General features: G+C 43.9%; 57 protein-coding genes (2 of these 57 only partly in view). 29 read left to right on the top strand and 28 right to left on the bottom strand.

Going from position 1 to position 57671, the window contains the following annotated elements:
• The 4 genes from OCU46_RS16190 to OCU46_RS16175 all read left to right on the top strand — a co-directional run.
• On the top strand, positions 1 to 25 hold the 3' portion of the coding sequence (locus tag OCU46_RS16190) for a LysR family transcriptional regulator (RefSeq protein ID WP_141270606.1). It extends 788 nt beyond the left edge of the window; only the last 25 of its 813 coding nucleotides appear in the window; its start codon lies off the left edge, out of view; the stop codon is at positions 23 to 25.
• 107 nt (positions 26 to 132) lie between these two features.
• A complete protein-coding gene (locus OCU46_RS16185) occupies positions 133 to 1263 on the top strand; it encodes a DUF3179 domain-containing (seleno)protein (protein ID WP_141270607.1) in 1131 nt (376 codons plus the stop codon).
• 60 nt (positions 1264 to 1323) lie between these two features.
• Positions 1324 to 2616, top strand: a complete 1293-nt coding sequence (locus OCU46_RS16180) for an anaerobic sulfatase maturase (protein WP_244311367.1) — start codon at positions 1324 to 1326, stop codon at positions 2614 to 2616.
• A gap of 186 nt (positions 2617 to 2802) precedes the next feature.
• Complete coding sequence (locus OCU46_RS16175) at positions 2803 to 4458, top strand: sulfatase-like hydrolase/transferase (protein ID WP_141270609.1); 1656 nt, start codon at positions 2803 to 2805, stop codon at positions 4456 to 4458.
• A 91-nt stretch (positions 4459 to 4549) separates the two neighbouring features.
• Here OCU46_RS16175 and OCU46_RS16170 read toward each other — a convergent pair whose 3' ends face one another.
• Both OCU46_RS16170 and hisC read right to left on the bottom strand, forming a co-directional pair.
• The gene (locus OCU46_RS16170) at positions 4550 to 5329 is read right to left on the bottom strand and encodes an ABC transporter substrate-binding protein (protein WP_141270610.1); all 780 of its coding nucleotides are present in this window, start codon (positions 5327 to 5329) and stop codon (positions 4550 to 4552) included.
• Between the two features lie 13 nt (positions 5330 to 5342).
• Complete coding sequence (gene hisC, locus OCU46_RS16165) at positions 5343 to 6419, bottom strand: histidinol-phosphate transaminase (protein ID WP_141270611.1); 1077 nt, start codon at positions 6417 to 6419, stop codon at positions 5343 to 5345.
• Positions 6420 to 6572: 153 nt separating this feature from the next.
• On the opposite strand from hisC, the gene OCU46_RS16160 reads away from it, so the two are divergent.
• From OCU46_RS16160 to OCU46_RS16150, 3 genes are all read left to right on the top strand, one after another.
• Positions 6573 to 7454 carry a LysR substrate-binding domain-containing protein gene (locus OCU46_RS16160; RefSeq protein ID WP_141270612.1) on the top strand — a complete coding sequence of 294 codons (882 nt, stop codon included), beginning with the start codon at positions 6573 to 6575 and terminating at the stop codon, positions 7452 to 7454.
• Between the two features lie 237 nt (positions 7455 to 7691).
• On the top strand, positions 7692 to 8333 hold the full coding sequence (locus OCU46_RS16155) for a CatB-related O-acetyltransferase (protein ID WP_141270613.1): 642 nt from the start codon (positions 7692 to 7694) through the stop codon (positions 8331 to 8333).
• Positions 8334 to 8450: 117 nt separating this feature from the next.
• Positions 8451 to 9047: a glutathione S-transferase family protein gene (locus OCU46_RS16150; RefSeq protein ID WP_141270614.1), complete on the top strand. Its 597-nt coding sequence runs from the start codon at positions 8451 to 8453 to the stop codon at positions 9045 to 9047.
• 136 nt (positions 9048 to 9183) lie between these two features.
• Here the strand turns inward: OCU46_RS16150 and OCU46_RS16145 are convergent, their stop codons facing one another.
• From OCU46_RS16145 to sigZ, 4 genes are all read right to left on the bottom strand, one after another.
• Entirely contained in the window at positions 9184 to 10305 is a 1122-nt protein-coding gene (locus tag OCU46_RS16145; RefSeq protein WP_141270615.1) for an MFS transporter, read from the bottom strand.
• A 174-nt stretch (positions 10306 to 10479) separates the two neighbouring features.
• Positions 10480 to 11679, bottom strand: coding sequence for a MalY/PatB family protein (locus tag OCU46_RS16140; RefSeq protein WP_141270616.1), 1200 nt, complete (start codon positions 11677 to 11679; stop codon positions 10480 to 10482).
• A gap of 68 nt (positions 11680 to 11747) precedes the next feature.
• A complete protein-coding gene (locus OCU46_RS16135; RefSeq protein WP_141270617.1) occupies positions 11748 to 13223 on the bottom strand; it encodes a glutathione synthase in 1476 nt (491 codons plus the stop codon).
• 103 nt (positions 13224 to 13326) lie between these two features.
• Positions 13327 to 13866, bottom strand: coding sequence for an RNA polymerase sigma factor SigZ (gene sigZ / locus OCU46_RS16130; protein ID WP_141270618.1), 540 nt, complete (start codon positions 13864 to 13866; stop codon positions 13327 to 13329).
• A 665-nt stretch (positions 13867 to 14531) separates the two neighbouring features.
• Here sigZ and OCU46_RS16125 point away from each other — a divergent pair.
• Together OCU46_RS16125 and OCU46_RS16120 are read left to right on the top strand one after the other, a co-directional pair.
• Entirely contained in the window at positions 14532 to 14816 is a 285-nt protein-coding gene (locus OCU46_RS16125; protein ID WP_141270619.1) for a hypothetical protein, read from the top strand.
• Positions 14817 to 14825: 9 nt separating this feature from the next.
• Positions 14826 to 15686: a hypothetical protein gene (locus tag OCU46_RS16120; protein WP_141270620.1), complete on the top strand. Its 861-nt coding sequence runs from the start codon at positions 14826 to 14828 to the stop codon at positions 15684 to 15686.
• 89 nt (positions 15687 to 15775) lie between these two features.
• On the opposite strand, the gene OCU46_RS16115 is transcribed toward OCU46_RS16120, so the two are convergent.
• From OCU46_RS16115 to OCU46_RS16100, 4 genes are all read right to left on the bottom strand, one after another.
• Complete coding sequence (locus OCU46_RS16115) at positions 15776 to 16744, bottom strand: phosphotransferase (protein WP_141270621.1); 969 nt, start codon at positions 16742 to 16744, stop codon at positions 15776 to 15778.
• A gap of 367 nt (positions 16745 to 17111) precedes the next feature.
• On the bottom strand, positions 17112 to 17447 hold the full coding sequence (locus OCU46_RS16110) for a TehB family protein (RefSeq protein ID WP_141270622.1): 336 nt from the start codon (positions 17445 to 17447) through the stop codon (positions 17112 to 17114).
• 48 nt (positions 17448 to 17495) lie between these two features.
• Complete coding sequence (locus OCU46_RS16105) at positions 17496 to 17663, bottom strand: CCGSCS motif protein (RefSeq protein ID WP_141270623.1); 168 nt, start codon at positions 17661 to 17663, stop codon at positions 17496 to 17498.
• Positions 17664 to 18198: 535 nt separating this feature from the next.
• Positions 18199 to 18537: a DUF1840 domain-containing protein gene (locus OCU46_RS16100; RefSeq protein ID WP_141270624.1), complete on the bottom strand. Its 339-nt coding sequence runs from the start codon at positions 18535 to 18537 to the stop codon at positions 18199 to 18201.
• Positions 18538 to 18913: 376 nt separating this feature from the next.
• Here OCU46_RS16100 and OCU46_RS16095 point away from each other — a divergent pair, with 376 nt between their 5' ends.
• Entirely contained in the window at positions 18914 to 19189 is a 276-nt protein-coding gene (locus tag OCU46_RS16095) for an I78 family peptidase inhibitor (RefSeq protein ID WP_141270625.1), read from the top strand.
• A 59-nt stretch (positions 19190 to 19248) separates the two neighbouring features.
• Here OCU46_RS16095 and OCU46_RS16090 read toward each other — a convergent pair whose 3' ends face one another.
• A complete protein-coding gene (locus tag OCU46_RS16090; protein WP_244311368.1) occupies positions 19249 to 21468 on the bottom strand; it encodes a glycoside hydrolase family 3 N-terminal domain-containing protein in 2220 nt (739 codons plus the stop codon).
• Positions 21469 to 21656: 188 nt separating this feature from the next.
• Here OCU46_RS16090 and OCU46_RS16085 point away from each other — a divergent pair, with 188 nt between their 5' ends.
• Positions 21657 to 22421, top strand: a complete 765-nt coding sequence (locus tag OCU46_RS16085) for an AraC family transcriptional regulator (protein ID WP_244311369.1) — start codon at positions 21657 to 21659, stop codon at positions 22419 to 22421.
• A 51-nt stretch (positions 22422 to 22472) separates the two neighbouring features.
• Here the strand turns inward: OCU46_RS16085 and OCU46_RS16080 are convergent, their stop codons facing one another.
• The 3 genes from OCU46_RS16080 to OCU46_RS16070 all read right to left on the bottom strand — a co-directional run bounded on the left by OCU46_RS16080 (position 22473) and on the right by OCU46_RS16070 (position 24308).
• The gene (locus OCU46_RS16080) at positions 22473 to 22982 is read right to left on the bottom strand and encodes a sigma-70 family RNA polymerase sigma factor (protein ID WP_371858833.1); all 510 of its coding nucleotides are present in this window, start codon (positions 22980 to 22982) and stop codon (positions 22473 to 22475) included.
• Between the two features lie 87 nt (positions 22983 to 23069).
• Positions 23070 to 23303, bottom strand: coding sequence for a thioredoxin family protein (locus OCU46_RS16075; protein WP_141270627.1), 234 nt, complete (start codon positions 23301 to 23303; stop codon positions 23070 to 23072).
• Between the two features lie 27 nt (positions 23304 to 23330).
• Positions 23331 to 24308, bottom strand: coding sequence for a permease (locus OCU46_RS16070; protein ID WP_141270628.1), 978 nt, complete (start codon positions 24306 to 24308; stop codon positions 23331 to 23333).
• Between the two features lie 312 nt (positions 24309 to 24620).
• Here OCU46_RS16070 and OCU46_RS16065 point away from each other — a divergent pair, with 312 nt between their 5' ends.
• Entirely contained in the window at positions 24621 to 26336 is a 1716-nt protein-coding gene (locus OCU46_RS16065; protein WP_141270629.1) for an amidase, read from the top strand.
• A 61-nt stretch (positions 26337 to 26397) separates the two neighbouring features.
• On the opposite strand, the gene OCU46_RS16060 is transcribed toward OCU46_RS16065, so the two are convergent.
• Genes OCU46_RS16060 through OCU46_RS16035 form a run of 6 tightly spaced genes read right to left on the bottom strand, consistent with a single transcriptional unit; the run spans position 26398 to position 33293 of the window.
• The gene (locus tag OCU46_RS16060) at positions 26398 to 28011 is read right to left on the bottom strand and encodes a BatD family protein (protein WP_141270630.1); all 1614 of its coding nucleotides are present in this window, start codon (positions 28009 to 28011) and stop codon (positions 26398 to 26400) included.
• Positions 28012 to 28016: 5 nt separating this feature from the next.
• Positions 28017 to 29861, bottom strand: coding sequence for a vWA domain-containing protein (locus OCU46_RS16055; protein ID WP_337972468.1), 1845 nt, complete (start codon positions 29859 to 29861; stop codon positions 28017 to 28019).
• On the bottom strand, positions 29854 to 30822 hold the full coding sequence (locus tag OCU46_RS16050) for a vWA domain-containing protein (RefSeq protein ID WP_141270632.1): 969 nt from the start codon (positions 30820 to 30822) through the stop codon (positions 29854 to 29856). Before OCU46_RS16050 ends, OCU46_RS16055 begins: the two co-directional genes overlap by 8 nt.
• The gene (locus OCU46_RS16045) at positions 30819 to 31313 is read right to left on the bottom strand and encodes a DUF4381 domain-containing protein (protein ID WP_141270633.1); all 495 of its coding nucleotides are present in this window, start codon (positions 31311 to 31313) and stop codon (positions 30819 to 30821) included. The genes OCU46_RS16050 and OCU46_RS16045 overlap by 4 nt, the downstream gene beginning before the upstream one ends.
• A gap of 10 nt (positions 31314 to 31323) precedes the next feature.
• Entirely contained in the window at positions 31324 to 32325 is a 1002-nt protein-coding gene (locus OCU46_RS16040; protein WP_141270634.1) for a DUF58 domain-containing protein, read from the bottom strand.
• Between the two features lie 11 nt (positions 32326 to 32336).
• The gene (locus OCU46_RS16035) at positions 32337 to 33293 is read right to left on the bottom strand and encodes an AAA family ATPase (RefSeq protein ID WP_141270635.1); all 957 of its coding nucleotides are present in this window, start codon (positions 33291 to 33293) and stop codon (positions 32337 to 32339) included.
• A 301-nt stretch (positions 33294 to 33594) separates the two neighbouring features.
• Between OCU46_RS16035 and OCU46_RS16030 the strand changes: the two genes are divergently transcribed.
• Positions 33595 to 34176: a GNAT family N-acetyltransferase gene (locus OCU46_RS16030; RefSeq protein ID WP_141270636.1), complete on the top strand. Its 582-nt coding sequence runs from the start codon at positions 33595 to 33597 to the stop codon at positions 34174 to 34176.
• A gap of 47 nt (positions 34177 to 34223) precedes the next feature.
• Here the strand turns inward: OCU46_RS16030 and OCU46_RS16025 are convergent, their stop codons facing one another.
• Both OCU46_RS16025 and OCU46_RS16020 read right to left on the bottom strand, forming a co-directional pair.
• Positions 34224 to 35699, bottom strand: coding sequence for a Na+/H+ antiporter NhaC family protein (locus OCU46_RS16025; RefSeq protein ID WP_141270637.1), 1476 nt, complete (start codon positions 35697 to 35699; stop codon positions 34224 to 34226).
• Positions 35700 to 35714: 15 nt separating this feature from the next.
• On the bottom strand, positions 35715 to 37058 hold the full coding sequence (locus tag OCU46_RS16020) for a glutamine synthetase family protein (RefSeq protein WP_141270638.1): 1344 nt from the start codon (positions 37056 to 37058) through the stop codon (positions 35715 to 35717).
• A gap of 332 nt (positions 37059 to 37390) precedes the next feature.
• On the opposite strand from OCU46_RS16020, the gene OCU46_RS16015 reads away from it, so the two are divergent.
• From OCU46_RS16015 to gabT, 8 genes are read left to right on the top strand one after another with little or no spacing between them, the layout of a single operon-like run.
• Positions 37391 to 38140: a gamma-glutamyl-gamma-aminobutyrate hydrolase family protein gene (locus OCU46_RS16015; RefSeq protein ID WP_141270639.1), complete on the top strand. Its 750-nt coding sequence runs from the start codon at positions 37391 to 37393 to the stop codon at positions 38138 to 38140.
• Positions 38141 to 38153: 13 nt separating this feature from the next.
• Positions 38154 to 38711 (top strand): HTH-type transcriptional regulator PuuR, encoded by a 558-nt coding sequence (puuR, locus tag OCU46_RS16010; RefSeq protein ID WP_141270640.1) that lies wholly within the window; start codon positions 38154 to 38156, stop codon positions 38709 to 38711.
• Between the two features lie 35 nt (positions 38712 to 38746).
• On the top strand, positions 38747 to 40231 hold the full coding sequence (locus OCU46_RS16005) for an aldehyde dehydrogenase (protein WP_141270641.1): 1485 nt from the start codon (positions 38747 to 38749) through the stop codon (positions 40229 to 40231).
• 45 nt (positions 40232 to 40276) lie between these two features.
• On the top strand, positions 40277 to 41554 hold the full coding sequence (locus OCU46_RS16000) for an NAD(P)/FAD-dependent oxidoreductase (protein ID WP_141270642.1): 1278 nt from the start codon (positions 40277 to 40279) through the stop codon (positions 41552 to 41554).
• Between the two features lie 16 nt (positions 41555 to 41570).
• Positions 41571 to 42437 (top strand): N-carbamoylputrescine amidase, encoded by an 867-nt coding sequence (gene aguB / locus OCU46_RS15995; RefSeq protein WP_141270643.1) that lies wholly within the window; start codon positions 41571 to 41573, stop codon positions 42435 to 42437.
• 10 nt (positions 42438 to 42447) lie between these two features.
• Positions 42448 to 43530, top strand: a complete 1083-nt coding sequence (aguA, locus tag OCU46_RS15990; RefSeq protein WP_141270644.1) for an agmatine deiminase — start codon at positions 42448 to 42450, stop codon at positions 43528 to 43530.
• 44 nt (positions 43531 to 43574) lie between these two features.
• Positions 43575 to 45002, top strand: a complete 1428-nt coding sequence (locus OCU46_RS15985) for an NAD-dependent succinate-semialdehyde dehydrogenase (RefSeq protein WP_141270645.1) — start codon at positions 43575 to 43577, stop codon at positions 45000 to 45002.
• Between the two features lie 15 nt (positions 45003 to 45017).
• Positions 45018 to 46295 (top strand): 4-aminobutyrate--2-oxoglutarate transaminase, encoded by a 1278-nt coding sequence (gene gabT / locus OCU46_RS15980; protein ID WP_141270646.1) that lies wholly within the window; start codon positions 45018 to 45020, stop codon positions 46293 to 46295.
• Between the two features lie 57 nt (positions 46296 to 46352).
• Here the strand turns inward: gabT and OCU46_RS15975 are convergent, their stop codons facing one another.
• A complete protein-coding gene (locus tag OCU46_RS15975; protein ID WP_141270647.1) occupies positions 46353 to 46601 on the bottom strand; it encodes a hypothetical protein in 249 nt (82 codons plus the stop codon).
• 370 nt (positions 46602 to 46971) lie between these two features.
• On the opposite strand from OCU46_RS15975, the gene OCU46_RS15970 reads away from it, so the two are divergent.
• Positions 46972 to 47328 carry a hypothetical protein gene (locus OCU46_RS15970; RefSeq protein WP_141270648.1) on the top strand — a complete coding sequence of 119 codons (357 nt, stop codon included), beginning with the start codon at positions 46972 to 46974 and terminating at the stop codon, positions 47326 to 47328.
• A 79-nt stretch (positions 47329 to 47407) separates the two neighbouring features.
• On the opposite strand, the gene OCU46_RS15965 is transcribed toward OCU46_RS15970, so the two are convergent.
• From OCU46_RS15965 to OCU46_RS15955, 3 genes are all read right to left on the bottom strand, one after another.
• A complete protein-coding gene (locus OCU46_RS15965) occupies positions 47408 to 47788 on the bottom strand; it encodes a VOC family protein (protein ID WP_141270649.1) in 381 nt (126 codons plus the stop codon).
• A gap of 81 nt (positions 47789 to 47869) precedes the next feature.
• Positions 47870 to 48274: a GlcG/HbpS family heme-binding protein gene (locus OCU46_RS15960; RefSeq protein ID WP_141270650.1), complete on the bottom strand. Its 405-nt coding sequence runs from the start codon at positions 48272 to 48274 to the stop codon at positions 47870 to 47872.
• Between the two features lie 13 nt (positions 48275 to 48287).
• The gene (locus OCU46_RS15955; RefSeq protein ID WP_141270651.1) at positions 48288 to 49265 is read right to left on the bottom strand and encodes an aldo/keto reductase; all 978 of its coding nucleotides are present in this window, start codon (positions 49263 to 49265) and stop codon (positions 48288 to 48290) included.
• 115 nt (positions 49266 to 49380) lie between these two features.
• Here OCU46_RS15955 and OCU46_RS15950 point away from each other — a divergent pair, with 115 nt between their 5' ends.
• From OCU46_RS15950 to OCU46_RS15935, 4 genes are all read left to right on the top strand, one after another.
• Positions 49381 to 50262: a LysR family transcriptional regulator gene (locus OCU46_RS15950; protein WP_141270652.1), complete on the top strand. Its 882-nt coding sequence runs from the start codon at positions 49381 to 49383 to the stop codon at positions 50260 to 50262.
• A 219-nt stretch (positions 50263 to 50481) separates the two neighbouring features.
• Entirely contained in the window at positions 50482 to 50958 is a 477-nt protein-coding gene (locus OCU46_RS15945; protein WP_141270653.1) for a hypothetical protein, read from the top strand.
• Between the two features lie 219 nt (positions 50959 to 51177).
• On the top strand, positions 51178 to 52416 hold the full coding sequence (codB, locus tag OCU46_RS15940) for a cytosine permease (protein ID WP_141270654.1): 1239 nt from the start codon (positions 51178 to 51180) through the stop codon (positions 52414 to 52416).
• Positions 52417 to 52425: 9 nt separating this feature from the next.
• Positions 52426 to 53703: a cytosine deaminase gene (locus tag OCU46_RS15935; protein WP_141270655.1), complete on the top strand. Its 1278-nt coding sequence runs from the start codon at positions 52426 to 52428 to the stop codon at positions 53701 to 53703.
• 28 nt (positions 53704 to 53731) lie between these two features.
• On the opposite strand, the gene OCU46_RS15930 is transcribed toward OCU46_RS15935, so the two are convergent.
• Complete coding sequence (locus OCU46_RS15930; RefSeq protein WP_141270656.1) at positions 53732 to 54808, bottom strand: MBL fold metallo-hydrolase; 1077 nt, start codon at positions 54806 to 54808, stop codon at positions 53732 to 53734.
• A 138-nt stretch (positions 54809 to 54946) separates the two neighbouring features.
• The gene (locus OCU46_RS15925) at positions 54947 to 55612 is read right to left on the bottom strand and encodes an outer membrane beta-barrel protein (protein ID WP_141270657.1); all 666 of its coding nucleotides are present in this window, start codon (positions 55610 to 55612) and stop codon (positions 54947 to 54949) included.
• A gap of 264 nt (positions 55613 to 55876) precedes the next feature.
• On the opposite strand from OCU46_RS15925, the gene OCU46_RS15920 reads away from it, so the two are divergent.
• The 3 genes in view from OCU46_RS15920 to OCU46_RS15910 are tightly spaced (at most 12 nt apart) and all read left to right on the top strand, a layout consistent with a single transcriptional unit that may run on beyond the window.
• Positions 55877 to 56632 (top strand): DUF4344 domain-containing metallopeptidase, encoded by a 756-nt coding sequence (locus OCU46_RS15920; RefSeq protein ID WP_244311370.1) that lies wholly within the window; start codon positions 55877 to 55879, stop codon positions 56630 to 56632.
• A gap of 12 nt (positions 56633 to 56644) precedes the next feature.
• A complete protein-coding gene (locus OCU46_RS15915; RefSeq protein WP_244311371.1) occupies positions 56645 to 57262 on the top strand; it encodes a hypothetical protein in 618 nt (205 codons plus the stop codon).
• A 4-nt stretch (positions 57263 to 57266) separates the two neighbouring features.
• Positions 57267 to 57671 carry the 5' portion of a hypothetical protein gene (locus tag OCU46_RS15910; RefSeq protein WP_141270659.1) on the top strand. The gene runs 63 nt beyond the window's last position, so the window shows 405 of its 468 coding nt (coding positions 1-405); it begins with the start codon at positions 57267 to 57269; its stop codon lies beyond the right edge, outside the window.

The raw sequence follows: 57671 nt of genomic DNA, 5'->3' as shown, positions 1-57671 counted from the left end.
AACCGTATCTCACTTGTTTGATTAATCCTAAACCGTCCCTCAATCACTAATAGTGATAGTTGCTATTCCTGTGCTACGCAGGAGCCTAGCTTTAGACTTAGCTCAAATGTTAAGCAAAGTTAAGGTGGCAATGTGAAGAAAGCAATTCTGATTTTAGTAGCGCTTAGTTTAGTTATTGGGGCGCTAGGTTCAGTGGCATTGACCGAAGGTGGTCAACTTATCAATATGCCTCGTGATTGGGTGTTTACCTTGTTTCAATACAAGGGAATGCTGACCGTTTCTATGCTGCTACTTGCTATCTCAGTGCTTTTCTTGTCCATCCGTAACAAGATATTCAGTAAGTTAGTATTGTCACTATATGCTATTTCAATTCTTGGTTGTACTTTCCTGATTAACTGGTTTGCTCCTGATTTTTGGTTGCGCTCACAGCAGCACAACGCAAGCTTTATGTCGGTAGAAGAAGCGGACCTGCGCTTGAAGTCAAGTGACGACGTTTTTGTACTTGAGATTGATGGTGATGCGCGTGCTTATCCAAGAGATTGGATGCAATTGCCACATATTGCGGGTGATGTTGTTGGTGGCCAAGATACAGTGATGACCTACTGCGCTCTAAGTAATTTGCCACTAGCGTTTAACCCAAACATGAACGGCCAACCGACAGATTTTAAGATCATTGCGCAGGTTCATAACAACCTTATTTTTACTGACCGTAATAGTGGTGAGTTGATTCAGCAAGTGACCGCGACTGCAGAATACAGTCAAAGCGAACTCGAGCAATACCCAGTTCAGCGTATGCCTTGGGAATCGTTTAAAGCGTTGTATCCAGAAGGTGAAGTGTTTAATTATGAACCGTTTTTGTATGACCATGCTACGTTAATGCTGTTTGATAAGGCGATGGAACCGCACTACGCTGGCGAGCCAATGTTCCCAACCTTGAGCCTAGAAGACGACAGATTACCAACGGGCGAGCAAATTTGGGGTATTCATGTAAACGATGAATCCTTAGCTGTGTCAGCAAACGATTTTGCCGATAAAACACAGTTTGTTGTTGAGTTATCAGATCAGAAAATTCTTTTTGTGAATTATGACGAGTATCAAACAGTAGCAGCATATTTTGTTGATGATAGTCGCGACTGGGAAGTAACAGAGGTTGACCCGTACGGTTCATACGATATGGGTAAGCTTGAGCGCGCTAACTTATATTCAGGAATGCCGTGGATGATCTGGAGTCACTGGTTCCCACAAACGCAATTAGTCAATTAAACATCCAATTATTTAATAACAATTCGTCCTTGTCTTTCTACTCTAGTTTAAGAGGTAGTTATGAGTACTATTTTAAATTCAAATGTTGTCAATAATAATTTCAACGGAAAAGAAATTAAAAGAATGCATATTATGGCAAAACCAATTGGTGCTGTATGTAATATCGATTGTAATTACTGTTACTATTTAAGCAAGCAGGGACTATTAGATTATAAAAAGGGTTGCTCTCCAGAAATTGAGGATGAAACATTAGAGCATTATATTCGCAATTATATTACTTCTCAAAATGCACCACAGATCATATTTTCTTGGCAAGGTGGAGAGCCTACTTTGTTGGGTGTGGATTTCTTTGAAAGAGTGGTTGCACTGCAAGATAAATATTGCCCAAACAATGTTGAAATCCTAAATGACTTACAAACCAACGGTACGCTCATTGACGATAAGTGGTGTCAGTTTCTTAAACGCAACAACTTTCTTGTAGGTCTTAGTATTGATGGCCCGCAGATGCTGCACGACAGTTACCGAACTAATAAATCAGGACGAGGAACGTTCAACAAAGTGATGAAAACCGTGGATTTGTTTCACAAGCATCAGATCCAATTTACCACGCTGACGTGTGTGAACAACTTGACCAGTCGTAACCCATTAGAAGTGTATCGATTTTTGCGCGACGAAGTGCGTTCGCCAATGATGCAGTTCATTCCAATAGTAGAGAAGAGAGACTTTAGAGAGTTTGCTCCAGACTCAACAAATAACAACTTGCTCATTCCAAAGCAAGGCGATAAATCGTTGATTCCAGGTAATTCACGCTCGATTGTAGAGCCTTGGTGCGTCAGTGATGTGGCATGGGGTAACTTCTTGATAGCCATCTTTGATGAGTGGTACCAAAAAGACATTGGCCGCGTTCATATTCAGTATTTTGAAGCGATCCTTCAAGCGTGGTCTGGTCGTCAAAACCCAATGTGCACATTAGGTCCTGTCTGCGGTAAGGGCATGGCTATGGAGCCCAACGGTGACGTCTATACGTGTGACCATTTTGTTTATCCAGAATATAAGACTGGCAGTATTCTAGAAGATGATCTCGAGACCTTGGCCTACAGCAGCAAGCAAGCGATGTTTGGGCTAGATAAAATCAACCAGTTACCGAAAAAGTGCCAACAGTGTGATTATCAGTTTGCTTGCTTTGGTGAGTGCCCTAAAAACCGATTCATAAAGACTGAAAATGGCGAAGCGGGCTTAAATTATTTATGTGCAGGTTGGCATAAATTCTTTAGTCATGCTGATAAAGATTTCTCTCAAATACTCCGAACCCTCAAGCAACCTGTAGCAAATGGTAAATATACACACGTATAGCCATTAGCTTTAATAATTTAAATTAAAAATAGAATAGAACGCTAGTCGCAAATGGAATAGCCACTATCACTTAAATTAACAAGCTCTAAATGCCATTATTACATTGGCTCTAATATCTGGTGATATTATTAAGGGAATATTATATATCACTTCAATATTAAATTTTAATTCAAAGTAGGTATATACATGACTATTTTAACCAACAGGCGACTGAGTAACTTTAAATTGTTACCACTCGCGTTATCCATACTTCCGTTGGCAGTATCGGCTAACTCAAACGTCGTGCATGACGCAGAGTACTATATTCTTGAAGCCCAAAATGGAAAGGTTTGGGAAGTTGAAGACAAGGATCTGGACGCGAAGCTTGCGGAGTTAGAAAAGGAATATGGAACACCTCCCAATATTGTTCACTTTATGTGGGATGACCAGCCCATGGGGGCAATCGGCGTACCTGCTATTCAACAAGCGCGAGGATATGAGACGCCAAATCTAAACCAAATGGCAGATGAGGGGATGCTGTTCAGTCGTATGTACACAGAGCCATCTTGTACACCAACTCGAGCCGCTGCTCTAACAGGGCAGCACCCTATCCGAAACGGCATGTACCGAGTCGGCTTCCCTGTTGAGTATCATGGTATTTCAGAAGAGTCAGTCACCACGGCGAATATCTTGTCCGAAGCAGGATACGCAACAGGCTTCTTTGGTAAAGCACACCTTGGTGATATCGAAGAGTCTTATATGCACAACCAAGGTTTTGATGTGGCTTTTGCCGCCATTTACAACCAAGTCGCAAGTATTTGGAATGAGCAAGGTGAAGCTGCCAATGCCACGCTAGGCTTTAAGGAGTCAGTCCTAGCGCCAGATCCTTATCACTTAGATGATACCTATATGAGTGATGACATTGTTCTTTTCTATGAAGGGCATAAAGGGGAAGAAGCGAAGGAGTGGTGTGGTGTCTCGCTAGATTGTTATAACCAGTTTGATAAAGAAGCAGAGCGAAGAGCGTTGCAGTTTATTGAAACCAATGCGGCAGCGAAACAGCCGTTCTATGTTGCTTGGTGGCCACAATGGGTGTCTTTTATTCCTGAGCAGAAGAAGTCATCTCGCCAGCGAGGTATCGTCGGTGATGCGTATCAAAATAATCTAGACCCTTCGGCAGGTGCTTTGATGGAGACGCTGAAAAAAGCGGGCATTGAAGAGAATACCTTGGTGATTGCTATGGCAGATAATGGGCCAATGACACACAACCCTCCAGCGGGGCTAGGTATGGGTGAAGGCCTGTTCCGAGGTGGTAAAGGCGACTTTACTGAGGGCGGAGTTCGAGTAACCGCTCAAGCTTGGTGGCCAGGAATGATAGAACCAGGACAAACAGTTGGAGATATTATCCATGTGACCGACCTTTACACTACGTTTGCTCGACTAGGTAAAGCGACACAAAACATTCCAGATGACAGAGTGATTGATGGTATCGATCAGACCTCGTTGCTACTCAATGGTGATACTCATGGACGTCGAGATTATGTTCATATTTATTCGGGAGATAAACTAGGCGCCACGGTTAAGAAACACTACAAGATGCACTGGATCAACACCGACCCTACCGCATCAAGTGGTATTGGCTCGACCTATTATGACTTGCTCAATGACCCAAGAGAGCAATCGCCATTGTTGGTTAATATGGTCATGCACGGCAGATCGTTTACTCGAATGAGAGAGCGCCACGAAATGATGATGGAGAAATATCCAAATAAGAAAGCAGGGCATGGGCCAGCCTACACAGGCATGGAACTATTGAACCCTGATACTAAGAAACTCAGTGAGCCACTTATTTTCATTGAGTAATATAGAAAAGGGATCAGCCAAGCTGATCCCTTCTTATTTCTGTCTCGCTTTAGGCGTTTGCATACTTAAAGCGACAAGCTCGTTTTGATTGTTATTTCGCTAGTTCTTCGCCATAGATATCAAAGCTGAAGTACTTAGCTGCAATCTTGTCGTAGGTACCGTTTGCACGGATCTCAGCGATTGCTTTGTTAAACTTCTCTGCTAATTCTTTGTCTTGCTGACGCAGTGCCAATGCTGTGCCTTCACCAATGTAAGCTTTATCAGTCACCGCCTCACCCTTAAACTCAAATCCTTGGCCAATCTCTTTGTCCAAGAAAGCCAGCGCTAGCTGATCAGAGTTGCCAAATGTGGCATCCAAGCGACCATTTTGCATATCGATATACACTTCATCTTGACCGCCATAACGCTTGATATCAGCAATCTTGCCAAATTTGTCAGTCACGTAACGGTCGTGAATAGTGCCTTGTTGAACACCAATAACTTTACCTTTCAACCCATCTTCATCAATAGCGAAATTGCTATCAGAGTTGGCAACAAATCGCGCCGGAGTTTGGTAGTACTTGTCGGTAAATAGAATGCGTTTTTTACGTTCTTCAGTGATACGCATTGACGCCATAATAACGTCTGATTTACGTGCTAATAGACTTGGGATTAATGAATCCCAGCCTTGCGAAACCCAAGTGCACTTAAGCTCAGCTTGCTCGCACAATGCATCTGCAATCTCAATATCAAAACCAACAGGCGTGCCTTCGGCATTTTTGTAGTTAAAAGGCGGATAAGTAAAATCTGATGCCAAACGCACCTCTTTTGCCATTGCTGTAACTGATCCAAGTGACGCAACGAAAGTAAGTGCAAGTAGGAGTTTTTTCATTCTTAATTCCCTTTTAGAGCGATGAAAATGAGTATTGGTTGATAAGTTCGGCGACTTCTTGCATCGACTCTGGTGAACCTATCGTGATTCTGACACAGTTCTTTAATGCAGGCTCATGAGATTGGTTACGAGTAACTACTCCTTGCTCCTTTAAATAATCAAAAAGCTCTGCGTCAGCGTGTGTGCGAATTAGCACAAAGTTGGTAGATGATGGATAGATATGTTCTATCCAATCTATGTTTTGAATGGCGTCAACAAAGCGTTGCCTTGTTTGAATAATACTGTGAGTGTTACTCATTGCAATATCGATGCCCTCAGCAGATAGGGCTTCTAGTACTATCTTGGCCGAGCAATCTGGCATTGGATACGGGGGAATAAGCTTCATCACATATTCCATCACTTCTTGTGCAGCAAGAATAAACCCGCAACGCACAGCAGCTAAGCCAAATGCCTTTGATAGAGTGCGGATCACGACCAAATTAGGGTATTGTTCAATCAGATTGGCAACGGTTTCTGCTAGTTCGAATTCGATATAGGCTTCATCAACGACAACAATGGCTTCTTGCTGAGTGCCCTCAAGAACACGGATGATATCATCGCGAGAAAGCAGGTTACCCGTTGGATTATTTGGTGAACACAAGAACACAATTTTTGCTTGAGATGCCTGTTTGATGATCGCTTCAACATCAAGGTTAAAAGCTTCCCCTTTTAGCGGAATATCAATAGTCTCAATGGCCAATGCGTCGGCACAAAATTCATACATGGCGTAAGTTGGAGAGCTGATTAATATCTTATCTTTGCCCGGCTGACAGAAGGTTCGGATCAGAAGATCAATCGCTTCGTCTGCACCACGAACGGCCACTGCAGGAACCTCGGTTTGGCAATACTCTTGATAAGCTTGCGCGATATCATGGGGTAAAAAATCAGGATATCGATTGTAGTCAGAAGCATGCTCACCATAGTGAACACCTTGTTCCAGTTCATTTGCATTAAGCCAAAGGCGGCCTGAACCGCCAATACGGCGCGCTGATTGATATGGTATTAATTTTTTTATGCTCTCAGGCGCTAATTTTGAAGCCAGTGACGTCATTAGTATTATCTCTTTTTGAATGCTAAATCATTTTTTGTGCTTAATGATTTATTTATTGACTGTCTATGTGATTAATCTAATCAAAAAACTTTTGTGTAAGAATCGAAATAAAGACATACTAGCCATGCAAATAATTCATGGATAGAGTGCCAAATGAACATACGTCTACCTTCCACTAGGAATCTACAAGCTTTTCTGGCTACTGCGGAACACCTCAACTTCACTCATGCCGCTCAAGCTATGAATATGACGCAGGGGGCAATCAGTCGTCAGATCCAGTCTTTGGAAGAGATGATTGGCGTGGCATTGTTTTATCGCCAGGCTAGGGGACTTGCGTTGACACCAGAAGGTAGCAAGTTAATTCCGATGGCAGAGGATATTGTCAATCGTTTGAGAAAAGCGGTAATTGAAACGGCCGACCGTTCAGATAGGATAAAACTTAACGCACCCAGTTGTGTGACCTCTTGGTTACTGCCTCGTTTAATGTCGTTTCAGCAGTCTCATCCTGATATCGAAGTAGAGCTAACCTCTAGCATTAAGCATCAGCGGCTCCCCAATTTTGAATCCTTTGATCTTGTTATTGTGTATGGAAGACCACCGCGCTCACTGTCGGTGACTGAGCATGTTTTGTTTGAAGAGAAACTGACACCAATATGTGCCCCGCAGCTCTGGCAAGAAGTGATTGGTGAAGAAAAGGAGTGGAGTGACAAAGACCTATCTCGATTTACTTGGCTACATGCGAATTCAATGCAAAGTGATTGGGGGCTATGGCTAGAGAAAAAAGGCAGCCTGTCTCAGAAGGGCAAGCGCAATCAGACTTTTTCTACCCTTGATCAAGCCATGAACGCGGCTCAACAGGGATTTGGAATTGCTGTTGGAGACGTCACTCTTGCTGAAGAAGACTTGAGACTGAATCGCCTAATGCGCCCTTACCCGGATGATGTGACGTCAGGACAAAGCTATTACTTATTGAGACCTGCTGAGGCAAAGGGCACAGCCATTGATGACTTTTTGGAGTGGTTGTTACCAAAGTAATATACGCCTTATCTCAATACGGTGATAAAGCCATTGAAACGTTCGCTCTAGTATTTGTATCGCCTATTTATCTAGATGAAAGCGTGCTCGAAAACAATTGTGTGCTAACATTATTTCCCCAACAAATTAGAGCCTCGTTATGCAACTTATCCCTCTACTCAAGCAGCCTCGTATTCACTGACGAGCATACTGTTCTATCCATAGTTTTTATTTTTAAATATTAGCTTGAGGTCAAGTATGCAAAAAAAACACTGGTCGAAATTTCAGTTGCTGCATGAGGCAGTAACGAACCCTAACATTACCATTAAAGGTGAACACAGTTATTACAGCGATTGCTGGGATAATGGGTTTGAAGAGTCTGTTGTAAGGTATCTTCACGGTGACGAAGTAAGCCGAAATTGGGAGCCTAGATGGGAGATAGATAAGCTGTTTATTGGTGACTATGTCTGCATCGGTGCTGAAGTGGTCATTTTGATGGGCGGAAATCATACTCACAGAGCCGACTGGTTCTGTCTTTATCCGTTCATGGACTACATAGATGAAGCCTATATCGGCAAAGGCGATACACATATCGGTGACGGGGCATGGCTAGGAATGAGAGCCATGATTATGCCTGGCGTCTCCATTGGAGAGGGTGCGATTGTTGCGGCAAACAGTGTCGTTACTAAAGATGTTGTCCCATATAGTGTGGTGGGAGGCTCGCCTGCGAAAATCGTTAAATATCGATTTGAAGCTGAAGTGATTGATGAATTGTTAGAGCTGAAAATCTATGAGTGGCCGAGTGATAAATTCGAGGCTCTAAAACGATTGATATGTGCCTCTGACATAGAACAATTGAAGCAGGCTTCAATCGAGTACGATGCGATACATAACGTATAGCAAAACAGTATAGAGTGGCGCTTAACGCTTGCCTTTCAGTCGAGTACATTAGCTTGATAGGCAAGCGTTGTAAGATGCTATTCGGTTTTCGATTTCAATATGACACAGGGAGTGTGCATGATTGTTTATGGGGATTTGCAGTCTGGGAACTGCTTAAAGGTAAAGTTGTTGCTGTCATTGCTTGGTGTAGAGCATGAGTGGAAACATGTGAATATTCTTGAAAAAGAAACACAATCACCTGAATTTTTGTCTCTCAACCCAAATGGGAAGATCCCAACCGTTGTTCTAGATGATGGCAGGGTGCTTTGTGAATCCAATGCGATTCTTGGTTATTTCGCCGAAGATACGCACTACTTACCCTCAGATTCCTTTCAAAAAGCCAAAGTCTACGAGTGGCTTTTCTTCGAACAATACTCACATGAGCCTTATATTGCCGTCGCCCGTTTTATTCAAAAATACCAAGGCATGCCAGAGCATCGAGTTGATGAGTACCACTCATTGCAGTCCGGTGGCAACAAAGCGTTAGCTATAATGGAACAGCAACTGGCGGAAACTGAATTTTTGGTCGGCAGTACCATCACTATTGCTGACATCTCTTTGTATGCCTACACACACGTTGCACATGAAGGCGGTTTTGAACTTACCGACTATCCCAACATTCAGCGTTGGATCGACGAAATTGCTTCTCTTGATGGTTATATTGGTATGTCTTAAGAGGCTTACCCATTCAAGAAAACAAGAGGTTATTTAGATGTGCTCAATCGAATACCTACCTTTGAAAGGTCTTTATGGCTAAAAGAGTAGAAACAGTTTTATATCTGTTTCTACTCCAAAATCTATATCGCTGATTCTATTTGTATTTTCTTGCGATGAACACCGTTCCCGCACCGTAAATAGCCACAAGGCTTAACAGGATCATGTTGCCTACAGAGGTAGGAACAGCCGCAAATACTTTCACCATTACCGTTACCAACAGATCACTACCCACCCACAACAGCATGAAGGTCAAAGCCAGAGAACTTGGGTTTACGTTTTCGCGAATGTACGCCAAGCTGATAAAAGCTGGAAGGCTCGCGAATAGGAAGAAACCTAATGCCATGGCAGCCACTTGCGAACCGGCAAGTACAAATGGAATCGCTGATAGCGAGGCTAGTACCGTTGTGGTCATCGCCAGTTTTCGGATTTCAAATTTGTTCAGCAATACGATGCCAGCGAAGTTACCGACAACACCGGCGTAAAGAAGGTTCATGATGTTTGCTGGCTCGATGAAGGTGAACGATAAGGTGTAAAACACGATAGCGCCTGAAAACACCAAACAGAATACCCAGTTGAACTTTTCCACTAATCCTGATGAAAATGAAGCAACTTCACCAGATTCACTTGCGGTAACTTTATTGAGTGACAAGAACACTAACGCTGCAAGAAATAGCGATAAACCGATAAGCACGTAGGTGACTAATTCCATAGATTCCGCAGGCAGAGCTAGGATGGTTGCCGACAGTGTGATGGCAGCGGTAATGCCAATATTGTAGGCAGAAGCGTTGAACCCGTTCATCAAGTTCAACTCTTTACCTGAGAATATCGAAGCGGTTAGCGGCGATTGACAAAACAGCACTAGACCACCTCCTAGACCAACGATTGCTCGTCCGGCCATAATCATTAAGTCTGAGCTGGCATTTACCATCACAGCCAGTCCTACAGCAGAGAATAGCAACCCTATAGCAAAGCCATTTCCCACCGTCGCAAAGTAGTATTTTGCTGCGACACGGGCAACAGCAATACCTAGCAGGAAGTTTGTGACCAGTTTTGCAACGTTCAACCATGCCGTAGAATCTGCAAGTTGAGCATTGTCAAAGGTGTGCACAGATAGCACGTAAAAGTCACCCACCTTCCATGCTACCGCAAAGAGTGCGTAGCCAAAGAATAAGCTTATTCCGATCCCAAACCTTTGTAATGTTGAGACTGTGTTCATACCATTCACCTGTTAGTTAAAGCAGTTGCCAAAAATAATGTGCTGACATGCTAATGTTTAGGCGAAATGTGGGTTAACCATTTGGTGACAGAACAAGGTTTTTTGTTCCGTCACTATTTGGTGTTAAACGATGGATGGTCTAGTAATCAAGTAACTTATCGAGAGTTTGTATTGTTACTTTACTGCTATTTCTGGAGTCTGTTGACGTTCTACAACGGCTGATTTTAGCAAGGCTAACGATGCTTGAATTTGCTCTAGTGGTGAAGCAAAATTCATTCGGTAGAAGTTCTCATCGGGCTCTCCAAACCAAGTGCCGGGTGTTAACGCGAGCTTGGCATGTTGCGATAACAGGGCTTTCAATTCAGCGGCCTCAAGATTTAGGCCTGTAAAATCAAACCAAATCTGATTGGTACCTTCGGGAACAAATAGCTTCACCTGTGGAAGCTCATTCTTCATAAAACTGACAATCCAATTGCGCGTATTTTGTGTGTAGGCTAGGAAGGCCTCGAACCACTCCTTTCCGTGCTCGTAGGCGGCGATGGTGGCATGGGTGGTGAACGCATTGCCATGGTCTAGCGACATAGAGACAGTTGTTGCTTTAATTTTCTCTCGTAACTGTTGATTATCACTGTACACGTAACCATTCGAGATGCTGTTCAAACCGAAATTTTTAGCGGGTGAACCAATAATCGTCAGACTGTTGTCATAATCTAGCGAAGCAATGCTGGTAAAGGTATTGCCTTCAAAAATAACATCGCCATGAATCTCATCACTGATGATCAAGGTGTTGTATTTCTTAGCGATAGGAACCAGTTGTTTAAGCTCCGCTTTTGTCCACACTCGCCCAACAGGGTTATGTGGATTACAAAGCAAAATCATTTTCACCTCACCGCTCTCTAGTTGCTGCTCAATAGCATCAAAATCCATGAAGTAGCGGTCCCCTTCAATGTTCAGCGTATTGTTCACGGCTTTTCGACCTGCTGACTCAATTAAACGACGAAATTGATGGTAAACCGGTGTTTGAATTAGCACGCCATCACCTTCATTAGTAAATTCGCGGATCAGCAATGCAATTGCGCTGAGTACTCCTGGTAGTTGAACAAAATGATCTGGATTCAGTGTTAGGTTATGACGTTGCTGATTCCATTTAGAAATGGCATTAAATACCGTCTTTGAGTCGAATTCATAGGAATAAGACTCTCGACTTACCAACTGTTGCATCGCTTGGCTAATAGGTGAAGCAATAGGAAAGTCCATGTCCGCAATCCAGTAGGGTGTGACGTCATCTGTGCCATAGACTTGATTGAGCATATTACTGTCGTGCTTAATAAATTTGTTGTTAATGTCGCCGCGACTTGGAGTGGTTTGAAACATGGAACTTCTCGTTTTTATGTTGATTGAGCTAGTAAGACGTAGCTCAATCAACAAAGACGCAAAAATTATTAAAATTTATTCACGAGTGCCAAAGAATCCAAAATACCTTGCCCGCTATGGATCCCTCCTTCATTCTCGCTTGCTGGTTTGCTGCGAATCAGGTAACCCGCATATCCATCTAATTGAGTTACTGGATCGCCATCAAAGTAGACGGTAAACAGGCCAACTTCACTTACAATATCGTTAATTTGTGTAGGTTTTCCATTGCGCACCGCGATGGTTGGGGTGTCTCGCTCATGTGGATATAAGCGTTGCATGAGTGCCCATGCATCATACTCACTTGGGGTAAGTTGGCTCAGTTTCTCGCTAATGTCTTCACCAAATACACAATGACCGCCCCCTTCTCCTTGGTTTTTTAGCACCCACTCGTGCTTTGATGCCTGAGTGTTAAACCAGGAGATTGTCTGTTTATTAATAGGTCTCATGTCGGCTAGTACACTTTTAACTAGCTCAGCATCTGAATAATCTAAGCCCCAGCGCGCGTATTCTTCACTTGGCATGGCTGTAAGTAGCATCTGCATGGTTTTGCTGGTTGCGAGTTGTTGACTAAAGGTGGCATTCACCGCAACGTGGTGCTGCTCTATGAAGAGGCGGGTTTGGCTTAGTGTCTGGCAACACACTTCCTCATTGAGCTTAGGCGCACAGTAATCAATATATTGATAGCCCGCTCTCAGATAGACAACATCAATCGCACCAACATCTTGTAGTAATAACCGTTGATTATCTCCTGTAGATAGCTGTGTGCTGAGTTGATCAAAAGTACGTCGAACGGTTCTGATACCTAACTTCTGCAGTGCGACTTCAAGAAGGTGTTGGTCATACACATTATCTTCGTTTTCTTGCACCACCATCAGGAAGGTAGGGCTATGCTGTTGCTTACCCGAGGTAAAAGTCGCCTGAATTTTTCGAGCTGTTTGTGCAATGCCATAAGCGAGTTGTTCTAGCCCTTGATTGTCAGCTTGGATCGCTTGTGGGTCTTCCGACCAAGCTTGGTATACCTCCGGCCATTGGTTTTGCAAATATGCGTGAAACTCAGTAGCTCGCTGACCAAAAGGAGCCATACCTGCGGCAATGCCATTGAATTCAATGACTTTTGGCCCGTGCTGTTGATCATCCATGAAATCGGTTCTCATGATCAACAAGGGCTTGCGTGCCGGTCGAATTCTATGTCCTATCTCTCCGTGCGCTTGTTGATGCAGAGCTAACAAGCGCTCAAAAAATGGGTCAGCTTTTGCGACGGCTTCTAGTGAAGATTGCAAAAAATCGTGGTCCTCAGAGATGTTGTGTATGAGCTTGGTTATCAGAGGTGTTGCTGCTTTCAAATGCTCGAAAACCTTTTTCTCCATGGTCATTGGAGCTATGCTAAATGGGCAGTGCCTCGCCGTGTTATCTTTTTGGCGAAATGCGACGCCATGCATGATGGCCCATTCACTTGCCTCTTCGATGACGCTTTGTGGGACTAGAGGGTGGAGGATATTGTTCATTGTTACTCCAGCAATTTTTAAATTGCAATGTGCAATCGTGTCCTGTCTAGTGACGATGAAAAGACGTCACTAGTAACAGAAAATGTTAGGTAGGTTTATCGGCTCAACACTTAGGGTTATTAGCAGGATCTTTGGGTGAGTAATCGGTAATACCATCTTGTCCCACTTCAAAGTCACAACAGGCCATGAGTTGTTCTCGAAATTTCACTCGGCTTCTTTGAACGCGACTCTTCGCACCCGAGAGGGACAACCCAAGTTGATTAGCGATCTCTTGTTGAGAAACCCCCTCCAGTTCAGCCATGCGCAGTGGCGTTCGATACTTTTCAGGTAATTCCTCAATTAAAGGACGCAGACACTGAGCGAGCTCTTCTCGAGCTTGCTTCCCAGTATCTTGTTCTTCAGCTACCAAATCTTCAGGAAGATCCTCATAAGGCTGACGCTTACGATAGAAATCAATAATGGTGTTGTGCGCAATGCGGTAGAGCCAACTTTTAAGGCTGCCTTTAGATTTCAGCTGGTGGAGATTGCTACTGGCTTTGATATAAACATCTTGCAGAATGTCATCAACAGCATCGATATCATCAATGCGCTTACTGACGTAACTGCGAAGTTGTGTTTTGTGATTTTGCCACTCAGCGATCATAAGAACAGACTCTCAACTCGATAGAATTTTTAGATAGTGAGGTTAAGACGCAACACTTTGAGAAAAGACGCAAAGTTTTTTGATTATTTTTGTGGTTAGTATTGCCACTTAGACTCTACTTGAACATTTTAGCCTAATACGCAGTCAGTTATCTCTGATGGTGACAAAAACATTCAATGATAAGAATATTCACTTGAGTGGAAGCTTGTCACTTTTATGCTGAATTGAATCAGTTCTAGAGAGCAAACTATTTACGGAGTATTAAATCATATGTATTAGTTCCTGTGGTATATAGAAATTGAGAAAATATATATTCATGGAATGTGATTATAGCTAACAAAATCTACTCACCACTTTATTAAGTATTTATGTCACTTTTACTACAGTTAATTGAATTTATTTATATGTCAATTCTATCTTTATTTATCTAGGCAAGTATTAAGAAAGTATTAGGTTTTGTGAAGTGAAAGTGTTTGTCATTATATGTTTCTATGAACAGAATCTAGTAATTCAATTACGCATTAATAAATTCTTACACTAGGTATGTTTATTATTTATTGTTTGAGAGGTTTTTCGCAAATGCATTGTACTTACGTTGCGATATCGTATATCGGTTTGTTAATCTTTCTTTGCACTAATGTGCAAAATAACCAAGAGGTAACTTAATGAAATACTTAGGATTAGTGGTGTTCATTGGTCTTCTTTCTGGTTGTGGTGGTGGATCTGACAGCAGTAATTCATCTGGTGGAGATGTAGTTTCTGCTGATGATTTTAAGAAAAATTTTGAAACCGTAGTCGACAGTGATACAGGAGTTACGTATCAGCAATTTACTGTTGAAGAAGGTTCAAAAACCACAATTAGTTTAAAAGACAGTGAAGTCTTTACCCTGGCATCAAGCGATAAAATATCGGAGAAGCTTGTTGTTAAGGGAAGTCTAACAATAAAATAAGGGAATATAATGAATAAAAAAACGGTCGTGTTGGCAATACTTTCCATTATTAGTACAGGAGCCTTGGCAAGCAATGCAGTGCTAAACGTAGAAGGTCAGATTCAAATTAATGGCTCTACGGTAATTGGCTCAGACGGAAAAGTTGTATCAAGTGCTCTTCCTGCTTCTAGCGGTGTCACTGTTGATCTGGATAAGTATTATCCGAAGCCTGGGATATACAAATTTCAGTATGATGATACATATAGCGATGAAGTGTGTACTGATACAGATAATTACATTTCAGACATGAAAACTGTATTTTCATCTGAGTGTGTCGATGTAAACAACAATCCAACGTATTCGGGTGGTTACACATGGACAAATAATGGTGATGGTACGGAAACAATAATATCGAGAAATAATTTTAATGGACAAGAAATTATTGAAACAACTACAAACGATCTGGAAGTTTTAGCTGATTATGATTCCATTATTTCACTTGGTTCGGCAACAGGTTATTTAGAGCGAACAACTGTCATATCGACAGACAGTGAATGGAATCAAGTAGGTAATATATCTACTTACGCACGAGCTAAGTCCGTATTGGGGTTCATAACATCAGTGAAAGTTGCAAACACAACCTACAACGACTGTATTTTGATGCAAAATATCCGTCCGTGGAGTGGCACAGCTGAATTTGATATTTACTGTTCTGATGTTGGCTTGGTTCTAAAAACCTCCGGCAGTTCCGAAGGTTACCACTTGGTCAGTTATACCCATAGTGGATCATCTGTGGCTTATTCTGTGAATGCTTCTTCACATAAAAGTGTAGATAAGAATATTGCCGATAAAGCTCGAGCAAAATTAGCACAAAGTCGTACAGTGAACTAATTCATTAGAAGTCTAGAAATCGCCTTCAATCAGTTAAGTGGAGGCGATTTTTTATTGCAATACGGAACCTATTGCGAATGAATGAAGTTCTAGCGCTGATAGCTCGATAAAGACCGCAATGCCTTAACTGTAAGTGACTCAGTGTAGTCATTAATCTTCCAGTGAGTTGGGCTCCAGCCTTTCACAAAGCGTTGAAAATCAGCCCAGGCAATGCAGAATAATGGTCTCCATGCTGCTTCTACTTTCAAGAAAGATATGGCTGGCTGACAAGATTCGATGGCTGCATTTAAGTGCTTGAAATACGTATCAAGAAGCCACTTTTCTTTTGTTGCACACAATTTAGGATCAACAGCGCTGCTGATGAATAGCGCTACGTCTTTCATTGCGCAGCCTTTGCCTACATATTGGAAATCTACCGCAGCGACTTGAGTTCCTTCTTCTGTAAAACAGAAGTTAGCGAGCTTTGCGTCCCCATGAACAATCGTTTGAAAGGGGGCATCTTTTAATATCCTATCTATCTTGTGGGCATTGGCTTTTAATGCCTTGTCGTCTAAAGCCTCTAGCTCATCTGGTCGAGTTTCAATATGCCAGTATGTACCGCTATCCCAGAGGCCATTGCCTTGATTATGAATGTGGCTAGCGTGAAACCACGCCAGCCATTTTAAGCACGCCTCTAGGTGAATATCGTTCGCTGTGGTAACGGTTTCAGCGTAGCCCAGTTGCATCAAATCTTGCATCACGATTAAACAAGAATGCTCAGTTTCAATGACCTTGGTCGCCAATGGGGCAGAGCATGCAGGATGTAGCGCGGCTACATAATCCTGATACCAATGCAGTTCGACCTGGTAAGACTTAATTTTTCTTTGATGTGATCGTTCAGTGTTCCAACCCTTGGGGTGGTTTTGTGGGCGGGGCAGAGTAATGTGCTTAACAATAATGCTTTCATCATCAACAAGTAAACGAACTAGTTCACCATATCCGCCCCAAAGCGTTTGAATGGTTTGCGTGCTGTGAAGCGTCCGATAACCAAGCTCTTGAGTGAGTGATAAATAGTCCATATTAGTGTGTACTTGTTGGGGAATAATAACGGGTAATGTACCACGTAGGGGGATGTTGAGAGTAATGAATTGCGTAATGTCAGGTGTTTGAATGGTAAATAAAAAGTCGCCTGAATGGCCTAACTACAGGCAGCTTAGCTATCATTATTGAACTTAGTTGTTCAATAGCTCATTGACAGTAGAGATGACATCACTCAGTAGTGAAGCCAAACATCTTGAATAGTTCGCCTGCTGGAGTAGATTCATTGAAGGTTACTTTCCGATGATCTTAACGCCAAAGCCTAACGGCCTTGGTTTACACCTTCAAAGCACCAAGCAACAGTGCCTAGCACATTGAGATTACGATTTAACAATTAACTCGGCACAATCAATCATTTCGCTCGCTGAGATTTTGTTTCACGATCTCTGAATCTTTTTGAGCATAGAACTCAACATAGAATTGAGTATCTTCGGTAATAAACTCAACTTTATGCCAGTACTCCGGCGGTGAGATGAGATGTTCACCTTCTTGAACTAAACACTGATTGTCGACTTCGCCTCTGCGGACTTTGAACCCAGTAAACTGCAATGTCCCTGAAATTACTCTGATTTTTCCGTATACGCCTGCTTTTGTGTTGTGCTCAAACAAAAACATCTTAGGAATAGTTTCTTTTGTGAAAACATCAGTTTTTTTATAGTTTATAAAATCATTTGGAATCGACACATCAGTCACCAATTTAGTTCAGTTGCAGAAATGGTTGTTGACTAACAATTATGAGCAAGAACCGCAGCAAACACCTGGTTCACCATGTTTTTTCTTGGTTGATTCTTTTTCAGTGCGTTCTTCTGTTTTTAGATTTGAGTTTTGTTGTGTTTGGAGTGCGGCATTTGTTGATTGTTCGTCTTTTTTACCAAATAGTTTTTTCACTGAAAATGTCATAAGTCGGTACCCTTCATTGATTGGTTTTTATTCACTACGCAAAGTGGCGGTAGGGAATAATAATGCTTCAACACCTAAAGGTGTATATATAATGCATGTTATATTGTATTTGGGTCAGATCAAGCTTTTTTAGCCACACTCGTTAAGCACAAAATAGCTTCACACTATTCTAATTTTATTGAAATTCATACATATCAATTGGTTACGTGGTTAATCCTTAATTATCAATTACCATAAAATTTGAGAAAGAATCCATCAGTAATGACATACTGACTCAAGATGAGGCAGTTCTTGCTGTAAATCACTTGAAATGGATAGAGGGCGGATAAACGTTTCATAGGAAAATGATTATGGGGAGTCTGAGCTTGAAGTTTGGGGAACAAGCTAAATGGTGAGCGAGTTACTACCCTCGAAATATTGAAATGACGAGCTGTGGTTGTACTCAAATTGAGAAAGAACGCTTGAAATACTAATTGTTGAAATCGGTACTCTCAAAACCTTATCGCACGCCTTTGCTTGATAAGGTAATAAGAAATTAGGGGGCGATGTCACCTGTTGCTTCCCACATCACATTACATGATTGTTTTTCAGCAGCACTCAATAGTTCAATTAATGGCAAGGCTCGATGGACTAGGCTGACAGGTGGATCGATCATCTCCTGTTCTTCATCATCATCTTCGCGTTCTTCAATAGTTGGGGCGCTTCTTTCTATGTCGATAGCTGCTTTCAACTGTTTAAGGGCAGCAGGGACATCCGAAGCCAATATGGCTCCATTAACCGCACCACTGTGCCCCATCATCTTTAACATCTGTAATCCAATATCACCAAATAAGATGACGTTGGCATAAGCTTTACATTTGAATGTAATCAACATAGTAATGAGATTCTTTCATAGTGATTTGGAACCATCATAGCTCAGTTTGCAGGGCTCGTATTTGATGGAAGACGCATATCGTTAAGTCGCAAATTCTAATGGACAACAATGTGTTTAAGGATGAACGGCAAACCAGTCTTGGTCGCTTTAGCCAGTATCAGACAAAACAAGCTAATCGCGACGTGCGCTTTGAACTCTAAGAGGGAATACTATCATTATTTAAATGAGTGACTGGCAATGTTACGTTTCATTCGTTCGATAGAGTATTGTTCTATCGCTAACAAAACCTTGTAAGAGTCGTGAAGTTTTACAAAATTTAACCCAAACTCTAAATCGTAAACATAAAAACTGCGTACCTAATAATAGGAGAAACATTATGAAAACGCTGCATCTTGCAATGATCACTGCAACTGCCCTATTCACTTTGACTGCCTGTGAGTCAATGTCTACGACCAGCAATATGGACGGCAAAGATATGGATGCGAAACAAGAGATGAGCGATAACATCGAGCAACAGGAAATTGGTTCTTTGATGGGACATCCATTGCGTACTTATACCAGCGGATCAATGCTTACAATGGATCACAATCCCGATCGCGTAAACATCGAAGTTGACTCAGAAGGGAAAATCGTCAAAATCTGGAAAGGTTAGGATAGAGGGTACTGCCAAATCACCACGCTCGGTGATTTGGCATTGTTTAGTTATTCAGATTAAGCAACAACTTTGAAATTAGCTTTGATCAAATCATTATCTTTGGAGCTCGCGCCTACCATTAGTTCAAAATCACCAGGTTCTACAACTCGCTCTAGTGCTGAGTTGATAAGGGCTAGATCATCAAATGCAATTGTCATGTGAACTACCTTACTTTCACCAGCTCGTAGCGTGATTCGTTCAAATGCTCGAAGGTTTTTGATCTCTGTAGTTACTGAGCTGAATAGGTCGTTGAAGTACGCTTGAACGATTTCTACTCCATCAAGCTCGCCTACGTTAGAAACCTTGATGCTGAATTTGAGGTCTTCACCATCTGACAGAGTAGGGTTTTCAATCTGCAAGTCAGAGTACTCATATTGGGTGTATGAAATACCTTCACCAAATGCGAATAATGGTGTTTCAGGCATATCGATGTAGCGCTCTTGATTGTCTAAATCTGCTTCTAGTAGTGCATGCCAACCAGCAAACTTGTTGTAATAGACTGGTACCTGTCCTACATGGTGTGGGAAGGAGATGGTGAGTTTTCCGCTTGGGTTGTACTGCCCAAATAATAGCTCTGCTAATGCTTGGCCACCTTTACACCCTGGATTGAATGCAGAGACGACAGCGCTACATTGTTCAACCATCTTAGGAATGGTCAATGGTTTGGATGCAACCAAAACTCCAACAACAGGTGTCCCAGTTTTACTTACCACATCAATGAGTTCATTTTGATAGCCACTTAAATCGAGATTTGCACGGTCATGAAACTCTCCATTTTGTTTTAGCGTATCGCCAACACACGCAATTACTACGTCAGCCGACTCAGCTGCAATACGGGCTTTATCGAGTTCTTCAAATTCGTTGTCTAAGCAGTCTGCACCTTTGACGTACTCCACTTCAAACCCTTGTTCTTCTCCCATCTGCTTTAGGGCAGTCAAAGGAGTGATGGTATGGCCTCGGTGGTAATTTTCGTGAGTTGCCTCTGCTTGCATAGAGCCAAAAGACCAATCGCCTAGCTGAGCAATAATGTCGTCTGCATTAGGACCTACAACGAGCACTTTCTTGATTTGGTTTGATGATAGCGGCAGTACATTATCATTTTTCAGAAGCACCAAGCTTTTGCGGCTCGCTTCAAGGGATATCTCCCATGACTCATCACTGCCCAGCAGCTTTTTCTGCTCTAACGGGGTGTAACGCTGCTCGTCAAACAAGCCTAACTTAAACTTAGCCTCAAGAATTCTGCGAACGGAATCGTCGATGAGTGAAATATCCACAAGGCCTTCTTCTACCAGTTCGATGGTAGATTGGTAGAACTCTGGTGTGGTCATCATCATGTCATTGCCACCGAGCAAAGCTTTGTAGCTTGCTTCTTTCAGCGTGGCAGCCACGCCTTGCTTGTCATGCAGAGAACCCACGTTGTTCCAATCGGTAACAATAAATCCATCCAGTCCCCATTGCTCCTTAGCGACTGTTTTTAGCAGCCATGAGTTGGTGGTGCATGGTTCGCCGTCAATAGATTGGTAGCCTGTCATTAACGTCGCACATTTGGCTTGCTTAACCGCTTTTTCAAAGGGTGGTAAGAACAGCGAAAGCAGTTTTCTTCTTGAAGTATCTGCTTCGTAGGAATCGCGTCCTCCAAGGGTTTCCCCGTAGCCAACATAGTGTTTGGCACACGCGAGGACGGAATGTTCGCTTGAGAAATCGTTACCTTGGTAACCCACGATAGTCGATGCCGCTAGCTCGCCAATTAACCATGGGTCTTCACCATAGGTCTCATCTACACGTCCCCAGCGAGGGTCTCTTGCAACACAGAGCACAGGTGAAAATGTCCAGTGCTGACCAGAAGCACGAGTTTCAAATGCGGTTACTTGAGCCATTCTCTCCATTAAGCTCTTATCCCAAGAGCAAGAAGCGCTTAGCTGAGTGGGGAATACGGTCGCATCGTCTTCAAAGCAGTGTCCGTGAATCGCATCAATACCGAAGATCAGTGGAATGCCAAGACGGGTGTTAGCGGCACGGTCTTGAAGTTGCTGTGGTTGGTCATCGGTACAGTGTAGGTAACTGCCCACATTCATGGCTTCTAGGTTATCAACATGGATTTGATCATGCGCAGGAAGTTGTAGCATTTGCCCAACTTTCTCTTCAACCGTCATGCGAGATAGAAGGTCGTCTAGGCGTTCTTGGATGCTAAGTTTTGGGTTCTGGTAAGGGTGAGTCATCTTTGGTTCTCCAATCATTTTGGTTTACCTTAAGCCTTCAATACCTTATAAACCTTGCCAAAAGCGACAATTATTAGCATTATTACGACATGATAACGACTTATAGACTTAGCTCTCACCTACTTCACCCGCACATACCTTTCTGTATTCAGCCAGCAATACACGATGGGGCATTTCATCTGCATCGACATGATTTTTCGGAGCTGATGATAGTGTTGTCAGGTCAAGCTGAACATATTGTTGGTAATAAGCGCTCGACCATTAAAACGGGTGATGTGTTTGTTATGAATGGAACTGTAGAGCACGGTTTTAGTAATGCGAACGGGTTGATCATCTACAACCTGATGTTTGATGGACAAAAGCCTTATTTTGAAACCTCAGGCATCCGTGTTTTACCAGGCTATCAAGCCCTGTTTAATATTGACCCGCTAGCGCGTGAACAAGAATCTGAAGTACCGTATCTCAACTTGCAAACAAGCACCTTGGCAAAGGTAGAGCTACTGTTGAAAGAGATAGAGGAGGAATACACCGAGGCTGCCCTTGGGTTTGAGCCGGTATTGATGGCCTTGCTTCAGCATCTTGCGGTTCTTTTAGTGCGTAATTACCCAGAGCAAGCTAACCCTAAGCAAAAGAATACCTTAGCTCTAGCTCGTGCCTTGTCTTATATCGAGGAAAACTATTTTGAATCGAATCTACGTGCCACTGATATTGCGACTAATAGTTTCTTAAGCACGCGACAACTTGAGCGATTATTTCATCAGTTCTTTCAAACTACACCCAGCCAATACTTGAGTGATAAACGGATTTCTCGAGCTAAAGAGCTGTTGGTCAGTGATATCAATCTGAGCATTAATCAAATAGCTCAAAGCTGTGGTTTTAGTGACAGTAATTACTTTTCTCGAGTGTTTCGTAAGCAAGTTGATATCTCTCCAAGAGACTATCGCAAGCAGGAGTTTGTGAAGAATAGATAGAACTGTAGAGACAAAGCTTTGTTTAACGATCTAGTCGCTTCGTAGTTTTGACTATCCTTCAATCCGCTTAAAGCAACATACTCCACTGTCATCTTGTTCAACCTTACATTCAACGATGAGCTTGTGTTTGAGTTCGTTGCGAGCCCGACGAAGACGAGCCTTGGTGGCTGAGAGGGTTAGACCATTTCGCGTAGCATAGTCGAGTTGGGTTGCACCAAACAGGTCGCATTGTTCTATGATGTCTCGCTCACTATCCGTGAGTTTGGGCAGTAGTCGAGGGAGGCAGGTCTGTAGTTGTGTCATCACTGGCGGGATCTCGCTAGGTGCAACAAACTCTTCGATATCTTCGCACTCCATCTTTTTACGAAGACGGTCGATAATCAGGTTTTTAGTGACACGAAATAGCCATGACTTCCCGTCTTCTAGAGTACAGAAGCGTTCACTATTCTTCATTGCTTTGAGAAACACCTCTTGCATGATGTCCTCAGTTTCTTGCTGACTTTGCGTTTGTTTGATCAACCAGCCATACAGTTGATGCTCAGTTTCGCCCCATGCTTTCATCAGGCACTTCATTGCCAATGTCCTATTTTAAATAGCTAAAGTCACTATACCTCAAGTGTGGTACAGCGACCTTGGCTGCGATATCAATCAGGCTAATAGATCACGAATTTGTTCCGCACTTGGCACAGAGCCAGTATGCTTGATGATGCCATCAATACCTATTCCTGGGGTACTTAAAACGCCTGCTTGCATAATATCTTCTAAACTGGTGACCTTCTCTATTGTGACGCTTTGGCCTAGCTCTTTGGCGATTTGTTCAATGCGCTCGGCAGTCACAGTGCACCCCTTGCATCCTGTACCATAGACTTGAATATTTTTCATAACGAACTCCATAAGTTAATGAGATACTTAATAAAAAGCATTAAATAGCCACCCAGTGATAGTGATGGCGATGAGTAAATAAATGGCGATAGCGCCAAGTAGGCGATACTGCATCACCTGCTTAAGCATCATAAATTCAGGAAGGCTTACCGCTACCGCGCCCATGCAAAAGGCGAGCGTTGTACCCAAGGGCATCCCCTTATCAATTAAAGAGGCCATGATAGGAACTACGCCGGAGGCATTGGTATAGATAGGTATTGCGCTTAGCGTGGCCACAGGCACTGTCCACCATTGCCCATTGGCGAGATTTTCTTCAAACCATTGTGCAGGGACAAAGCCATGGATAAAGGAGCCAATGCCAACACCAATAATTACCCATTTCCAAATACGCTTAACAATGTCGCTGGTTTCATTTTTGGCAAACGCATGGCGCTGCTGGTGGTTCATAGCAACAGACTCTGCAGCGGTCGTTTTAGTAGGGCTTTCTTCATCTAGGTAAGCTTTTGCTAGAAAAGGTTGTAGCCAGCGATGTGCTTTAAACATATCGAGCACAACACCAGCAAAGATGCCTAGCAACATGCCAATGGCGACATACATGATGGTGAACTTAAGCCCAAGAATGCTACCGAGCATGATGATGACCACCCCATTAATCAGCGGTGAAGTGATTAAGAAGGCGATAGTCACACCGATTGGAATACGCGCGGAAACGAAGCCCATGAATAAGGGAATAGAACTACAAGAACAAAAAGGTGTGACAGCACCGAACATTGAACCGAGAACATAACCTAAAGCTTTGTTTTTGCCCTGCAGATAATCGCGAACCTTCTCAACACTCAAACTGGCACGAAGGTAAGAAATCATATAGATGAGCACCACCAATAAGACGAGGATCTTACTGGTATCTTCAATGAAGAAATGCAGTCCTATACCGGCTGAGGTTGAGGGATCTAGACCAAAGACGTCATAGGTTAGCCAACTGGCGAGTAGAGTGAAAATGTGCAACGTTCTTTCCTTGTGTGTGTCTGCTAGTAACAACACGTATGAGATCGGAAAAGGATGCTTTTTTCCTACGCTAATCAATCGTATTGGTATGTGCTTTATTTTGGTGCAGCTTTTGGTTGGTACAACTCTTGTTAATAGGCTGTAAAGCATCATTTATTGTTTTAACTCTAGTTATGTCCTTAATCCTATTTCAAAGTGTAAATTTCCAGTTATGCATCTAACTCCCCATTTAAAACAAAGCCTTAATTAGAATTGGCACATTGGTTGCAGTGAAGTGATATTGCAAAATACTCAATCACTATAAGGATTACTATGAAACTCAAAACGTGTTCACTGTTGGTATTGTTGGCATTATCAGGTTGTAAAAGCGCTTCTGATGATAACGATGATGTGGGGCAAAAAGAGTTTAACCCGCAAGCTGCGACAATTGCGGGTATACATCAAGCATTGCTTAATGGGGAGCATACCTGTGAGCAAATTATAGAAACTTATCTTGATAGGTCTGAAGCGCTAGATCGTTCTGGTCCAGAACTAAATGCTTTGATCACTGTGAATAAAGAGGCGTTAGAAAGAGCTAGAGAATTGGATACCTCCTTTGCAGAGGAAGGGTTACAAGGACCTTTACACTGTGTACCTGTAACAGTAAAAGATAATGTAAATACTAGTGATATGTTGACGACAGGTGGAGCACTAGCAAACAACCAACCTTTAACTGATGCGTATATTGTTAGGAATATACGTGCTGCAGGGGGGATTGTAATCAGCAAGGCAAACCTTCATGAGTATGCGTTTGGCTATACTGGGGGAAGTTTACTAGGAGGTGTTCCTCGTAATGCCTATGACCTGAGTAAAGGCCCGGGAGGTTCTTCATCTGGTACAGGTACGGCAGTTTCAGCGAGCTTAGCGCTAGTTGGTATTGGTACTGATACTGGGGGCTCAATACGCGTTCCATCAAGTGTACAAGGACTTGTTGGTATTCGACCTTCTATGAGACTTTTATCTCAAGAGGGCATTATGCCGTTAGCACCTTTTCAAGATACAGCTGGGCCGATGTGTCGCAATGTATCCGACTGTGCTTCCTTTTTAAGTGTAATGGCAGGCTATGACGAAAGCCAATACAGTGGGCAAAGAGTTCTTTTTGCTATTGACGCGCCGTTGATGAGCAATGCTTCTCAGTATCAAGTCGTGACAGGTGAGAATGATTACACGCAATACTTAGACGCAGATAAACTGAATGGAGCTCGTATAGGTGTAGTGAGAAGCCTGTTTGGCACTGGCTCTTCGCAAGAGAACCAACAGGTTCAGAAGGCCATGGATCTTGCTATTGAAAATATGGAAAAGCTAGGTGCAATTGTTGAAGATGTGGAAATTCCAGATCTAGATTATTTATTGACGGAGTACATGAGTTTATCTCGTTTCGAGTTTTCTTACAGCTTGACTGAGTATTTGGAGACATGGTCTTCCGATTTGGACAACCACTATCGTTCATTTGATCAGGTGCACAGTAGTGGAGAGTATCTACCTGCCAGTGAAGGTAGCTTCAATTTGTACGCGACAATGGGACAAGATCGTTGGAACGATGAAGATTACTTGAAGAATGTACATGAGCGACCAGAAGTGTTCCGTACAGCAGTTCTGCGCACCTTAAACAACCAAGATGAACATGGTGGAAGTTTAGGTCAGCACTATGATGCATTAATTTATCCAAGTATCACTGGTATCGCTGGACCACATGGCGGCAATCCAACTGAATCTGGTTCAGCAAACCGCATCAGTCCGTTTACTGGCTTTCCTGCTTTGACCATGCCAGTAGGGTATGTAGAGTCAGATACTGGTTCTGACTTGCCTGTAGGATTGGAAATGCTAGGAAGAGAGTTTGATGAAGGTCGCTTGCTTGCACTTGCGTATGCTTATGAGCAGGCCTACTCTCCTCGAATTGAACCCGTACTAACCGAAGATATGACACCTCCAGCTATTTCTAATCAATTAATGATGAGAACTGGCTTCGATGAAGAAATGATGAACTAGAGGAAGCATATCTTTAAACAGCTCAACCGCTCTTCACAAAGCGGTTGAGTTTCTCTTTGGATTAAAGTCTCGCAAGCTCTTCTGTCTGGTATTTTTCTCTGGTTTTAGCCTGCTTTATTAAGTTCACAAGCGTATTTTTATCCCATGTCGAGGGCTCCGCTCCCATTACCTTCTGGCTCATCAAATTCATTTCAGCGCGAATGGCTTTGGCATCTTCGAGATCAACTTCTTGGATGGTTAGCCATTGTTCTAAAAGTGATTGCGCCTTGATTGGGTCGCCTTGCTCAATGGCTTCTATTAGCTTGGATTTCAACGAAAGCGTTTTAGCTTTGTCTACGCTCGGCGCTACTGATGGGCTTTGTTTTCTGCCGCGTAACCACATCACGGTCGAGAATACCCACAAGCAGGCAAAGAGAGCGGTGAGTATTGGCCAGAAACCACTGTCTTTAACAATCTGAGTATTAGTTGTTGGCGATTGCGGTAAAAGAGGTGCGCTAGCTGAGGATGCGCTCGCATTGACCGTCACATTGAGCCCTTTTACTTCACTTGTTTGGGCTTTTTTGTTTACGGAATCCCACCATTGAACAGGCACATTTGGCAAAGAAAATTCACCGCTTCTTTTGGCTATGAGCACCTGCTTGGTGGTCATAGTTACAGAGCCATCATCATTGTCGCTAAATGCTGGCTTCTCGCTGTAGACACGAAAAGCATCAGGGTTATTTATGGTCAAATTTGGTAGTTGTGAAGTACCAAGCCCAGTTGCTGTAAGTGTGATGGTGCGTGTGAGGGAGTCGCCTTCCTCTATGGTTACAGAATCACTGGAGCTAACTTCGTTGTTATCCAACTGCCAGCTTTGTGATAGGTCTAGCTTAGAGGTTGGTAGCCAAGCCCCTTGATAATTTTCAGGTACAGGTAGCACGGTTAAACTGACAGTAGGTGACTTACCGTCAAGATTGATGATTCGAGTACTACTACGGTTGTTTCCGTATCGAACTGCGCCTGTTAGGGTCGGTAATTTAATCGAGAAATCACCGCTGTTACTTGCCGTTACTCGGAACTTCTGGTCAATGATCAGTACTTCTACACCATCAAGTACTGCTTGATACTGTTGAGGTTCGGATAACGGTTCAATCTTTAAACCTGAAGCGATGGGCTGGGTCAGGTTTGGGTTTTGCAGTCGGCGAGGGTCTACTTTCACAATGATGCGAGCATCTAATTGAGTGCTTTCATTAGGGTAAAGCTCTTTCTTACCGATTTTTGATCTCACCTCAATGATATCTGTAGTGGTTGGTACCTGTTCCCCTACACCGACATTGAGCGTGATGGGGTCTGTTATTGCATCATCGATCTTAAAGCTTGGGATGGTTACGGACCCAGTTTTTTGAGGTGCAATAGATACGGTCCATACACTGCTATCTGAGCGTTTACCGTTGATAATATTAACCGAAGAGCTGAAGCTTGGCCTACCCACATAGAAATTATCCGATAGAGTATCAAAGTTGATCTTGCCGCCATCAAGCTTCTCGTCGGCAGCAACCTTTAACTGAATGATCTCATCCTTAGAGACGCTCGTTTTGCTGACGCTGGCTGTGATATTAAGCGCCCACGAGGAGAAGCTACAAGCCAAGCCTGCAACTAGCGTTAATGTGGTGAAGAGGGGTTTAAATCTAATCATTACGTTTACCAATCTTTCCCTGTTGATGAGGGGGCTGCTTTATCTTTTGCTTGAAGAAGCATTTGTGTACGGAGCAAATAGCTAGGATCTCTCACGCTTTCGACTTGCTCTAGCTTTCTGATATCTGGATCGACTTCTTGTTGCTGCGAGAGAGCCGCAGAGTGTTGCTCGCCTTCTTCGTCGTTGTTTAACTCTTGCTCATTGGCCGCTGTTTCAGCTTGTGCTTGCTGTTCGTTTTGAGCCTGTTGTTGCTCTTGTTTTTGATTTTCACTTTGCGACGACTTGCCTTCGTTGTCAGTGGGCTCTGATTGTGAAGGTTGGGATTGCTGGTTATTCTGCGACTGCTCAGACTGCTCAGACTGCTCAGACTGCTCAGACTGCTGGCTTTGGCTTGAATCTGACTTGTCCTTGTTGCTCTGATTGTTTTTAGATTGTTGCTCACTGTTCTGTTGATCCTGATTTGAATTGCTCTCAGAATCCTGCTGTTGCTGTTGCTGTTGCTGTTGCTGTTGCTGTTGCTGTTGCACAATATCAAGATTGTATTTGGCATCGGCATGTTCAGGTTGTTGTTGCAGTACCTTTTGATAGCTTGCAATGGCTTGGTCTAGGTCACCATTTTGCGCATAAGCATTACCAAGATTGTACAGCGAGTCGGTATCAGAATGGCCTTTGAGGTTATTGATCGCACCTTCATAATCGCCACTCTCATACTGGGCTGCAGCGCGCCATTTCGTATCTTGGAACTCCTGACTTGCAAGCTCGTAGTCTTTGTCTTGAAACGATGCATAACCTCGTTGGTTGGCGTTAGAAAATGCACTATCTAAGACGGAGGCTTGTGCATGGTTAGGGACAAGACCAAAGCTAAACATCATCGCAACTAATGAGAAAATTACACCTTTGCGAAATAGGGGTAGAGCGCACAGCAAGGCAAACGGTAGCAGCCAAAACCCATTGTTGATCTTGGTTTCCAGCTCGTCGCCTTTCACTTTGGTGTTAACCGCATCAAATGAGGATTCTGAAACTAGGTTCGCAATGTCTTGGTTGTCGTGGCGGTATCTCTCGAACTGACCGTTACCCTCACGTGCCGCTGAGCGAAGATTGCTTAGCTGAGTTTTCGCTATAACAGTCTTGCCATTTGCGGTGGTTAATAATGAACCATCAGACAGTTGGATCGGTGCTCCTGCTGCAGTGCCAAAGGCGAGCACTGATAAGGTCCAATTTCCCTCACTTAATTGCGCTTTGATCTGCTCTAGCTCTTGAGTATCGAGATCATCGGCAAACAGTAAAATCTCACCCTGATTTAAGCCGGCCTGTTTCATGATAGATATGGCTTGCTTCACTCCTAAATCTGCCCTTGCCCCTTGTATCGGCATGATCTCGGGCGACAGGTTTTGAACAAGGTTAGATAGGGTTGCAGAATCGGTGGTTAACGGGCTGATCGTATAAGCATCACCCGCATAGGCTACTAAGCCTGTCTGGCCTTGATTTAATAGTGGCAATAGATCCTGCGCTTTGTATTTGATCTGTGCCAGACGAGTGGGTTTAATATCGTTGGCATACACAGAGCGAGACATATCCAGAACTAACACTCTTGCGTGCTCAGATTGAGATACTGGGATTGCTTGTTTCTCAAAACTAGGGCCTGCTAACGAGACGGTGATGATGGTGCCAAGCAATGCTACCCATCCATAATGGCGCTTGTTGTTTGATGGCTTGTCTGCCATTGCAGTTGCTAGATGTGAGGCAATCACTTGAGAGTTTGTGACCTTGCTTCTTAGCCACACGATAATTGCGGCTAATGGGATAAGCAACAACAAGGCCTCGGGATAAAGAAACTCAAAACTAGGCATCATTTCTCCTTATCATGACCGTTACGATAACCAGCAGTAAGCCGATGAACGCAGGCCACATGAACCATTCTGTTCTCGGTCTCCAAGATTGAGTGGCTTTTTGAATAGGTTGAAAGGCATTGATGGTGTCGTAGATGGTGGCTAGATCTTTCGCATCACGCGCTCTAAAGTACTGACCGCCAGTCGTATCCGCTATTTTGATTAAGGTTTTCTCGTCGAGATCTTCCGCTGTATTTACCGTATGAGTCATAAAGAAGTTTTGTACCTGCATCTCGCCGGCTCCTACTCCGATGGTGTAGATGGTGGTGTTGAACTTCTTGGCTATTTCTGCCGCTTGAATCGGGTCTAGAACACCAGAGTTATTACTACCATCACTAAGCAAAATCATTACTCGCTGCGGAGCGTCGCTGTCAACAAAGGTCTTGGTCGCTAAGCCAATACCATCGCCAATAGCGGTTTGTGTGCCGATGAGCTTTAATACTGTCTGATCCAACTGTGTCTTCACCGTTTCACGATCAAAGGTCAACGGCGTTTGTAGGTAGGCATGATCAGCGAAATACACCAGCCCTAATCGGTCTCCTGTGCGTTTATCGACAAAGTCTGTGACTACCTGTTTTACTGCCGTCAGTCTGTCGATGTAATCATTATTTTGTTTCATGTCTTCTTGGCTCATGGAGTAAGACAAATCGATAACCAACATCATATCTCTATGCTTGGGGTGAACCTCGATAGGATCGCCGTACCAAACGGGTCTGGCACTAGCAATGACTAACAGAATCCAAGCTAAAATGGCGAACAGCTTTGCAATCTTCTCTGTCTTGTCACGCGTCACAGTCGCCCCCGTGACATGAGGGAGGACAACCAGCGATGAAGATCTCTGTTCCTTTAAAAGGCGAAATGCCAAATAAGGTAGAGGCAACGCCAAAAGCATCCACCACCATTCAAAGGTAAAACCATTCATGATGCGTTCCAGTCTTTGTATTTTCTCTTCGGCGGCAGTGCATGCTCAATCCAATATCCGCAGTCTTCAATCAAGGATGTATTGACTGCGTGGTCGTTCACCCCAGATGAGTACAATACGGATTGCCACTGCTTTTTATTCGGAGAGAAGCGAGGCGTGGCAAGTTGCGAGTCCAAAAACGCTAACCACTCTGCTCCGGTCAACTTAGCGATATCGTTGCGTGGGAAGTAACTCAACGCAGCCTGTCGCAATAACTCTTGAACTTCTGAAACGGTAAGGCTGTTTGAACCTTGCTTTAGGATTTGCAACGCGGCTTTTTTAGCTCGGCTTTTATTTCGTAGTTTGCGCTGTATTACAACGCTTAAGATAAGAGCGATAGCTATCAGTGCCAATAGGCTCCAGTAACCCCAAGGTAGGGGCCAAAAGCTGGGCTCAAGCGGTAAGTGAAGAGGTTTTAGTGGCAAGGTGTGTGCCTGTTCTATTTGACTCATGTAGTAATACTTAAAAAGGGTGCTGTAGCAATTGTTGTAATAGCGGTGAGCCGCTGGAAACCTGCGAGAGCGTAATGCCATATTGGCTCAGTTGCTCGCTTAACTGCTGTTGTTGATGCGTGAATGCGTGTTTTATGGAATCTTTGGCCTTGTTGCTGGATAAATTCACGGAAAAAACCTGATCTCTCCCTTGCAGTGCTTGAATACCTTTGGCGTGAGTGTCTCCAAGTTCTATTGGGTCGTAGATTTGTATGGCTCTTACGCGGTTATGTGCAGCAATCTGCGTTATTGAGGTGATGTCTTGGTCTGATAGCGTCGAGAAGTCACTAAGACAGATCAACTCACTGCCCTTACGACAAAGATTGGCTAGGGCCTGAAAGGGATCGCGCTGCTCGTCCTTTTGAGTAGTGATTCCCATATTCAAGCCTTGATTGTGAATCTCGCACAAGCGGTTGAGTAACTGAAGCACCGCAGATTTTGAGCTAGATGGACGGATCTCAGCCAGCGTATCACCACATCGAATGATCGCGCCTACTCGGTCCTTGCTGCCAATAGCAATCCAAGAAAGTAGCCCCGCTAGATGGCAAAGCTGCACAGACTTTAATAGCAGTTGAGTTCCAGTGAACATACTCGCGGTAAGGTCAATAAACAGCACTACTGGACGTTCGCGCTCTTCAGTGAACAGCTTGGTATGCACTTTCCCGGTTCGTGCGGTTACACGCCAATCAATTTGACGTACATCGTCGCCCGCTTGATATTGACGCACTTCAGAGAAGGTCATCCCTCGTCCTTTGCGCGAACTAGTATGTTGTCCATTGAGCTGCGACCAAAGACTTTTCGCTGGTGGCTGCCAGCGTTTGCCGTGGATCTGGTAGAAACTTAGCTCTTCAACACTGGCCGTCACACCATTACAGGCAATAGGCAGCTCACCAGAAGCGATAGCCGCTTCAAGTGGATTGACGTTATTGGCTTTGGTCGCGAATAAGTGGCGGATATTAAGGCCTGGAAACATAGGTGACGGCCTTAAGCTGATGCGACTGTTCGTAGAAGTTCTTCGATGACAGCATTGCCGGTAACCCCTTCGGCCTGTGCTTGGTAGGTCAGCAGTAGGCGGTGGCGTAGTACCGGGAATATTACCGCATGGATGTCTTCTGGGCTGACAAAATCTCGGCCCGATAGCCATGCATTGGCTCGCGCTGCTCTATCTAAAGCAATGGTGGCACGCGGGCTCACACCCATTTCAATCCATTTTGCGAGATCATCGCTGTAAGCTCGGGGATCACGTGTAGCCATGATCAAGCGAATGATGTATTTCTCTATGGTTTCGGCCATGTGAATAGACAAAACTTGACGGCGAGCCTCGAAAATATCCTGCTGTGACAGTGGGGTTTCGAAGCGTTGAATCTCGCCTAAAGCCTCGCCTCGATTAAGGCGCAAAATCTCTAGCTCACTCTCTGCGTTAGGGTAATTGACTTCGAGATGAAGTAGAAAGCGGTCAAGCTGAGCCTCTGGCAGAGGATAGGTACCCTCTTGCTCGATAGGGTTTTGAGTCGCCATTACCAAGAAAAGTTCTGGTAGAGGGTAGGTAGTTTGACCCACACTGATTTGCTTCTCCGCCATCGCTTCAAGCATGGCAGCTTGCACCTTGGCAGGTGCACGGTTGACCTCATCGGCCAGTACTAAAGAGTGAAAAATAGGCCCTGATTTAAACTCGAATTCGCCTGTTTCTGGGCGATAGACATCTGTGCCTGTTAGATCAGACGGAAGAAGGTCGGGCGTGAACTGAATCCGATGAAAGCTTCCTTCAATGCAGTCTGCGAGTGACTTTACAGCACGTGTTTTTGCAAGACCTGGAGGCCCTTCCACCAATATATGACCATCGGCCAGTAGCGCAACGAGCAGTTGCTTAACGAGGTTGTCTTGACCAATAACTTGAGATTCTAGATAGCGTTGTAGTTGCTGGAATGACTGCGCTGGCATGTGTGATGTTCCTTAAAGCGAGCATTTGAATAAATAGATAGATGGAAAATCTAAAAGAAAGTTCCCTTTCTTTTGTCATTGTTTTGTCCAAATATACAGGCATTGATGACTAGGGGTAACATTAGGGTCTTTTACCGTAAGTTCAAGGGGTTATAAACACGATCTAGTAGGAAATTAGTTGCTGAACAATGGGTTGATTATGACGTTTTCAACCTTCAATAAAGCATTGTTAGTTCTCCAAGATGACGATAGTCTCCACTTCATTTAGACTGTGATAAATCATGATAAAAGAGCAATAACAATGTCTATACAACAATTCCTCAAGGGTGAGCGTGTCCCCCTTACGTCACAGCTAACCATGCAACTCATTCAAAAACCAGATCTGCAAGATATTATTGCAATGTTAGATAACCCAAAAGTGACTGAGTATTTGTTTTTTGCTCCAGCGCCAGTGGAGATGTACGAAGGCTATTTTGGGCCAATGATTGAGAATACTAGGCAGGCTATTGAGAGTCAGACTTACCCTGACAACATCATTGGTATTATCCGTGATAACGATCAGCGTTATATGGGAATGGCTGCTGTAACAAGCGTGATGTTTTTGGAGGGGAGTTATGAGATTGGTTATCAGCTTTCAGAACACGCATGGAAGCAGGGCATAGCTACGGCAGCTTGTCAGTTCTTTACTCAAATGGCATTTGAGGTTCTAGGAGCGCATAAAGTGTGTGCGGATTGCTATGCCACCAATGTTGGCTCGTATCGCACCCTAGAGAAAAATGGCTTTGAGCGAGAGGGCGTGCAAAAGGATTACTACAAGTTAGATAATGGCTTTGATGATCGCTTGCACTATGGCATGACCCGGCAGCAGTATTTGCAAAAATAGAAAAACAGAGGCTAACGGGCCTCTGTTTTTTTATTAGATTAGAGTGTTTAAGCGACAACTAAGAAGAAGATACAAGTCGCTACAATACCAATCAGTGCGTATGGGAACTGGGTTCTCGCATGCTGCATTGCTGTAACACCTGAACCTTGTGCCGATAGTACGGTTGAGTCACTGAAGAAACATGAGTGACTACCCGCAGCAGATGCAGAAAGCAATGCAGCTACCGTTAGGTGAAGAGGTACACCTAGTTGCTCGCCTAGAGGTAGGACGATAGGCATAGCGACAGCAAACACACCCCAAGAAGACGCTGTTGCAAATACCAGTGCGCCAGTAATCATAAAGATAATTGCAGGGAAGTACTGTGCAGAAAGCAGCGGGCTTACCGTTTCGATAACATACTGAGTTACGCCCAATGAATCATTGACGTTTTTCAACATGAAACCACCGATAACGGTTGCTAGTGGCAGTAGCATCACCTTGATACCATCATAGATAGCATCAAACATAGAGTTCATAGAGATTAGGTTTTGCACGCCATAGAAGCACACGGTAAAGATGATCGCTACGAATACACCCGCTAATAGGTCAATGCCAAAGTACCAGCTCGCTCCCACTAGCACGACCATAGGTAGCAAGAAGTTGATTAGGCCCATTGTAGGGTTTGTGTGTGAAGCAATATCAGAACCTAAGTCCATCTCTACAGAGTCATCAGGTTGTACTTGTCCGCCTTTTGCACGTTTTTCAGCAGCCTTCATTGGCCCAAGATCTGGCACTTTCTCAAGAGCTACTAGCAGTACAATCGCCAACGTTACCCAGCCGTAAGCCATGTAAGGAATCGCTTGGATGTAGGCTTTAATACCTTCGCCGGCTTCCGCTACACCATTTGCTTCAAGCAGAGAACTAAAGAATATCGCCCATGTAGAGATAGGTACTAGGATACAGATAGGTGCTGCGGTTGAATCCACAAGATAAGAAAGTTTTTCACGTGAGATATTGTAACCGTCGGTCACCTTCTTCATCGAAGAGGAGATAGCAATCGCATTGAGATAGTCATCGATGAAGATCAAGATACCAAGAGCGAATGTCATCAGCATTGATTGCTTACGACTCTTCACTTTAGTGACCAACATATCGGAAAAGCTAAGGATACTGCCACCCTTTTCAAGGATTGCGATTAACCCGCCCATCAGACCACAGACTAGAATGATCCATGCGATGGTTTCATCCATCATTACATCCATTGAGATGCCAACAATTTCTTCCACAGCTTGAGTTGGGTTAAGCAGTAGTACCCCAGCGATAGCACCAGTGAAAAGTGCTTCAACCGTACGGTGGGTAGTCAGTGCAAAGAGCAGTACAAGCCCTGTTGGTAATAGGCCTATCCATCCGTACGCTTCCCCCTCAGCATGATTTAAACCAATTGAGATAAAAAGGAGGAAAACCGCTATTGAAAAGATAGTGATAAAAGTGTGTTTACTGGTGATTTTCAACGATGGTGGCATCGTCTTGGTCTGTGTATTCATGTAATAGTTCCTTTATTAAGCCGTATGTAGCATCCAGTCGATTTCGGTCGTGGTAATAGCACGCTCAAATTCGGCTAACTCGCTATGCTTGCAGGCTAGATACAAACCGATGAACTCCTTCGAGATAAACTGAGAGAGTTCACTGACTTCAAGTAAATTCAAGGCTTCGAACATACGTCTAGGTAGTTCAGCCGCCTCTTCATTAAGAGCAGGTGGACATTGCTCTTGCGTGTATTGGTCACTCGCTAATACTGAAGACAGCACTACGGCAGCAAGGATATAAGGGTTAACGTCAGCACCAGCAATGCGGTGCTCAATTCGACGATTCTTTGGGTCACTCAGTGGCACGCGGAAAGACACGCCTCTGTGATTTGTTCCCCAGTCAGCCTTTGTTGGCACATAGGCTCCGGGTACGAAACGGCGGTATGAATTTACGTTGGGGCAAATTAAACCGATAGAACCGGCCGATTGAGCCAGCATTGCCGTCATTGTTTGATAGAAAAGAGGGCTTGCTTCGCCATTGTCTTGGCTAAACAGATTGTTATTGTCTGAATCAAGAAGGCTGATATGAGCATGCATGCCGCTACCTGCTTCATCAGCGAAAGGCTTGGCCATAAATGTGGCATCAAAGTTGTGCTGAGTTGCGACCTGACGAATCAAGCGCTTAGCAATGATGATCTCATCGCATGATCGAAGCACATCCTGGGAATGGTTGAAGTTGATTTCAAATTGCCCTGGTGCAGATTCAGACAGCGCGCCAGAGGTATTTAGGCCTTGCGCTTTGGCTAGGGTATTTAGGTCGGTTAGAAAACCATCATAGTCATCGAGACCGTCTACATCATAGACTTCAGTATTCTTTTCTCGGATATTCTTGGCAGGGTTCATTGCCTTAAGCAGCTCACCAGTTTTGGTTCGTTGTTTATCAACTAAATAGAATTCAAGCTCAAAAGCCATGCAAGGATATTGGTTGTTGTCTTTCAGTTGTTTGAGTTGTTTTTCAAGGATGTTGCGAATAAAGAGAGGGCTGGGCTGAGTAGCAGAATCGTCCATCATAGTCAGAAGCACTTGGCCTGTATTCTCTCGCGCTGTTGGCGTTAAAGAGGCTGGAACAGGAAAGCAAATATTGTCGGGCTCGCCAAGCTCTTCACCTAATCCGGCTGACTCAACTACATTTCCTTTGGTATCGAGAGTAATAGTAGACAGAGGCAGTGCGATTCCTTTACCCACCTTCTCTAGAGCTTCTGCAGGAATGCGTTTTCCTCTTGGCGTTCCGTTGATGTCGGTAAAAATAAGGTCGATAAACGCTATATTTGGCCAATTTTGTCGAAAATTTTTAACTTCCTGTTGAAACCATTCCATTTTAACTCTCCAGTAATTCATTACCAAACGTGTGCAAAATATTAAAATTGTTAAAATACGCATTTTTAGCAATTGATTGCATGAATAATTAACCTATATTCAATCACTTAAATGAATATCTAGGCATTTCTCATGCGATTTGATGTTCGTTTTTCTTAACTTATTATTAACACCAGAACGCTTCTTGCTCAATATAATGACCGGATTTCATTCATTTTGCGCATAAAAAACAGACATTAGTCACGCTTTGTTAAATATATCTACCAATTTGGTTGCTCGAATTAATGACCATATGTAATGTGAGTGTTAAATAAATCTTGCACGGAATGGCTATGTCAGACTCTCGTAAACCAATTATCGGTGTTGTCAGTTGCAGCAAGTCTCTTGGGGGCTATCAAATACAAGCTGTGAATGAGTTCTACCTAGATGCAGTCACTGATTTTGGCGGATTACCTATCGTTATATCACCACGAACCACTTCGGATGACCTCAAGGTGATGTTGGATGTATGCGATGGTTTTCTATTCCCTGGTAGTCATTCAAATGTTGCTCCACATCGTTATGGTGCAGAGCACGTCGAGCTTAAAACGGATGAAGCGAGAGATGAGATTTCAATCTCTTTACTTCGCCATGCAGTAGATAGAGATATTCCGTGTCTGGGAATATGTCGTGGTTTTCAAGAAATGAATGTAGCACTTGGTGGAACTTTAACCCCTGCAGTGCATGAATCTGGTTATAATGATCATAGAGAAAGCCAAACTGATGATTTTTCTGAGAAATACGCACCGTCTCATCCTGTATTGGTGCAAGAAAACAGTAAGTTTGAAGGCTGGTTATCTCAATACAATTGGCAAAATACGCAAAGTTTCGATGTGAACACTCTTCACAATCAAGGGGTCAAAACGTTAGCACCTACCTTAGCAGTAGAGGCAACAGCCCCAGATGGTCTCATCGAAGCCTTCAGCCTCCCAGATCAAAGGTTCTTTGTTGGGGTGCAATGGCACCCTGAATGGCAAGCAACAAGTAATCATTTCTCTAAGATCTTGTTCAAAGAATTTATGATGGAGGCTTCTAACTCTTAAAGGAGCTTTATCAATGGACAACCAACTGATTGGTCAAAATATTGTTCAGTTGCGAAAACAGCATGGATTGTCACAAAGGGAACTAGCAGAAAAAGCAGGGATAACGCATAGCGCAATCTCATCTATAGAGAATGCCAAAGTCAGTCCTTCTGTGAGTTCTTTACAAAAAATAGTGAATGTATTTTCACTGTCTTTATCAGAGTTTTTTACGTTTGACCAAGCAGGGAAAACGGAAGAAAAAGTGGTCTTTAAGCCAGATGAACTGGTTGAAATGGGCAGCGATACAGTATCAATGAAGCTTGTCACCAACGGCTCAAAGAAACAGGTGATCGGTTTTCTAATTGAAGAATACGCCCCACAAAGCACCACAGGTACGGATGAAATAAAACATGAGGGTGAAGAGGTTGGCACGGTATTAGAAGGCGAAATTACGCTGGAATACCAAGGCAATTCTTACATCATCAAGGCCGGTGAGTCTTATGTCATAGACACTACTGTGCCTCATAAATTTATAAATCACACAGGCAAGGCTTGCAGAATGATAAGTGCGCATACGCCAACCACATTCTAGTGGGCTTTCCTTGTTGTGATAAACAAGGAGAGTGTATGAAACTTAAATCTGATTGGTTAGAACTGCAACAAAGCCTAACTATTGAAGGCAGAGCCTACATCAATGGCGAGTTTACCGAAGCGATCTGTGGTGAACGTTTAGCAGTAATTAACCCAGCAACAGATGACATCATTACAGACATCGCTCGCTGTCAATCTGACGACGTAGAATTAGCCGTAGGATGTGCTCGTCGCGCATTCAAACAAGGAGAGTGGAGTGATAGTGCTCCTTCCCATAGAAAATCCGTCCTGAACAAATTTGCCGATCTCATTGACGCGCACAACGATGAACTCGCTCTACTTGAAACCCTAGATACGGGCAAACCTATTGCTCACAGTTCCTCTACCGATATTCCTGGTGCCGCAAATGCACTACGTTGGTATGCAGAAGCAATCGACAAGGTGTATGGCGAAGTTGCTCCAACCGAAAAAGACGTACATGCCTTTATTTCTCATCAAGCGATTGGTGTCGTGGCTGCGGTTGTTCCTTGGAACTTTCCTCTGTGGATTGCGTGCTGGAAGCTAGGCCCTGCACTTGCCGCTGGCAACAGTGTCATTCTTAAACCTTCAGAGAAGTCTTCTTTAACCGCTATCTTCCTTGGCAAATTAGCTTCAGAAGCGGGTTTACCTAACGGTATTTTTCAAGTATTGACGGGCTTTGGCCATGAAGTAGGTGACGCACTTTCCCGTCATCAAGATATTGACTGTATTACCTTCACTGGATCTACACGAGTAGCTGGCCAATTGATGATTGCGTCTGGTGAAACAAACCTAAAACGTGTTTGGGCTGAAGCTGGTGGCAAGAACGCCAATATCGTTTTTGAAGATTGTGGCGATTTAGATCGAGCAGCAGCAGAAACTGCAGGCGGTTGCTTCTATAACCAAGGTGAAGTGTGCGTAGCCGCTACTCGTTTGCTGGTACATGAAAGCATCAAAGACGAGTTTGTAGAAAAAGTCATTCAAGCTGCGAAAAATTTCCAACCCAAAGATCCTCTCGACCCTTCTTCTTCAATGGGCGCGCTGATAGATCAAGAACACAAAGCCAAGGTTTTGAGTTATGTCGAACTGGGCACAGAAGCAGGCGCAACATTGCGTTGCGGTGGTGATGTCGACGGGCAAGGTGCATTTGTAGAACCAGTGATCTTGGATAACGTGAATAACAAGATGCGAGTAGCACAGGAGGAGATCTTCGGCCCTGTCTTGTGTGTCATTCCATTCAGCACAGAGCAAGAAGCTATTGAAATAGCAAATGACTCTCAATATGGCCTAGGTGCAGCACTTTGGAGTGACAGCATTAATCGCGTTCACCGTGTCGCGAAAAAGCTTCAAGCTGGTTCAGTTTGGGTGAACAACTACAACGAAGGGGACATGACTGTTCCGTTTGGTGGCTTCAAGATGAGTGGTAACGGGCGAGACAAATCGCTTCACGCAATGGAGAAATTCACCGAAACAAAAACGACATGGATTCGTCTACAGCCCTAAGCTCGCAAGAGTTGGGTTGTCACTGACTAGATAAGGAATATTGTAATGAACAAACATACCGATTCGTTTTACGCCAATTCGATAAATAACATTGTTGAATACCCTCAGTTACAGGACAACATTGAATGTGATGTGTGTGTCGTGGGTGCTGGATTCTCTGGCTTATCTTCAGCGCTGCATCTTGCAGAGAAAGGTTTCAAGGTTGTTGTTTTAGAAAGTGCTAAAGTTGGCTTTGGCGCAACGGGCCGCAATGGTGGCCAGATTGTGAATAGCTACAGTCGTGATGTAGATGTTATTGAAAGTCGTTACGGTGAAAAGCAGGCAAAACAACTGTGTGACATGATCTTTGAAGGTGGCGATATTATTCGTGGCCTTGTAGACAAATATCAGATTAACTGCGATTTAAAACAAGGTGGCCTGTTTACTGCATTAAACCCTAAGCAATTCAAAGGACTAGAGCATCATAAAAAAAACTGGGAACGTTATGGCAATGACCAGCTTTCAATCCTAGATGCTTCAGAGGTTGAATCTGCAGTGGGTACCGATGCTTACGTAGGTGGCCTGCTTGATATGCGTGGTGGACACATTCACCCGCTGAAACTTGCGCTGGGTGAGGCAGCCGCGTTTGTCTCTCTAGGCGGACAGATCTTTGAACAGTCAGCAGTTACCTCTATTGAAAAAGGTGCAAACCCTATCGCTCGCACAGCAACAGGTAGCGTTAAGTCTAAGTACCTAGTCCTGGCGGGTAACGCTTACCTTGGCGGTCTTGCTCCAAATATCAGCAATAAAGCGATTCCTTGCGGCACTCAAGTTGTGGCTACAGAGCAGTTAACTGACGAACAACTGAAAACCATCCTACCAAGTGATTACTGTGTAGAAGATTGTAATTACCTGCTTGATTACTTCCGTTTGAGCGCTGATAAGCGTTTGTTGTTTGGTGGTGGCGTTGTGTATGGCGCGAGAGATCCAAAAGATATTGAATCTTTGCTTCGTCCAAAAATGGAATCGATTTTCCCTCAATTAAAGGGTATCGGTATCGATTATCAATGGACGGGTAACTTCCTACTGACCTACTCACGTATGCCACAGTTTGGTTCGTTTGCCGACAATGTCTATTACCTGCAAGGGTATAGCGGCCATGGCGTGACTTGTACTCACCTAGCAGGAAAGTTACTGGCAGAAGCCCTAACTGGACATGCTGAGCGATTTGATGCTTTTGCTGCATTAAGACACCCTTCATTCCCAGGCGGTCGCCACTTCCAAATTCCATTTACGGCGATGGGCGCGGCGTATTACAACCTTCGTGACAAATTAGCTATCTAACAAATAAGGACATTACATGAGCAGAATCGTTAAGTTTGCAGCGTTGCAATTGACTAAGAGCTGGGATCTTGAGGCAAACCTTGAGAAAGCGAAAGCCGCTATTCGTGAAGCCGCTGAAAATGGCGCTAATGTTGTCGTGCCTCAAGAGCTATTTGCTGCGCCTTACTTTTGTAAGGTACAGGCTGCAAAGTATTTTGAGTTGGCAGAAGAAACGGAAAAATCACATCTCATCGCTGAGATGAGCAAACTTGCTAAAGAGCTAGGTGTTGTTATCCCTGTTAGCTACTTTGAAAAAGCAGGTAATTGCTTCTTTAACTCGCTAGTGATGATTGATGCCGACGGTACAGTGTTAGATAACTATCGTAAATCCCACATCCCAGATGGCCCAGGTTATAGCGAAAAATATTACTTTAGCCCTGGCGATACAGGCATGAAGGTATGGGATACACAGTTTGGCCGTTTTGGCGCTGGTATTTGCTGGGATCAATGGTTCCCAGAGTTAGCTCGTACCCTAGCACTACAAGGTGCAGAAGCGATTTTCTACCCAACTGCTATCGGCAGTGAGCCTCAAGACCCAACATTGGATTCTCGTGATCACTGGCAACGTACAATGCAGGGACACTCTGCTGCAAACCTAGTACCAGTAATCGCGTCTAACCGAGTAGGTGTTGAATTGGACGACGGCATTGAGACGACCTTTTATGGATCTTCATTTATCACTGACCACACGGGCGGGAAGATAGCGGAAGCACCACGTGAGGGTGAAGCCATTATCTATGCAGAGATCGACTTGCAAGAAGCGACTCAAGCGCGTCACGCGTGGGGACTCTTCCGAGACCGTCGCCCTGAACTATATACAGACGTAGCTAAACTATCTGTGTAGGAGAGCGGCAATGAAACTCACCACAACACCAAGCAATGACGGGTATTATTTTCCTGCGGAATTTAAAGCCATTGGCGAAGTTTGGCTAGCTTGGCCTGAGCGTCGCGACAATTGGCGTGATAATGCATTGCCAGCACAGAAGACCTTTGCGCGTATTGCCAATGCAATATCCGAAGTCGTACCTGTGAACGTGGCAGTCAATCAGGCGCAACTTCAACAGGCTCGTGAATTGCTTAAGCCGGAAATCAAGCTATTTGAGATTCCTTTCAATGATGCTTGGATGCGAGATATTGGCCCAACAATCGTTGTTAATAACGAGGGAGAGCGCCGAGGTATCAGCTGGAAGTTCAATGCATGGGGTGGTGAGTACAACGGCTTGTACGATGACTGGAGCCAAGATGATCTTGTTGCATCCGCTGTGTGTGATGCCATAGGCCTTGATCATTATAATGCGCCTTTTGTATTAGAGGGTGGTGCAATCCACACCGATGGTGAAGGGACGCTTTATACCACTGAAGAATGTCTTCTTAGTCCAGGGCGTAACCCTGAACTGAGTCGCCAACAAATTGAGAGTAAGCTGCAGCAATATCTTGGTATTGAGAAGGTAATCTGGGTGCCCAATGGCTTGTTTAACGATGAAACAGATGGCCATGTAGATAACCTGCTACATGTGATTGCTCCGGCTAAGGTTGTACTTAGTTGGACTGATGATCCAAAAGATCCGCAGTACGCATTATCCCGTGAGGCTGAAAGCAGTCTGTTAGCTCAACGTGATGCTAAAGGCAGGGAAATAGAAATTATCCGTCTTCCTACACCTGGCCCTCTATTCTACAAAGAAGAAGAGGCATCGGGTATAGAGGCTAGCGACGGCATGACTCGAGAAGCAGGTGAGAGGCTAAGTGCTTCTTATGCCAATTTCTTAATGGTTAATGGCCATATATTTCTACCACTGCTTGATGAGTCAACAGACCAAATAGCCATCGATATTCTTCAGCGAGCATTGCCAAAATATCGAATCGTCGGCATACCATCAAGGGAAGTACTACTTGGCGGTGGCAATATCCACTGTATTACTCAGCAAATACCAGCGTAACGATAGACCGATGCGCAAACAAAAAGGATTTAGAGGTTAGTTCTATGCACCTTATTAACAATAAAAAACTGCTCTCTTTCATGGTCTCAGAGTCGGCCAATAGTATTGCGGTTAATAACCCGGCGACCGGTGAGTGTATTGGGTATGCGCCGATAACATCAAAAGATGAGATCCTTGATGCTATTGAGCGCTCAAAGCTTGCTCAGCAATCTTGGGCGGAGCAACCGGCAAAAGCACGCTCTGCCGTGTTGCAGCAGTGGTATCAATTGCTTCTGGACAATCAAGATGATCTTGCTCGTTTGATGACCCTTGAACAAGGGAAGCCGTTAGCTGAGGCTAAGGGTGAGGTGATGTATGGTGCAAGCTTTATCCAGTGGTTTGCTGAAGAAGCAAAGCGCACCTATGGCGAGACTATTCCAGCACCTAGTGGTGACAAACGCTTGCTGACTATTCGACAACCTGTCGGTGTGACAGCGGCGATTACGCCATGGAACTTCCCTATTGCAATGATTACACGTAAAGCCGCGCCCGCTTTAGCTGCGGGATGTAGCATGTTGATCAAACCCGCAGAGGATACGCCACTTTCCGCGTTTGCTATGGCAGAGCTTGCCTATGAAGCAGGAGTGCCAAAAGACCTACTCATCATAGTGCTAGGTAAACAAGCAGCTGAAGTGGGGGATATATTCACCACTCACCCAACAATCCGTAAGCTTTCATTTACCGGCTCGACACGTGTTGGCCGACTGCTGATGCAGCAAAGCGCTGGTGATGTGAAACGCACGTCTATGGAGCTAGGCGGGAACGCCCCATTTATTGTGTTTGATGATGCCGATATTGATAGTGCCGTTGCTGGAGCTATGGTGTCTAAGTTTCGTAATGCGGGACAAACCTGTGTCTGTGCAAATCGTTTTTATGTCCACAGTAAGGTCTACGATGCCTTCGTTTCTAAATTTGATACTGCCGTTCGTGCCCTTAAGGTTGGAAACGGTATGCAAGAGGGCGTCAATATTGGTCCTGTTATTAATCAGGCGGCGAAAAACAATATTCAATCGTTAGTTAAAAAGGCGATTGAACAGGGCGCAGAGCCGACGTCGAGTATCGAAGAATTGTCTGGGTTGTATCTACAGCCTGTGATTTTGAAACATGTTAAGCACAATATGGATATCGTGTCTCAGGAGATCTTTGGGCCTGTTGCACCTGTGATTCGTTTTGATACTGATGAAGAGCTTATCGAGATGGCCAACGATACGATTTATGGCCTAGCTTCTTATTTTTATAGCCAAAACGTCCACCGTGTTTGGAAAGTAGCTGAAGCGCTGCAATACGGCATGGTCGGTATTAACGATGGAATAATTTCTACAGAGGTCGCGCCTTTTGGCGGGGTCAAACAATCGGGTATTGGACGTGAAGGTGCTAAGCAAGGCATTGATGAATACATGGACATCAAATACCTCTGCTTCGGCGGCAATTAATAAAGGGACAGAACAATGACCAATCAACAGCTACACCAAAGAAGAAGCCAAGTTATCGCCCAAGGTATGGGCGCTGTATACCCACTCTATGTAGAACGTGCTGAAAATGCACATGTGTGGGATGTAGAAGGGAATAAATATATCGATTTTGCCGCAGGCATCGCAGTAACGAATACAGGGCATTCACACCCTCGAATTACTGAAGCTGTAAAGAATCAGTTAGATAACTTCTCTCATACTTGTGCCATGGTGACTCCTTACGCGCCTTTTATTGAACTTGCTGAAAAATTGACTCAATTGGTTCCTGGAGATTCTGAGAAGAAAGCGATTTTTCTAACCACAGGTGCAGAGGCTGTTGAGAACGCGGTGAAGATTGCTCGTGCAAAAACTGGCCGCAGTGGTGTGATTGCATTCAAGGGTGGCTTTCACGGTAGAACTAATCTGACTATGGGTCTGACGGGTAAGATAGCGCCATACAAAGCAGGCTTTGGCCCATTCCCTGGTGAGATCTTCCATGCACCTTACCCAAATGCTTTTCATGGCATTACTGTTGAGCAAAGCATGCAGGCACTGGAAGATTTGTTTAGCTGTGATATCGAACCTTCTCGTGTTGCTGCGATTATTTTTGAACCTGTACAAGGTGAAGGTGGTTTTTATCAAGCACCTGCTGAGTTTGCACAGGCACTGCGTCAGCTATGTGACAAACATGGTATTGCACTGATTGCTGATGAAATTCAAACGGGTTTTGCTCGCACAGGTAAAATGTTCGCGACTGAGCACTTGGGCATTGAACCGGATATGATGACTTTAGCAAAGGGTATTGCTGGTGGTTTCCCTATTTCTGCGGTAGTTGGTAAATCTGAGATTATGGATGCAGCGCAACCAGGCGGTTTAGGGGGCACTTATGCAGGTTCACCACTAGCGTGTGTGGCGGGTTTAGAAGTGCTAAAGATCATTGAAGAAGAAGATTTGTGTAATAAGGCAAATGGCATTGGTGAGATCGTTAATGCTCATATGACCAAGCTTCAGCAACAAGTGCCTTCTATTGGAGAGGTTCGTACTACTGGCGCGATGATGGCTATAGAGTTTACCGACCCTAATAGCGGCGCTCCGCTTCCGGACGTGACTAAAGCGGTGATCGGCAAGGCACAAGAAAATGGTGTTATCTTGTTATCTTGCGGTGTGAAGGCGAACGTTGTGCGATTGCTACCGCCATTGACGATAGAGTCAGAGGTGCTGGTTGAAGGTCTAGAAAAATTAGAGAATATTATTCTAGAAGTGACTCAATCTTAATTATCTCTCGTCTATATACAGTTTGATTAAAGCCCAGTTTTTACTGGGCTTTCTTATTTATGCTAGTGAGGCGCTCGATATTGACGAAATCATTGCCTCTCTGCGTACCTCTAAGATCTCTTCTATCATGGTGCCTTTAGCCTTCATGCCAAAGTGGTTCGCATAGTTATGGATCTTACTTACCTCATCCGGTTTCAGCTGATATACCTCTCGCTTAAGTCGAGCATTGGCTTCGCTTTTTATCAAACCTTGCTGCTGAAGCAGTTGAATGATTTGGGTATCTAATGGATGTTTTTTCTTAATCATAGGGTTATTTAATCAAGTTATTAAAAGGTGAAACTTATCGTTCTTATTGTGAGTCAGGCATGTTAGGAGGCATTGATTGCAGATACGTGATACTAGTGTTGCGTTTTTATTTGCATCGCACTATCTGCGGTTTGTGCTCACAAAAAACTAGAGCCTAGCTTTGCCCTGCTTATAAAAAGCACTGAAGATTAATGGCAAATACCGCATCAAGATAATGACTTAGATTAATATCAGATATAACTCCACTTTGAAGGGTTTAACCCTGCAAAATGCATTCGTTGATGGTATGGCTGTGGAGTATGCTGAATTAAATTGGAGCGTTTTTACTGTAAGGCGCTCAGCAGCTATACACTGATATTAGGTATTTTCTATGAGATTTAAGGCAGTTTTAACTTCATTATTGCTTACGCTTCTGTTCACTGGATGCGCTAAAACCACCGTGGTAACAAGTGATCAAGCATCAAAAGTGCAAGTCTTTTATACCGCACCGAGCCAGCAGCAATATGAGGAGCTGGGGCTCGTTTCAACGCAGACTGGGCAAACGATATTTCATGACAGAAGTAATGAAGGTATGTTGATTAAGCTACAAGAAAAGGCCTACAAAATGGGGGCTGATGCCATCATTGTGCGATCTGTTGATGAGAGTACATGGGGCTTTGTTGGCGACAACAGTACGGGCTTTGAAAAGGGTAAAGCGACAGCGGTTGCGATACGATTTAAATCCTAGGTTGGAAGGGGTGCAAATTAATAGTCTCAGTTTAGGAAAGTTAAACTGCTCAAAGCGTGATTGCTTTGAGCGGCTTTAATTAGCTCATAGAGTGTAAACCGAACATATTGCCTTCGGTATCTGTCGCTAGTGTCATAAACCCGTATTCTCCAATAGCCATTTTGGGCTGCTGGATGCTGCCGCCAGAGCTGGCAACTCTCGCTTCTTCTATGGCGCAATCATCACAAGAGAAATACACCAAGGTTCCTCCACTACCGGCTGATACTCCATTCATCTTAGCCAAGGCACCAGTAACGCCGTATTGCTCCATGTTAGAGGGAAAGCTCCACATTTCGATTTCATTGGCGCTGGGGTTGTCCATTTTTTCTAACTGGACATTAAACACGCTTTGGTAAAAAGCGATAGCTCGAGGCATATCATCAACATAGATCTCGAACCAAGCAACGGGATTTTTGGCCATGGCTGCAACTCCTCTAAATGTGTTTGTTACGATTGGTATAAGCTTATGCACAAGTTGGCAGAATGTCAGTGTTCAATAGGATTAATCTGACGTCAGGGAGAATTGGCTGAGTACTTGCTTTGCAAGCGCTTCATCGTCACTTTCAGACAGTCCGCTAATGCCGATGCCTCCAATGACAGATCCGCCTTTTTCGATTGGTAGGCCTCCCATGAAGCCGGTGATTTTAGGGTCAGTCCAATAACTCAGTTGTTTTCCTGTTTCTCTAGCCCATGCACCTAGATTGCCACTCGGCTGCCTATCTCGCGCTGAGGTATAGGCTTTGTTTTGCGCAAGTAAGCCAGCTTGTACACTAACCCCATCCATACGTGAAAATGCGATAAGTTCGCCATGGGTGTCGCAGATACTGACAGCAATAGCGACCTTTCTTTGTATGGCGACTTGCTCAGCTTTGTTCAGCAGCTCATGAGCGATTTCGTGGTTTAACATGAAGTTCACTCCTTTATGGTATTTCGTTGCCTAAGCTCTTTTCGAGCAAGGTAAACCATTGACTATGAGTTAGCTGCACTTGATTGACCTGTGCACAGGCCTTGATTCTATCCAAGTTCGTTGTGCCGATTACCGGCTGAATGTTAGCTGGATGGCGCGTTAGAAAGGAAAGAACAATCGCCTCACTGCTAACAGAGTGTTCTTCGGCAAGCTGTCCAACATAGTGGGCGGTATTGCGCACAACAGGGCAGTCATCTTTAAGGCCTCGGCTGCTGAATTTTCCTTGAGCTAAAGAGCCCCATGATTGCAACTGAATCCCATTGGCTTGGCTGTATTCAATAGTCCCAGTATCGAAGTTAGAATGCTGACCTTGGTGGTTTTGAGCCATGATGCCATCTTGTACAAAGTCTAATTTTGCTAGGCTCATTTCCAATTGGTTGATGACAAGGGGCTGATCTAGCGCAGATTGAAGGTAACGCATCTGATGTTGGTTCATATTGGAAACGCCAAAGTGCTTTACTTTGCCTGATTGGTGTAGCTGAGCAAAAGCTTGAGCCACTTCATCGGTTTCCATCAATGGATCAGGGCGGTGAAGTAGCAAAGTATCGAGGTATTCGGTGTTAAGGCGACGAAGAATATTCTCTACCGATGCCAAGATCCATTGCGATGAGAAGTCATAGCGCTTAGCTGCATCTTGGTCAGCAAATCGAATGCCACATTTTGACTGGAGATAAAGGGAGTTACGCAGGGTAGGATCTTGCTTTAGTACCTTGCCAAAGGCTTGCTCTGCTTTACCAAAGGTATAGATATCAGCGTGGTCAAATAAGTTGATGCCACTTTCAAGGGCGGTATCAATGATGCTGCGTGTTTGAGTGACGTCGCTTGACCTTACTGGTGTGTTATTCCATCCACCACCTAAACCCATACAGCCATAAGATAGCTGACTGACGTTAGGTAGATAAGTGGCAAGTGGTAGGGTTTTATTATTCATGTTTGCTCTCGTTGTTATCTAATAAGTACATTCTATTGTTCGTATTGATAATGATAAGAGCCTATCTACGAACTCATTGTTCGCTATAATGAATAATGTAATGAGTGGAGATTAAATGAACGAACATAAGCGAATAGAGCGTTTGATGCTCTTTGTTGAACTAGCAAGACAACTAAACTTTTCACGAGCAGCAGAAGTACTCGGTATTTCAAGAAGCTATTTATCCGAGCAGATAAAGAAACTAGAGAGTGAGCTTCAGGCCCCGTTAGTGGTAAGAACGACACGTAGCGTAAGGTTAACACCAGAGGGTGAGCGTGCTTATCAACAAGGATTGAGCATACGAAGTGCTGTTCTTGATTTGGAGAGAAACCTCAATAGCGAACACAATGAGATTTCAGGACTGCTGCGACTTACTGCCCCTAAGATGTTTGCTGAATCCATCTTGATGGAGCTTTGCCGGGAGTTCAAACAACGTCATCCAGAGATAATATTTGAGATTAACTCCAGCTATCAGTCATTTAATCTCAATCAAACGGATATTGATTTAGCGTTTCGCGCCACTCAATCGCCTCCTGAGGATATGGTGGCCTATCGATTATTTGATTATCAGCATTGGCTGGTGGCTTCGCCTAATTATTTACAACGCTTTGGCGTCGTTAATAGGGTTGAAGATCTTGATAAGCACCAATGCTTAACGACCTTACATCAACGTACTTGGCCCTTAAAAACGGCAGATATAAAAGTGAGTGGTTGGATGGCAAGTAATGATAATCGCATGCTTCGAGAGTTTGCATTAAATGATGAGGGTATAGTGCGTATCGCCAGTTACTTTGTCGAAAAGGATGTACAAAGCGGGCTGCTTAATCAGGTACTGGCAGAAGAGACCTCTGATGCGTTCAACTCTTTGTATATGGTCTATCCGCAGCTGATTTACCCATCGGCTAAACTGAAGGCGTTTGTCGAGTTTGTAAAACAGAGAGTTAGCACTCGTCAATGAGAGCGGTGATAGTCGGGGAAGTACTATTTCGATACTGTGCCTGAAAACTAAACTACTTTTGTATCTTCTCGGTATCGACAGTGGCAATAAGTATGTTGTTCTGTATGTACTTGTGGTGTAAATATTGTGTAAAATCATTGCGATAGTAATTCGTTTACAGTACGAATTTATGATAAGCTTACAATTAATATGCTCAATAGGTACTAAAAGGGGGTTGCAATGGCGAGAATTACCCAGCAGAAAAAAGAAGAGAACCTAGCTAAGTACAACGCATTGATTGTGAAGATCTTTCTTGCTGAAGGTTGGGAAAGCGTCACTTATGATCGGCTAGCCAAAGAAACTGGCTTAAGAAAGAGTACTCTGCAAGGTTACTACCCATCAAACCGTGAGTTTGCGATGGCGTTACAAGGTAAAATTCTGCCTATTGTTATGTCTTGTTTAGATTTCTCATCACGTGAGGCCTTTATTCAGTCTTGGGAGAAAGGGCTAACGGAAAAAGAGTTCTCTATGGTCATTCGTATGTTTGTAGCCAATGCTGCAAAAACAGAATCCAATCCATCTACCCAAAGAGGCGTGCTAAAGCTTATTGAAATCGTTTCTGAACATCTGCCTAATGAGAACGCTCGAGAGATCATTGATTTGGTCATGGGAAAGTCTGTCATGACGTTATTATTTGATAGAAAGAGTGGCGTTTAAGTCTTGGCTAACGCAATCTGTTGTACATACAAAATAAAACAAGTTTTCACAATTTGTAACTCATTGTTTATTAATGCATTTAGCTTATCCAACTTCAAAGCAAACGTTTGGTTGAGCAAAAATGCATTGACTCTGTGATTTATATCAACATAATACCGCCCGTTTGCGTGAAATTTGCGCATACATAATCTTTTTTGAATGTGTAGTACGGAGAGTAAAATGGCGGGCGACAATAACTATAGTCTTGGGCCGGTTCCAGCCGAGGCAAGAAAGGGCATGGCATCACTAACCATGGTGATGTTAGGACTGACTTTCTTCTCGGCAAGTATGTGGACTGGCGGTTCACTGGGCACTGGACTTAACTTTAACGACTTCTTCCTCGCTGTTCTTATCGGCAACCTTATCCTTGGTATCTACACTTCTTTTCTTGGCTACATCGGTGCTTCTACCGGACTTTCTACTCACTTATTAGCGCGCTTCTCTTTTGGTACTAAAGGCTCTTGGCTTCCGTCAGCATTGCTAGGCGGCACGCAAGTGGGTTGGTTTGGTGTTGGTGTAGCAATGTTTGCTATCCCAGTACAAAAAGCGACAGGCATTGATACCAATATTCTTATTGTTATCTCAGGTTTACTGATGACAGGTACTGTTTACTTCGGTATCAAGGCACTTATGGTGCTTTCTGCGATTGCTGTACCTGCGATTGCAGTGCTAGGTGGTTATTCGGTATTAACGGCTGTAGATAGCGTAGGTGGCCTTGATCAGCTACAGCTTATCCAGCCTGAAACACCTATCGATTTCTCTGTTGCTCTGGCTATGGTTGTAGGTTCGTTTATTAGTGCGGGTACGTTAACTGCGGATTTTGTCCGTTTTGGCAAGAAAGCATCGGGTGCGGTTGTTATTACTATGGTTGCATTCTTTATCGGCAACTCTTTGATGTTTATCTTTGGTGCAGCCGGCGCTGCGGCAACGGGTCAAGCCGATATCTCTGATGTGATGATGGCTCAAGGTCTATTGCTTCCTGCGATTATTGTGTTGGGTTTGAATATTTGGACTACCAATGAAAATGCTCTGTACGCATCTGGCCTTGGTTTCTCAAACATTACTGGCCGTTCAAGTACCATGCTGTCAATCATTAATGGCCTGGTCGGCACCATCTTCGCTCTGTGGCTGTACAACAACTTCGTTGGTTGGCTAACATTCTTGTCATTGGCTATTCCGCCAATCGGTGGCGTTATCATTGCTGATTTCATGACAAACAAAAAACGCTATAAAGACTTCGCTAAAGCAGAGTTTGTTGCGGTAAACTGGGCAGCAATTATTGCTGTGGCAGTAGGTGTAGCGTCAGGTAAATTCATCCCAGGTATCGTGCCATTAAATGCGGTATTGGGCGGAGCGATTTGTTACTTGATTCTTAACCCGTTGCTTAATAAAAAATCCCTGACGGAACAAACGGCTTAAAGGTAATTTATGAGCTCATTATTAATCAATAATGCACGACTTCCAGGAAAAGTAGGCTTACAACAAATCCTGATTGAAGATGGCAAGTTTGCACGTATTGTGAATGCCACCTCAATCGTTGATTTTGAGGGCAAAACTCTGGATGCAGAGGGCGGTATCGCGGTTGCTCCTTTTTGTGAGCCCCATATTCACTTAGATGCAACTCAAACAGCGGGTGAGCCAAGCTGGAACATTTCTGGTACTTTGTTTGAAGGTATCGAGCGTTGGGCTGAGCGCAAGCAAACCCTGACAATGGAAGATGTGAAGTCTCGTGCTAAGCAAACATTAAAGTGGCAGATTGCTAACGGTATCCAACACGTTCGTACACACGTCGATGTTTCGGATCCAACATTGCTCGCCTTGCGTGCTCTAGTTGAAGTACGTGAAGAGATGAAGCAGTGGGTGGATATTCAAATAGTCGCTTTCCCTCAGGAAGGGATTCTTTCTTACCCGAATGGTAAGGAACTACTTGAGGAAGCGGTGCAACTTGGCGCAGATGTTATAGGTGCTATTCCACACTTTGAGTTTACGCGTGAGTATGGCGTTGAGTCATTACATTATATTTTTGAGTTGGCTCGTAAATACGACTGCTTGATTGATGTGCATTGTGATGAGATTGATGATGAACAGTCTCGCTTTGTAGAGACTCTGGCTGCACTTGCTCATAAATATGAAATGGGCGAAAAGGTCACGGCTAGTCACACCACTGCAATGGGTTCGTACAACGGTGCTTATGCATCGCGCTTGTTCCGCTTATTGAAGATGTCAGGCATTAGCTTTGTGGCTAACCCGCTAGTAAACACTCACTTGCAGGGTCGCTTTGATGATTACCCTAAGCGTCGAGGCGTTACTCGCGTCAAAGAGATGCTTGAAGCGAACATCAATGTTTGTTTTGGCCATGACGATGTGTTTGATCCTTGGTATCCCCTAGGCACGGCAAACATGCTTCAAGTATTGCATATGGGTCTGCATGTTACGCAAGTCATGGGTTACGATCAGATCAATCAATCTCTGGATTTGATCAGTGCGAATTCAGCTCAAGCGTTAAACATTCAAGAGCATTATGGCATTGAAGAAGGAAAGCCAGGCAGTCTACTCATATTGCCTGCCGAAAACGGCTTTGATGCGGTTCGCCGTCAAGTGCCTGTTCGCTATTCAGTTCGTCATGGGCAAGTTATTGCCGAAACACAACCTGCCACAACTTCTATTCATTTAGAACAAACAGAAAGTGTGACTTTCAAGCGCTAAACACCTAAGCCGCCCTCAATAGGGGCGGCTATTTCGATGGCGGAATCGGCATATATTCTCTCCACCACCGATTTTGAAACTGTTCAATATTCTCTAGCGATACCATATCTCCAAATTCTGGAGTGATCAGCGTAACGTTGCTGCTTTGTGCTTCTTTATGTATTTCTTCCATAGGAGCAAACCAGGCATGATTGCTTAAATTGAAGGTGGCGTTGTGAATTGGCACCAGATACTGCCCATTTAGATCTTGGTGAGCTTGCACGGTTTGCTTAGGGAAAAGGTGCATGTATTGCCACAAAGTATTGTACGCGCCGTTTTCCATAAGAGTGATATCAAATGGTCCGTACTTTTCACCTATGGTTTTAAACCCCGAGAAATAGCCTGAATCCCCACTGAAGTACAGCTTGAAGTCATCATGAACCATCACGTATGACACCCACTGCGTTTCGTTTTGTCCGCCAATAGAACGTCCAGAGAAGTGTTGTGAGGGTGTAGCGATTATCGAAACCGAATCAATATCTATGGCTTCCCACCAAGCTAGTTCTGTCACATTATCATTGGGTACACCCCAACCCTCGAGAATCTGTTTTACTCCCAAAGGAACATAAAAGTGCTCGGTTTTTTTAATGAGAGCCTTAATCGACTCTTTATCTAGATGGTCAAAATGGTCGTGTGAGATAAGTACTCCTTTGAGTTGTGGCACCTGCTCTATTTCCATTGCTGGTGGCGTATACCGTTGCGGGCCGGCAAAAGATACCGGTGACGCACGCTTAGAGAATATGGGGTCGAACATCCAGTACTCATTATTGAGCCTAATTAGGATGGTGGAATGGCCAATTTTCGCCATTGAGAATCCATTCTTTTGTTCCATTGCCTCTATATCAATGTCGCGAGAGGGAAGCGCTTGCTCAGGTACGGCATAGTCATTGCCATCAAAGTAAATGGACTTCATTGCAGCTAACAAGCCAACGTCTTGTTTCTGATGTTCTGAGTTGAAAAATTTACCATCTTTAAACCCTTCAACCCCTGTGTAGTCTTCACTATGGCTACAGGCAAAAAGAAATGTGCTGAGTATGAAAGTAACGAAAGGATAGTACGATGTCATGGTCACTGCTGTTGGCCGATTGTCCGGTGATATCTTTAACTAACAGTAACCTCTCTATAAGGGTAGGTACAAATCAATAGAGCGAGGGTGTGATTTGGCAGCCTGAAAGGAGGTAATTTCAAGCTGCCAATTGTGGGATTAGAATTTATAGCTAATACCACCATAGAGCATGCTCATGTTCCATGTCGATTCTGTTTTGTGAATAGTCGTATTCTCAATCTCTGTGATATCCCCTTCATAGGCAACTCGCAATGTTAGTCCCTGAAAAGCGGTTATTGGTGAGTAGTCTAGGCCAATTCCGTAATGCCCTGCTGGACCAGAATCGCTGTCCAAGATAGCGACATCTCCTGACTGATGAAGGTCAAGCGCAGAGACACCGAGCTTTACAAAGGGACGAAGTCCGTTATCAAAGGTGTATCCAAGATTGGCAGAGACAGAGAGTGATTTTGGAGAGAATGCCTTGATATCATGTGACACATTATGGTCTGCAAATGGGGCAGGGGCTGCTCCGCTGATATTTATGTCTGCGCTACCATAGTCGTTGTAGGACGTCTCGATGCCTATGATTCGATTGAAAAAGTAGCCCCCATAGATTGAAAAAGCAGTTCCTTTTGCATCCAGAGAAGTGTGAATGTTCTTTGAATATTCCTGACCTAAATCAGAGATAAAACCACCATCATCAAAGCTGGGTTTACCGACACCACCGCCGACATACCAACCACTGGTACTGTTTATATCGCTGGCAAATGATGATCCCGAGACCACTGCGGTCCCTATTAAGATCAGTGTTGTATAGAGTTTCATATTCCCCCCTTGGTGTATAAAACTTTGGAGAAAATGTAACAAGTAACGCTCGTGTTTCGATAAGCGTAATCGAAGTTACCAAAATAATACTATTGTATTACAAGGGTGGGTAGGTCATAAAAACGTCATAGCAGCTCAATATATTTGAGGCATCAACCTAGTATAAGTTGTTGTATCCTAAGTTTTTTACCATAAATACTGGCATAGTTTGTAGAGAGTCCTACGCTATAAGCAATTAGGGTAGTTGGCGATTTGAGGGTGCGAGTGTTTAGATATGGATATGCAGGTCTACTGTTTGCTAGTTCCTTTTGCTGGGCAGAAAGTTTGGTGAATCTGGATTATGAGAAGAGGAATAGTGAAGAGGATAAACAAGGCTATCAACTCATTGTTGAAAGTGGTGTGAATGAAACATTCATATCGTTAGTTGATGAACTCTTTCCATTCAAACATCCAATATCAGTTATCTATGGGAGCTCCTCAGACGATGGGCCTTATTACGATCCTGAAATTCATACCATCTATATACCCTATGTGTTTGTGCTCGAAGCTAAGCATTATTTTTCTGAGCATCGTTCAGAGCCTGATGCCAACCAAGGTGCGGTAGATACGCTGATGCATACTTTGCTACATGAAGCGGGTCATGCACTGGTGGAAGACAATGCTATTCCTGTACTTGGTAAAGAAGAAGATGCAGTGGATAATTTAGCGTCGATTGTCATGCTTAACTATCTAGACGAAGGTCAGAATGCCACATTGAATGCAGCAGACATGTTTGATTATGAATCAGAGTCGGGTGGAGAGTATTACGATTACGCTGAGTATGCGGGTGTTCATAGCTTTGATCTGCAACGCTATTTTGCAACTCTATGTTTGGTATATGGCAGCGATCCTAAAGAGAACCAAGGATTGCTTGACGAAATTGAAGACGAGTATCTAGCGGATCAACAGGACACCTGCGAGGAAACTTATCATCAGCTTTATGAAAATTGGCATCGATATCTCAATGACTCATCAAGTTAGAGGGCGTAGGTATTGAAACTAAAACTGTTAGGTGCAATGAGTGTGCTGACCTTGCCGTTACTGGTGACTGGTGCTGAATCTGATGTGCTATATGTTGAAGCATCGACATTTGAATTGGATAAACGCCCAAACGGGCCTGAGGTTTGGCTTTATACCAGCAAGGTGCCAGAGCTGAATGAAACCCTATATCAGGCTCGTTTTCTCTCTAACATGACCACGGTTTGTATTTCAGAGCTAGATTTTTCTTCAGTAGAGGTACTCGATAAGATCAACAGAAAAACTAGCTTTACCTTGGTGGATGGACAACTTAGAGGTAAACGCCCTGCTGGGTTGTTTACTATAACCTTCGATACGCAGGTGAAAGCATCTAACTTGTTGGCAAAAGTACCTAGCAGTTACTCTGTTGAGCAGCATTTGTATAACTACAATATGTTCGTCAGTGAGGCTCGATTTAGCTTTGTAATGCGACCGATCACTGAGGAGAAAGTGCTGGTAGACGTAAAGGCTAACAACAGAGTAAGTAACACCATTCCTAGGTGGGTGAACAATATGTTTCAGTCCAACGTTGAAGACAAAGTTCTGCACTTTCAAAGTGCGTTGAGTGAGCTTTGTTTACATAAGGGTAGGTAACATTGTGGGCGCAGAATCTTACTGGTTGATTGCTCTTGCGATGGCCGGGCTGAGTATTTGGAAAACGTACACTGGCCCCGCATTGGCAGGTTTTCTTTCGTTAAGCTACCCAGAGATGTTCATGTTTAATGTCCTGCCCGCAATGACCGCTGGTGTGTTTGGTTGGTACTTCGGTTCAGTTCTACATCTCCCATTGCCCTTTCAGAAGCAAGTACGCTTTCGTCCCAAACTTCGAAAATTTCTTAGAGCATGGAATAACTATGGTCAGGTCAGTATGGCACTGTTGGCTCCAATTCTTATTGGAATTCCGATATTTACTTTGGTCTCTCGCAAGCTAAAGCAACGCCTCATAACGACTTTTGTACTGCTCTTTTTTTCAATTTTGCTGTGTAGTGGGATTAGCTATTTC

Source organism: Vibrio comitans (genome assembly GCA_024346835.1).
Lineage (GTDB): Bacteria > Pseudomonadota > Gammaproteobacteria > Enterobacterales > Vibrionaceae > Vibrio > Vibrio comitans.
Note: the sequence above shows the minus strand (reverse complement) of the source record. Positions and strands in the feature narration are given on the sequence as shown.

Coding starts and splice junctions, on each gene's coding strand:
- OCU46_RS16055 (WP_337972468.1), bottom strand. CDS start 29,861: ATGCCTAGTTTTGAGTTTCTTTATCCCGAGGCCTTGTTGTTGCTTATC.
- aguA (WP_141270644.1), top strand. CDS start 42,448: ATGAAACTCACCACAACACCAAGCAATGACGGGTATTATTTTCCTGCG.
- OCU46_RS16135 (WP_141270617.1), bottom strand. CDS start 13,223: ATGAACAATATCCTCCACCCTCTAGTCCCACAAAGCGTCATCGAAGAG.
- OCU46_RS15950 (WP_141270652.1), top strand. CDS start 49,381: ATGAACGAACATAAGCGAATAGAGCGTTTGATGCTCTTTGTTGAACTA.
- OCU46_RS16095 (WP_141270625.1), top strand. CDS start 18,914: ATGAAAACGCTGCATCTTGCAATGATCACTGCAACTGCCCTATTCACT.
- OCU46_RS16090 (WP_244311368.1), bottom strand. CDS start 21,468: ATGATTGGAGAACCAAAGATGACTCACCCTTACCAGAACCCAAAACTT.
- OCU46_RS16060 (WP_141270630.1), bottom strand. CDS start 28,011: ATGATTAGATTTAAACCCCTCTTCACCACATTAACGCTAGTTGCAGGC.
- OCU46_RS16180 (WP_244311367.1), top strand. CDS start 1,324: ATGAGTACTATTTTAAATTCAAATGTTGTCAATAATAATTTCAACGGA.
- OCU46_RS16030 (WP_141270636.1), top strand. CDS start 33,595: ATGTCTATACAACAATTCCTCAAGGGTGAGCGTGTCCCCCTTACGTCA.
- OCU46_RS15970 (WP_141270648.1), top strand. CDS start 46,972: ATGAGATTTAAGGCAGTTTTAACTTCATTATTGCTTACGCTTCTGTTC.
- hisC (WP_141270611.1), bottom strand. CDS start 6,419: ATGACGTCACTGGCTTCAAAATTAGCGCCTGAGAGCATAAAAAAATTA.
- OCU46_RS15985 (WP_141270645.1), top strand. CDS start 43,575: ATGCACCTTATTAACAATAAAAAACTGCTCTCTTTCATGGTCTCAGAG.
- OCU46_RS16125 (WP_141270619.1), top strand. CDS start 14,532: ATGAAATACTTAGGATTAGTGGTGTTCATTGGTCTTCTTTCTGGTTGT.
- OCU46_RS16170 (WP_141270610.1), bottom strand. CDS start 5,329: ATGAAAAAACTCCTACTTGCACTTACTTTCGTTGCGTCACTTGGATCA.
- OCU46_RS16140 (WP_141270616.1), bottom strand. CDS start 11,679: ATGTTTCAAACCACTCCAAGTCGCGGCGACATTAACAACAAATTTATT.
- OCU46_RS16035 (WP_141270635.1), bottom strand. CDS start 33,293: ATGCCAGCGCAGTCATTCCAGCAACTACAACGCTATCTAGAATCTCAA.
- OCU46_RS16020 (WP_141270638.1), bottom strand. CDS start 37,058: ATGGAATGGTTTCAACAGGAAGTTAAAAATTTTCGACAAAATTGGCCA.
- OCU46_RS16065 (WP_141270629.1), top strand. CDS start 24,621: ATGAAACTCAAAACGTGTTCACTGTTGGTATTGTTGGCATTATCAGGT.
- OCU46_RS15925 (WP_141270657.1), bottom strand. CDS start 55,612: ATGAAACTCTATACAACACTGATCTTAATAGGGACCGCAGTGGTCTCG.
- OCU46_RS15960 (WP_141270650.1), bottom strand. CDS start 48,274: ATGTTAAACCACGAAATCGCTCATGAGCTGCTGAACAAAGCTGAGCAA.
- OCU46_RS16120 (WP_141270620.1), top strand. CDS start 14,826: ATGAATAAAAAAACGGTCGTGTTGGCAATACTTTCCATTATTAGTACA.
- gabT (WP_141270646.1), top strand. CDS start 45,018: ATGACCAATCAACAGCTACACCAAAGAAGAAGCCAAGTTATCGCCCAA.
- sigZ (WP_141270618.1), bottom strand. CDS start 13,866: ATGATCGCTGAGTGGCAAAATCACAAAACACAACTTCGCAGTTACGTC.
- OCU46_RS16040 (WP_141270634.1), bottom strand. CDS start 32,325: ATGTTTCCAGGCCTTAATATCCGCCACTTATTCGCGACCAAAGCCAAT.
- puuR (WP_141270640.1), top strand. CDS start 38,154: ATGGACAACCAACTGATTGGTCAAAATATTGTTCAGTTGCGAAAACAG.
- OCU46_RS16160 (WP_141270612.1), top strand. CDS start 6,573: ATGAACATACGTCTACCTTCCACTAGGAATCTACAAGCTTTTCTGGCT.
- OCU46_RS16145 (WP_141270615.1), bottom strand. CDS start 10,305: ATGAACACAGTCTCAACATTACAAAGGTTTGGGATCGGAATAAGCTTA.
- OCU46_RS15955 (WP_141270651.1), bottom strand. CDS start 49,265: ATGAATAATAAAACCCTACCACTTGCCACTTATCTACCTAACGTCAGT.
- OCU46_RS16085 (WP_244311369.1), top strand. CDS start 21,657: ATGATAGTGTTGTCAGGTCAAGCTGAACATATTGTTGGTAATAAGCGC.
- codB (WP_141270654.1), top strand. CDS start 51,178: ATGGCGGGCGACAATAACTATAGTCTTGGGCCGGTTCCAGCCGAGGCA.
- OCU46_RS15975 (WP_141270647.1), bottom strand. CDS start 46,601: ATGATTAAGAAAAAACATCCATTAGATACCCAAATCATTCAACTGCTT.
- OCU46_RS16075 (WP_141270627.1), bottom strand. CDS start 23,303: ATGAAAAATATTCAAGTCTATGGTACAGGATGCAAGGGGTGCACTGTG.
- OCU46_RS16155 (WP_141270613.1), top strand. CDS start 7,692: ATGCAAAAAAAACACTGGTCGAAATTTCAGTTGCTGCATGAGGCAGTA.
- OCU46_RS15945 (WP_141270653.1), top strand. CDS start 50,482: ATGGCGAGAATTACCCAGCAGAAAAAAGAAGAGAACCTAGCTAAGTAC.
- OCU46_RS16115 (WP_141270621.1), bottom strand. CDS start 16,744: ATGGACTATTTATCACTCACTCAAGAGCTTGGTTATCGGACGCTTCAC.
- OCU46_RS16175 (WP_141270609.1), top strand. CDS start 2,803: ATGACTATTTTAACCAACAGGCGACTGAGTAACTTTAAATTGTTACCA.
- OCU46_RS16105 (WP_141270623.1), bottom strand. CDS start 17,663: ATGACATTTTCAGTGAAAAAACTATTTGGTAAAAAAGACGAACAATCA.
- OCU46_RS15965 (WP_141270649.1), bottom strand. CDS start 47,788: ATGGCCAAAAATCCCGTTGCTTGGTTCGAGATCTATGTTGATGATATG.
- OCU46_RS16025 (WP_141270637.1), bottom strand. CDS start 35,699: ATGAATACACAGACCAAGACGATGCCACCATCGTTGAAAATCACCAGT.
- OCU46_RS15930 (WP_141270656.1), bottom strand. CDS start 54,808: ATGACATCGTACTATCCTTTCGTTACTTTCATACTCAGCACATTTCTT.
- OCU46_RS16080 (WP_371858833.1), bottom strand. CDS start 22,982: ATGAAAGCATGGGGCGAAACTGAGCATCAACTGTATGGCTGGTTGATC.
- OCU46_RS16050 (WP_141270632.1), bottom strand. CDS start 30,822: ATGAATGGTTTTACCTTTGAATGGTGGTGGATGCTTTTGGCGTTGCCT.
- aguB (WP_141270643.1), top strand. CDS start 41,571: ATGAGCAGAATCGTTAAGTTTGCAGCGTTGCAATTGACTAAGAGCTGG.
- OCU46_RS16015 (WP_141270639.1), top strand. CDS start 37,391: ATGTCAGACTCTCGTAAACCAATTATCGGTGTTGTCAGTTGCAGCAAG.
- OCU46_RS16000 (WP_141270642.1), top strand. CDS start 40,277: ATGAACAAACATACCGATTCGTTTTACGCCAATTCGATAAATAACATT.
- OCU46_RS16005 (WP_141270641.1), top strand. CDS start 38,747: ATGAAACTTAAATCTGATTGGTTAGAACTGCAACAAAGCCTAACTATT.
- OCU46_RS16100 (WP_141270624.1), bottom strand. CDS start 18,537: ATGTTGATTACATTCAAATGTAAAGCTTATGCCAACGTCATCTTATTT.
- OCU46_RS16150 (WP_141270614.1), top strand. CDS start 8,451: ATGATTGTTTATGGGGATTTGCAGTCTGGGAACTGCTTAAAGGTAAAG.
- OCU46_RS15935 (WP_141270655.1), top strand. CDS start 52,426: ATGAGCTCATTATTAATCAATAATGCACGACTTCCAGGAAAAGTAGGC.
- OCU46_RS16045 (WP_141270633.1), bottom strand. CDS start 31,313: ATGAGTCAAATAGAACAGGCACACACCTTGCCACTAAAACCTCTTCAC.